Source organism: Pseudoalteromonas sp. 78C3, assembly GCF_002836695.1.
Taxonomy (GTDB): domain Bacteria; phylum Pseudomonadota; class Gammaproteobacteria; order Enterobacterales; family Alteromonadaceae; genus Pseudoalteromonas; species Pseudoalteromonas arctica.
On the sequence record NZ_PJAV01000120.1, the window covers coordinates 1 to 56,167 of the forward strand.

Annotated in this window: 48 protein-coding genes and 7 tRNA genes; 25 read left to right on the forward strand and 30 right to left on the reverse strand. The window is 39.0% G+C overall.

What is annotated here, in order from left to right; translation table 11 throughout:
- Both CXF76_RS04700 and CXF76_RS04705 read left to right on the forward strand, forming a co-directional pair.
- A partial coding sequence (locus CXF76_RS04700) for a hypothetical protein (protein WP_101163159.1) occupies window positions 1-440 on the forward strand: 440 nt, incomplete at its 5' end.
- Between the two features lie 117 nt (window positions 441-557).
- A complete protein-coding gene (locus tag CXF76_RS04705) occupies window positions 558-1,130 on the forward strand; it encodes a hypothetical protein (protein ID WP_101163160.1) in 573 nt (190 codons plus the stop codon).
- A gap of 103 nt (window positions 1,131-1,233) precedes the next feature.
- Here the strand turns inward: CXF76_RS04705 and CXF76_RS04710 are convergent, their stop codons facing one another.
- Complete coding sequence (locus CXF76_RS04710; RefSeq protein WP_101163161.1) at window positions 1,234-1,995, reverse strand: alpha/beta hydrolase; 762 nt, start codon at window positions 1,993-1,995, stop codon at window positions 1,234-1,236.
- A gap of 129 nt (window positions 1,996-2,124) precedes the next feature.
- Between CXF76_RS04710 and CXF76_RS04715 the strand changes: the two genes are divergently transcribed.
- The gene (locus CXF76_RS04715) at window positions 2,125-2,448 is read left to right on the forward strand and encodes a hypothetical protein (protein ID WP_010555318.1); all 324 of its coding nucleotides are present in this window, start codon (window positions 2,125-2,127) and stop codon (window positions 2,446-2,448) included.
- Window positions 2,449-2,520: 72 nt separating this feature from the next.
- Here CXF76_RS04715 and CXF76_RS04720 read toward each other — a convergent pair whose 3' ends face one another.
- From CXF76_RS04720 to aspS, 3 genes are all read right to left on the reverse strand, one after another.
- Complete coding sequence (locus tag CXF76_RS04720; RefSeq protein ID WP_101163162.1) at window positions 2,521-3,117, reverse strand: pentapeptide repeat-containing protein; 597 nt, start codon at window positions 3,115-3,117, stop codon at window positions 2,521-2,523.
- A 16-nt stretch (window positions 3,118-3,133) separates the two neighbouring features.
- Window positions 3,134-3,364 (reverse strand): hypothetical protein, encoded by a 231-nt coding sequence (locus CXF76_RS04725; protein WP_101163163.1) that lies wholly within the window; start codon window positions 3,362-3,364, stop codon window positions 3,134-3,136.
- 118 nt (window positions 3,365-3,482) lie between these two features.
- Complete coding sequence (aspS, locus tag CXF76_RS04730; protein WP_024591308.1) at window positions 3,483-5,261, reverse strand: aspartate--tRNA ligase; 1,779 nt, start codon at window positions 5,259-5,261, stop codon at window positions 3,483-3,485.
- A 247-nt stretch (window positions 5,262-5,508) separates the two neighbouring features.
- Here aspS and CXF76_RS04735 point away from each other — a divergent pair, with 247 nt between their 5' ends.
- The 6 genes from CXF76_RS04735 to CXF76_RS04760 all read left to right on the forward strand — a co-directional run bounded on the left by CXF76_RS04735 (window position 5,509) and on the right by CXF76_RS04760 (window position 12,104).
- Complete coding sequence (locus CXF76_RS04735; RefSeq protein WP_024608392.1) at window positions 5,509-6,357, forward strand: DUF72 domain-containing protein; 849 nt, start codon at window positions 5,509-5,511, stop codon at window positions 6,355-6,357.
- Between the two features lie 24 nt (window positions 6,358-6,381).
- On the forward strand, window positions 6,382-6,882 hold the full coding sequence (locus tag CXF76_RS04740) for a M48 metallopeptidase family protein (RefSeq protein WP_024608393.1): 501 nt from the start codon (window positions 6,382-6,384) through the stop codon (window positions 6,880-6,882).
- A gap of 232 nt (window positions 6,883-7,114) precedes the next feature.
- Window positions 7,115-9,298 carry a YHYH protein gene (locus CXF76_RS04745; RefSeq protein ID WP_198551848.1) on the forward strand — a complete coding sequence of 728 codons (2,184 nt, stop codon included), beginning with the start codon at window positions 7,115-7,117 and terminating at the stop codon, window positions 9,296-9,298.
- Window positions 9,299-9,335: 37 nt separating this feature from the next.
- Entirely contained in the window at window positions 9,336-9,842 is a 507-nt protein-coding gene (locus tag CXF76_RS04750; RefSeq protein WP_101163164.1) for a hypothetical protein, read from the forward strand.
- Between the two features lie 221 nt (window positions 9,843-10,063).
- A complete protein-coding gene (locus CXF76_RS04755; protein WP_232785098.1) occupies window positions 10,064-11,422 on the forward strand; it encodes an ATP-binding protein in 1,359 nt (452 codons plus the stop codon).
- A gap of 4 nt (window positions 11,423-11,426) precedes the next feature.
- Window positions 11,427-12,104, forward strand: coding sequence for a response regulator (locus tag CXF76_RS04760; RefSeq protein ID WP_101163166.1), 678 nt, complete (start codon window positions 11,427-11,429; stop codon window positions 12,102-12,104).
- A 148-nt stretch (window positions 12,105-12,252) separates the two neighbouring features.
- Here CXF76_RS04760 and CXF76_RS04765 read toward each other — a convergent pair whose 3' ends face one another.
- Entirely contained in the window at window positions 12,253-12,942 is a 690-nt protein-coding gene (locus CXF76_RS04765; protein WP_101163167.1) for a DUF3334 family protein, read from the reverse strand.
- Between the two features lie 116 nt (window positions 12,943-13,058).
- On the opposite strand from CXF76_RS04765, the gene cmoA reads away from it, so the two are divergent.
- The 5 genes from cmoA (at window position 13,059) to CXF76_RS04790 (ending at window position 17,406) form a co-directional block, all read left to right on the forward strand.
- Complete coding sequence (cmoA, locus tag CXF76_RS04770; RefSeq protein WP_101163168.1) at window positions 13,059-13,784, forward strand: carboxy-S-adenosyl-L-methionine synthase CmoA; 726 nt, start codon at window positions 13,059-13,061, stop codon at window positions 13,782-13,784.
- Between the two features lie 12 nt (window positions 13,785-13,796).
- A complete protein-coding gene (cmoB, locus tag CXF76_RS04775; protein WP_101163169.1) occupies window positions 13,797-14,765 on the forward strand; it encodes a tRNA 5-methoxyuridine(34)/uridine 5-oxyacetic acid(34) synthase CmoB in 969 nt (322 codons plus the stop codon).
- Window positions 14,766-14,955: 190 nt separating this feature from the next.
- Window positions 14,956-16,008 carry a phosphoribosylformylglycinamidine cyclo-ligase gene (gene purM, locus CXF76_RS04780; protein ID WP_101163170.1) on the forward strand — a complete coding sequence of 351 codons (1,053 nt, stop codon included), beginning with the start codon at window positions 14,956-14,958 and terminating at the stop codon, window positions 16,006-16,008.
- The gene (purN, locus tag CXF76_RS04785; protein ID WP_101163171.1) at window positions 16,008-16,655 is read left to right on the forward strand and encodes a phosphoribosylglycinamide formyltransferase; all 648 of its coding nucleotides are present in this window, start codon (window positions 16,008-16,010) and stop codon (window positions 16,653-16,655) included. Before purM ends, purN begins: the two co-directional genes overlap by 1 nt.
- A gap of 16 nt (window positions 16,656-16,671) precedes the next feature.
- Window positions 16,672-17,406: a DUF3108 domain-containing protein gene (locus CXF76_RS04790; RefSeq protein ID WP_024591315.1), complete on the forward strand. Its 735-nt coding sequence runs from the start codon at window positions 16,672-16,674 to the stop codon at window positions 17,404-17,406.
- Between the two features lie 309 nt (window positions 17,407-17,715).
- On the opposite strand, the gene CXF76_RS04795 is transcribed toward CXF76_RS04790, so the two are convergent.
- Window positions 17,716-18,480, reverse strand: a complete 765-nt coding sequence (locus CXF76_RS04795; RefSeq protein ID WP_024591316.1) for a class II glutamine amidotransferase — start codon at window positions 18,478-18,480, stop codon at window positions 17,716-17,718.
- A 324-nt stretch (window positions 18,481-18,804) separates the two neighbouring features.
- Here CXF76_RS04795 and fadE point away from each other — a divergent pair, with 324 nt between their 5' ends.
- On the forward strand, window positions 18,805-21,261 hold the full coding sequence (gene fadE / locus CXF76_RS04800) for an acyl-CoA dehydrogenase FadE (RefSeq protein ID WP_101163172.1): 2,457 nt from the start codon (window positions 18,805-18,807) through the stop codon (window positions 21,259-21,261).
- 5 nt (window positions 21,262-21,266) lie between these two features.
- Here the strand turns inward: fadE and CXF76_RS04805 are convergent, their stop codons facing one another.
- The 11 genes from CXF76_RS04805 to dnaQ all read right to left on the reverse strand — a co-directional run bounded on the left by CXF76_RS04805 (window position 21,267) and on the right by dnaQ (window position 26,537).
- Window positions 21,267-22,286, reverse strand: coding sequence for a DUF6136 family protein (locus tag CXF76_RS04805; RefSeq protein ID WP_231388452.1), 1,020 nt, complete (start codon window positions 22,284-22,286; stop codon window positions 21,267-21,269).
- Between the two features lie 86 nt (window positions 22,287-22,372).
- The gene (locus CXF76_RS04810) at window positions 22,373-22,963 is read right to left on the reverse strand and encodes an ABC transporter ATP-binding protein (RefSeq protein ID WP_101163173.1); all 591 of its coding nucleotides are present in this window, start codon (window positions 22,961-22,963) and stop codon (window positions 22,373-22,375) included.
- 616 nt (window positions 22,964-23,579) lie between these two features.
- Window positions 23,580-23,656, reverse strand: a tRNA-Asp gene (locus CXF76_RS04815).
- Window positions 23,657-23,710: 54 nt separating this feature from the next.
- Window positions 23,711-23,787, reverse strand: a tRNA-Asp gene (locus CXF76_RS04820).
- A 37-nt stretch (window positions 23,788-23,824) separates the two neighbouring features.
- Window positions 23,825-23,901, reverse strand: a tRNA-Asp gene (locus tag CXF76_RS04825).
- A gap of 38 nt (window positions 23,902-23,939) precedes the next feature.
- Window positions 23,940-24,016, reverse strand: a tRNA-Asp gene (locus CXF76_RS04830).
- A 31-nt stretch (window positions 24,017-24,047) separates the two neighbouring features.
- Window positions 24,048-24,124 (reverse strand) — tRNA-Asp (locus CXF76_RS04835).
- Between the two features lie 41 nt (window positions 24,125-24,165).
- Window positions 24,166-24,242 (reverse strand) — tRNA-Asp (locus tag CXF76_RS04840).
- Window positions 24,243-24,269: 27 nt separating this feature from the next.
- Window positions 24,270-24,346: transfer RNA gene (locus tag CXF76_RS04845), tRNA-Asp, on the reverse strand.
- Between the two features lie 97 nt (window positions 24,347-24,443).
- A complete protein-coding gene (locus CXF76_RS04850; RefSeq protein WP_024590792.1) occupies window positions 24,444-25,814 on the reverse strand; it encodes a TIGR03503 family protein in 1,371 nt (456 codons plus the stop codon).
- Window positions 25,815-25,823: 9 nt separating this feature from the next.
- Complete coding sequence (gene dnaQ / locus CXF76_RS04855; RefSeq protein WP_024590791.1) at window positions 25,824-26,537, reverse strand: DNA polymerase III subunit epsilon; 714 nt, start codon at window positions 26,535-26,537, stop codon at window positions 25,824-25,826.
- Between the two features lie 68 nt (window positions 26,538-26,605).
- Here dnaQ and rnhA point away from each other — a divergent pair, with 68 nt between their 5' ends.
- Window positions 26,606-27,070: a ribonuclease HI gene (rnhA, locus tag CXF76_RS04860; protein ID WP_002963021.1), complete on the forward strand. Its 465-nt coding sequence runs from the start codon at window positions 26,606-26,608 to the stop codon at window positions 27,068-27,070.
- A 163-nt stretch (window positions 27,071-27,233) separates the two neighbouring features.
- On the opposite strand, the gene CXF76_RS04865 is transcribed toward rnhA, so the two are convergent.
- Window positions 27,234-28,019, reverse strand: coding sequence for a class I SAM-dependent methyltransferase (locus CXF76_RS04865; protein ID WP_002963022.1), 786 nt, complete (start codon window positions 28,017-28,019; stop codon window positions 27,234-27,236).
- 53 nt (window positions 28,020-28,072) lie between these two features.
- Here CXF76_RS04865 and gloB point away from each other — a divergent pair, with 53 nt between their 5' ends.
- Window positions 28,073-28,846, forward strand: a complete 774-nt coding sequence (gene gloB / locus CXF76_RS04870) for a hydroxyacylglutathione hydrolase (RefSeq protein WP_101163174.1) — start codon at window positions 28,073-28,075, stop codon at window positions 28,844-28,846.
- A gap of 155 nt (window positions 28,847-29,001) precedes the next feature.
- A complete protein-coding gene (locus tag CXF76_RS04875) occupies window positions 29,002-30,582 on the forward strand; it encodes a LysM peptidoglycan-binding domain-containing protein (RefSeq protein WP_101163175.1) in 1,581 nt (526 codons plus the stop codon).
- A 77-nt stretch (window positions 30,583-30,659) separates the two neighbouring features.
- Here the strand turns inward: CXF76_RS04875 and CXF76_RS04880 are convergent, their stop codons facing one another.
- From CXF76_RS04880 to CXF76_RS04890, 3 genes are read right to left on the reverse strand one after another with little or no spacing between them, the layout of a single operon-like run.
- Complete coding sequence (locus CXF76_RS04880) at window positions 30,660-31,109, reverse strand: flavodoxin (RefSeq protein WP_024590788.1); 450 nt, start codon at window positions 31,107-31,109, stop codon at window positions 30,660-30,662.
- Entirely contained in the window at window positions 31,109-31,873 is a 765-nt protein-coding gene (gene truC, locus CXF76_RS04885) for a tRNA pseudouridine(65) synthase TruC (protein ID WP_002963028.1), read from the reverse strand. Before truC ends, CXF76_RS04880 begins: the two co-directional genes overlap by 1 nt.
- Entirely contained in the window at window positions 31,866-32,186 is a 321-nt protein-coding gene (locus tag CXF76_RS04890) for a YqcC family protein (RefSeq protein WP_024590787.1), read from the reverse strand. Before CXF76_RS04890 ends, truC begins: the two co-directional genes overlap by 8 nt.
- 104 nt (window positions 32,187-32,290) lie before the next feature.
- Here CXF76_RS04890 and CXF76_RS04895 point away from each other — a divergent pair, with 104 nt between their 5' ends.
- Together CXF76_RS04895 and CXF76_RS04900 are read left to right on the forward strand one after the other, a co-directional pair.
- Complete coding sequence (locus tag CXF76_RS04895) at window positions 32,291-33,319, forward strand: DUF3549 family protein (RefSeq protein WP_024590786.1); 1,029 nt, start codon at window positions 32,291-32,293, stop codon at window positions 33,317-33,319.
- Complete coding sequence (locus tag CXF76_RS04900; protein ID WP_002963032.1) at window positions 33,320-33,619, forward strand: DUF3301 domain-containing protein; 300 nt, start codon at window positions 33,320-33,322, stop codon at window positions 33,617-33,619. It begins immediately after the preceding gene.
- Window positions 33,620-34,360: 741 nt separating this feature from the next.
- On the opposite strand, the gene CXF76_RS04905 is transcribed toward CXF76_RS04900, so the two are convergent.
- Window positions 34,361-35,014 (reverse strand): GNAT family N-acetyltransferase, encoded by a 654-nt coding sequence (locus tag CXF76_RS04905; protein WP_008169301.1) that lies wholly within the window; start codon window positions 35,012-35,014, stop codon window positions 34,361-34,363.
- A gap of 153 nt (window positions 35,015-35,167) precedes the next feature.
- Here CXF76_RS04905 and CXF76_RS04910 point away from each other — a divergent pair, with 153 nt between their 5' ends.
- The 3 genes from CXF76_RS04910 to CXF76_RS04920 all read left to right on the forward strand — a co-directional run bounded on the left by CXF76_RS04910 (window position 35,168) and on the right by CXF76_RS04920 (window position 36,554).
- Entirely contained in the window at window positions 35,168-35,404 is a 237-nt protein-coding gene (locus CXF76_RS04910) for a DUF2789 domain-containing protein (RefSeq protein WP_002958240.1), read from the forward strand.
- Window positions 35,405-35,500: 96 nt separating this feature from the next.
- Entirely contained in the window at window positions 35,501-35,767 is a 267-nt protein-coding gene (locus CXF76_RS04915) for a hypothetical protein (protein WP_007378199.1), read from the forward strand.
- 13 nt (window positions 35,768-35,780) lie between these two features.
- Window positions 35,781-36,554 (forward strand): Zn-ribbon-containing protein, encoded by a 774-nt coding sequence (locus CXF76_RS04920; protein WP_002958242.1) that lies wholly within the window; start codon window positions 35,781-35,783, stop codon window positions 36,552-36,554.
- Window positions 36,555-36,883: 329 nt separating this feature from the next.
- On the opposite strand, the gene syd is transcribed toward CXF76_RS04920, so the two are convergent.
- A complete protein-coding gene (syd, locus tag CXF76_RS04930) occupies window positions 36,884-37,423 on the reverse strand; it encodes a SecY-interacting protein (RefSeq protein ID WP_101163176.1) in 540 nt (179 codons plus the stop codon).
- A gap of 59 nt (window positions 37,424-37,482) precedes the next feature.
- Between syd and queF the strand changes: the two genes are divergently transcribed.
- Window positions 37,483-38,328 carry an NADPH-dependent 7-cyano-7-deazaguanine reductase QueF gene (gene queF / locus CXF76_RS04935; RefSeq protein WP_024590784.1) on the forward strand — a complete coding sequence of 282 codons (846 nt, stop codon included), beginning with the start codon at window positions 37,483-37,485 and terminating at the stop codon, window positions 38,326-38,328.
- Window positions 38,329-38,535: 207 nt separating this feature from the next.
- Here the strand turns inward: queF and CXF76_RS04940 are convergent, their stop codons facing one another.
- Genes CXF76_RS04940 through CXF76_RS04950 form a run of 3 tightly spaced genes read right to left on the reverse strand, consistent with a single transcriptional unit; the run spans window position 38,536 to window position 44,890 of the window.
- The gene (locus CXF76_RS04940; RefSeq protein ID WP_024590783.1) at window positions 38,536-39,441 is read right to left on the reverse strand and encodes a peptidylprolyl isomerase; all 906 of its coding nucleotides are present in this window, start codon (window positions 39,439-39,441) and stop codon (window positions 38,536-38,538) included.
- Between the two features lie 32 nt (window positions 39,442-39,473).
- The gene (gene tamB, locus CXF76_RS04945; RefSeq protein ID WP_024590782.1) at window positions 39,474-43,163 is read right to left on the reverse strand and encodes an autotransporter assembly complex protein TamB; all 3,690 of its coding nucleotides are present in this window, start codon (window positions 43,161-43,163) and stop codon (window positions 39,474-39,476) included.
- A complete protein-coding gene (locus CXF76_RS04950) occupies window positions 43,163-44,890 on the reverse strand; it encodes an autotransporter assembly complex protein TamA (RefSeq protein WP_024590781.1) in 1,728 nt (575 codons plus the stop codon). The genes tamB and CXF76_RS04950 overlap by 1 nt, the downstream gene beginning before the upstream one ends.
- A 214-nt stretch (window positions 44,891-45,104) precedes the next feature.
- Between CXF76_RS04950 and CXF76_RS04955 the strand changes: the two genes are divergently transcribed.
- A complete protein-coding gene (locus CXF76_RS04955) occupies window positions 45,105-45,440 on the forward strand; it encodes a ribonuclease E inhibitor RraB (protein WP_007378192.1) in 336 nt (111 codons plus the stop codon).
- Window positions 45,441-45,475: 35 nt separating this feature from the next.
- Here the strand turns inward: CXF76_RS04955 and CXF76_RS04960 are convergent, their stop codons facing one another.
- From CXF76_RS04960 to CXF76_RS04975, 4 genes are all read right to left on the reverse strand, one after another.
- A complete protein-coding gene (locus CXF76_RS04960) occupies window positions 45,476-47,227 on the reverse strand; it encodes a DEAD/DEAH box helicase (RefSeq protein WP_101163177.1) in 1,752 nt (583 codons plus the stop codon).
- A gap of 124 nt (window positions 47,228-47,351) precedes the next feature.
- A complete protein-coding gene (locus tag CXF76_RS04965; RefSeq protein WP_007586043.1) occupies window positions 47,352-47,654 on the reverse strand; it encodes an H-NS histone family protein in 303 nt (100 codons plus the stop codon).
- 533 nt (window positions 47,655-48,187) lie between these two features.
- Window positions 48,188-50,815, reverse strand: coding sequence for a TonB-dependent receptor (locus CXF76_RS04970; RefSeq protein WP_024590779.1), 2,628 nt, complete (start codon window positions 50,813-50,815; stop codon window positions 48,188-48,190).
- 1,181 nt (window positions 50,816-51,996) lie between these two features.
- A complete protein-coding gene (locus CXF76_RS04975) occupies window positions 51,997-54,882 on the reverse strand; it encodes a TonB-dependent receptor plug domain-containing protein (RefSeq protein WP_024590778.1) in 2,886 nt (961 codons plus the stop codon).
- Window positions 54,883-56,167 lie beyond the last annotated feature (1,285 nt).

A 56,167-nucleotide genomic window follows, 5' to 3' on the forward strand; every position in this document is an offset into this window, starting at 1 on the left:
ATATAAGACTAGCGAATACTACGCCGTATCAAGTTAAGCTAAGCTCTCTCGCTTTTAATGCACAAGGAATCGATTTAAATTCGATGTATGTATTTGAAGAAAGTAGATACTACGATTTAAAAGAGAATAATTTAGATACAGGTATTTCAGAGCAACCCATACAGGGACGCAGACGTGCCTACAAGCAATTATCATCATTAGAATTCGAGCCACTAGAAGTCAAGTTTATAGAGCTAAAGGGCATAGAAGAGAGGTTTGCATTAGAGCTAGGGAAAAGGTATATGGTGGGAACACTTACTCCATTTGTAAACTTGTACATTAATGGTAAGTTTGCCGATATCATCACAATTAGAACAAACTATTCACTGTTAACTATTCCTACAGAAGATATGGAAATAAAAGAACGACCAATAAAGCAGTTTGCTACGCCACAGGGATAATCTGTAGTAATAATCCACTAACTCTGTTTAGTGGATATGAAGTGAGTTAGGATGATAGTGACAGAACAACTTTGTTATACCGATCATATCTTTTGAAAATGCAGTGCGAGCAGCCCAATGAAAGTTTTAGTAAATATAATATTTTATTTAATTAGTTACTCTACTTTTGCCAACTCTGAAGAGATTATCGAAAGCCCTATTGCTGCATCCTCTTATACATTTTGTCATTTAGATACTAAATGTATCACTAGTATAAGATTGGCGAATACTACGCCTTATCAAGTTAAGCTAAGCTCTCTCGCTTTCGATAAGCAGGGAATCGACTTAAACTCAATGTTTATATATGAAGTGGATGCATACTTCTCATTAAGAGCGGAAAATCCAGGTGCAAAAGTCCCTGAACAACCTATACAAGGACGGCGGCGTGCCCACAAAAAATTATCCTCTATAGAGTTCGAACCGCTTGAAGTAAAGTTTATTGAGCTAAAAGGCATGGAAGAAAGGTTTGCTTTAAACCCTGAAAAAAAATACTTAGTAAGTACGATCACACCGTTCGTCAACTTGTACATTAACGGTAAATTTGCTGATATCATTACCATAAGAACCAGATATTCACTGTTAGCTATTCCTACTGAAGATATGGAAATAAAAGAACGACCAATAAAACAGTTTGCTACACCGCAAGGGTAACCTGCAATAATATACATGCTTTGTTTAATACCACTCAAAATTCTGCGTCAGCTTAAACCTTTATATATCAAGCCAGCTTAAAGTTGGCTTGATTATATCTTGCCTAATTATCTAAAAATCCCTCTACTTCTTTACTCATTCTGTCCACCAGCCATTTTGGCCCGCCATCGTACATATCGTTATGGCGAGATTTTTCTATTAGTGTTTGCTTAACAGGATAAACACCCCGCTCCTCTGCCGTTAATAATACATTCGCATCAGCTGGGTAATCACTACCGCGAAGTGTAAGTACGCGAATGTTTTTATTGCGCGGGATCAACATGCGGCGATGATCGAGCGTAATAATAGTGCTAACTTCGTTTGGATAAATAGAGCCATATAATGCGGAAATATCCCCGCCATTAGAATGCCCAAATAAGGTGAGCTTTGTAAAATCATACGCTGGGTATTTACTCGATAGCTCATTAACTAAAAACTTAAGTGTTACTACGCCACGGTGCCAGTTTTCCATACGAGTGGTTAAGTAAGGCTGCTCACGATTAAGGTCAGGGTCGCTTTTTAGTTCGTGTGCAACGGCTACTGTTAAATATCCACGCTGATTAAACGCATTACTAACAAACGTATATTCATTATGGCTAATTCCGTAGCCCGCATTAATAAACGCTACAGGGCATTTTACTTGCTCAGTACACTTAGCATTGTTACTTGGTAATGTAATATTGATAGGAATAGTGCGATCGCGGCTTTGATCAGTTATAACGCCATCGTTTGCATAGCTTGTTGCGCCTATTACTGATGTGCTTATAACTGATGTACTTAGAGCTAGTGCGCTTAATATAAAAAGCTTTTTAAGTGTTTTTTGCATATTTAAATTTATATAAATTATTGTTTTTAATTAAAAATAACTTTTACTTTATAGCTTTGCATTCTCTATTGTCAAACTATGCGATAATAGCCGCCATTGTTTAAATATATTTAGTAAAAGATCCAATAAATGAAATCATACAATAGCATTCAAGAACGTATAGAAATTTTAGAAGACAAATTAACTGCAATACATGACGAAATCGAAACACTAAAAGCACCTGCTAAAAACAACAATGAACGTATTATTTTTAAGTTTATTGAAACAGGCAGCACAGGTAAAACGAAGGATTTTGTTCGTGAGTTAGGTATTAAATCACCGCGTGACGGTTTGTTTTCGTCAGGTGACGTTACAAAACTAATTAAAGATGGCGCTGAAGATATTTCACCTGCGTTATTAGAAATCGCAAGACAGCTTGCCAGTGCACGTAATAAAAATGGCCCAAGCCGTTAATTACCCAGTCACGCAGTATCTAGAAGCCCAGCCAAGCTGTCGCTTCTAGATATGTAATCATATTAAACTAAATTAATCACACAATTCTATATTAAGGCTGGTAAGCAAATTAAGTGCTTCGAAGCGATCAAACTTAGCATTCGCTAAAATATTATTATTCAAATCTATATTAAACGCTGTAGCACCTACAAAATCACATTTTGTTAAGTTAGTTTGAAAAAACTCACTATCGCGAAAATCTGTTCCTGTAAATTCACTACCGCTTAAATCAGCGTGTCTAAAATCAACATTTTTGGCAAAGCAGTGTGTTAGTTTGAGGGCTTTGAGGGTTAATTCAAAAAAAGAACTATTACTGAGCTCGCAATAATTAAAACTCACCGGTGCGTTAATACTAAGCGCTGGCCAATCTACATCAGCCCATTGCAAACTATTTAATTTACAGTGGCTAAAACTTACATTTTCAAGCGAACTGTAGTTCCATTTTAGTGACGATAAATTACAGTTTTTAAAACTGCATTCTATAAACCGGCAATTTTTAAACTGCCCGCCTGAAAAGTCGCAATCGATAAATATACACTCTTCAAACTCAGAGTTTTCAGTTAATTGCTCTGCGTACTGTAAAGCATTAAATTGTTCATCAAAATACTGGTTATTGTTACTTAACAACACAACTCACCTATTAAATTTAACCCGTGTAGCCATTATTTTTAGGTAAATCTTTTTTAAGCGCAAGCACTGCAATAAAAATCAAAGCAAATAGTGGAAATAGCGCTAAACAGCCACCCACAAAAGCTAAAACACCCGGCATAGTACTTTTACGCTTACCTATTTTGTAGCTAATTACAGCAAAAATAGGAATACACAGCACAATAATAAAAACTAAAAACTCACCAAATAAGGTTGCATTGATCGACATAATAATTCCTTTTCATCTGTTCGTTTAAAACACACTCTGCTATAAATTTAACCATAAAAAAACCCTTAAGCATATAACTTAAGGGTTTTTAAATTTAGCTCAAAAAAGCGAAACAAGATTACTCTTCGTTAGGTATCGCTTTTTCTACAACACTTATTGCAAGTTCAGCTAACGAGTCAAGGTTAGGTTTGCTTGGCGCGTTGGTTAATAAACACGACGCTTGTGTTGTTTTAGGGAAAGCAATAACGTCACGAATGTTATCGGTACCACATAAAAGCATTGCTAAACGGTCAAGACCAAATGCTAAACCTGCATGTGGTGGTGTGCCGTATTTAAGTGCATCAAGTAAAAAACCAAACTTGTCTTGTTGCTCTTGCTCGTTAATACCTAAAATTCTAAATGCAGTTTCTTGCATATCTGCATTATGAATACGTACCGAACCGCCACCCACTTCGTAGCCGTTTAATACCATATCGTAGGCATCTGAAATAGCAGCAGCTGGGTTTGCTTCAAGCTCACTGGCGTTAATGTCTTTTGGTGCAGTGAATGGATGATGTACAGCATGTAATGTGCCTTCGTCATCTTCTTCAAACATTGGGAAGTCTACAACCCAAAGTGGTGCCCAGCTATTAAGGTTAGTGATTTCTAAATCAACACCAATCTTAACGCGCAGTGCGCCCATTGCTTCATTTACTGTGTTGCGCTTATCGGCACCAAATAAAATAATATCGCCAGACTGTGCATTAGTACGCTCAAGTAATTTTGTGATTACGTCTTCGCTTAAAAACTTAGCCACTGGTGATTGAACGCCTTCAGCGCCCGCAGTGTGGTCGTTTACTTTCATCCACGCCATGCCTTTAGCGCCGTAAATACCAATAAACTTAGTGTAATCGTCAAGCTGTTTACGAGAAAGCTTAGCGCCACCCGGTACAGTTAACACAGCAACGCGACCTTTTTCGTCGTTAGCCGGACCTGAGAAAACATTAAACTCTACGTCTTTAACTAAATCTGCAACATCAACCAATTTCATTGGGTTACGTAAATCTGGCTTATCAGAACCGTAAAGGCTCATTGCCTCGCTGTAAGGCATGATTGGAAAATCGCCTAAATCAACGTTTAGCAATGTTTGCCACATCTCGCGGATCATTTTTTCAGTCATACCACGTACTTGATCAGAACTCATGAACGAGGTTTCTATATCTATTTGGGTAAATTCTGGTTGACGATCGGCACGTAAATCTTCATCACGGAAACATTTAACAATTTGGTAGTAACGGTCAAAACCCGACATCATCAACAATTGCTTAAATAACTGTGGAGACTGTGGTAAAGCGTAAAAACTACCTTTGTGAACGCGGCTTGGTACTAAATAATCGCGCGCACCTTCTGGCGTTGCTTTAGTAAGTACAGGTGTTTCGATGTCTAAAAAGCCGTTTTCATCTAAAAAGCGACGAACAAAGCTGCTTGCTTTAGCGCGTAATTTAATACGGTCACTCATTTCTAGACGACGTAGGTCTAGGTAGCGGTATTTTAAACGACGCTCTTCAGAGTTTACTTGGTTAAAATCAAGCGGTAATGGCTCAGAGCGGTTAATAATATTAAGCTCTTTACCTAAAATTTCGATCTCCCCTGTTGCCATGTCTTTATTTACTTGGCTGTCTGGGCGTGCGCGAACAATACCTTTTAACTGAACACAAAATTCTTGGCGAAGTGTGTTAGCTGAACTCATTAACTCTTCAATGTCAGAGTCGAATACAACTTGTACTAAACCTTCTCTATCGCGTAAATCGACAAAGATAAGTCCACCAAGGTCACGTCGTTTGTTGATCCAGCCACATAGTTCAACTTCTTGATCTACGTGAGTTTTATTTAGCTGTCCGCAATATATAGAGCGCATAGTTTTCCTGTCAGATAAAAGGCTTAAACGGCTAAACTTATTTGTTTTAAGGCGTGTGATTTAAAAAACAGGTCACCACAATACAAATAAAGCCGCTAGCAATCTAAAAATAATCAAATTAAGCCCTGCATTATACTCAACTAACATTAAGATGCTAGGGCGTGTGCCGCTTTTGCCCCTGAATTTACAGCAGCTTGTTTTGTTATTTGCTACACTATCGCCACTTTATAATAAGGCGCTAGTTTGTATGTTATATATTGGATGCCCGCAGTGGTCGAGTAATGCATGGAAAGGCAATTTATTTTCAAGCCAATGTAAAAACGCCGATATGCTTAGCCAATACGCACAACACTTTAACTCTGTTGAAGGCAATACCAGCTTTTACGCTGATCCTGCGCCAAGCACCGTATTGCGCTGGGCAAACAGCGTACCCGACGATTTTAAATTTACTTTTAAGTTTAATCGTCGCTTTAGCCACGAGCTGCACCTAACTAATGTTCAAACCGAGCTTACTGATTGGCTTAACTTATTCTCCCCTATTTTAGAAAAAACTGGGCAAATCATGCTGCAATTACCTAAAGCATTTGGCCCTGGTGACTTACCCAAACTCGCCCAATTTATTAGCCTATTACCAAAAGAGGTTAATTACGGTGTAGAGGTACGTCATACTGCGTTTTTTCAAAAGGGCGAAGCCGAAATAGCGCTTAATCAGTTATTAATGGCAAACAACATAAATCGCATATCGATGGATACTCGCGCCCTCTTTGCGGTAAAACCAACAACCGAAGCGCTAATAGATGCACAGCAAAAAAAGCCGCATTTACCCGTGCATGCCATTGCTACAAGCACACAACCCATGGCGCGCTTTGTTATCGCCGATTTACAAAACGACTATAAACCCTTTTATAAACCGTGGCTGAGTAAAGTAAAACAATGGCTTGATGAAGGAAAAACGCCTTATGTGTTTTTTCATACGGCAGATAACCGAGAAGCACCTTTATTAGCAAGGCAGTTTTGTAAGGACCTTGGTTATAATCACAAAGCATTAAACCCATTTACTGGCGAAAAAGAAGCCCACCAGCAAGCACTTTTCTAAAAGTAAAACGACAGAGAAATAATAATGAGTGAATACGCACGTTACTTTACCGGCTACCCAGCTAACATTGTTGAGCAAGTATTAAACCTTATAAATAACAAAAAGGTATGTGATTACTTACTTAAAAAGTACCCGCAAGCACACACTATTACCAGCGATAAACTACTTTATAGTTATGCAACCGAGCTTAAAAAACAGTATTTAAAAAACGCACCACCGTTTGGTCGCGCAGCATTTAAAAAGCAAGGCGATATGGTCACCAACGCACTCGGTACACATACGTATCGAATGCAAGGTAAAACCCGCAAACACGATTTAGCGATAAACAGCGACTTGCTGCGCGCTCCCGAGCCGTTATTAAAAGCGTTAGTGGTACATGAGCTCGCCCACTTTAAAGAAAAAGACCATAACAAAGGCTTTTATCAACTTTGCTGCCATATGGAACCGAGTTACCACCAGCTAGAGTTAGATTTAAGAATTTTTTGTGTGGTAGTCGCAATGGGTGAAAATCCTTATTTAAAATAAGGATTTTAGCGTTATTTAACTGAGTGAAAATAACGCCATGCTTAAGTTAATATTTCCTTTCATGCCCAAGCGCACATACCCAATCTCTTATCCACGTAAGCAGCTCACAACTTAACGACTTGTCGCTTAATAAAAACAAAAAAGTTTAAAACTACATAATTGCCCTACATTTGAGAACTACACTCTTAATAGATAATTCTTTCTATGTACTCTTAATCTTTGGAGTTTTTAAATGATGAAAAATACTCATGCCTTTTTACTCAGTGCACTGTGCTGCTTAACCTTAAGTGCCTGCAACGAGCAAAACAGCCAATCACTTGAACAATCAAAACTCAATGATTTTACTCTAACCAGCTCAAAGGTAAGTGATGGCGGTAACTTGCCTATTACTTATACGTGCGATGGGCAAAGCATTAGCCCTCCACTTAACTGGAGCGGTGCACCTAACACAACCAAATATTATGCGTTAATTATGGATCATAAAGCGCCAGAGGGAATGCATTGGTATTGGACCATGTACAATATTGCCGCCGATAAAACACAAATTAAAGCGGGCGAAACTCTCGGTGAAGTAGGCTCTAATAGCGTAAACGATTTAAACCAATATGCGCCGCCTTGCTCTAAAGGTCCAGGTGAAAAAAGCTATACTTATACTGTGTACGCGTTATCTGCACCAGTTACCTTTAATAGCGATACAAAAGTAGATCGCTCAGCATTACTCGCCGCTGTAAAAGATATTACGCTCGATACTGCAAGTATGACGGTTAAATACTCGCGAAGCGCTAATAGCGCCGAGCAAAAGCCGGATTCAAAACCAACACCAAACGAGCAACCAAAGCCTGACAAATCATATTTAACCGCTAACGTAAAATCACCTCGTTGTGATGCTATTACACAATCAGTAAGTAATGCAGGGTTTGATCAAAGCGTATCTGTTACGTGCGATGAACAATATGCTTATATTGCCTCATCTACTTATCCTGATCATGACGTAATGACTGGTATTACAGGTACTAACGAGCAAATACCTGTTCCAGCTAAAGACTACGGCGCACCTGTAAAGCTAAATCCTAAAAAAGCAAAAACAATAACAACAATTGATGCAGCCGTAGGTGTTGCCGTTAATGGCGTACCAATATATGACTATTCTTCGCAAGGTGAACTGGACGTAAATAGCTACGATGAAAAACACGACACTTTAGCACTCGGACAGTTAGATATATGTGGCGGACACGCAGGACGAGGTGATGACTACCATTATCATATATCGCCAACGTGTATGATAGACACAATGAAAAACCAATCAAGCGATGCCATTATTGGTTGGGCTTACGATGGTTACCCGCTGTATAGCAATAAAAACCCAGACGGCAGTGCAATTGCCAAAGGTGACCTTGATATATGTAACGGACAAACCGACGACACATTTGGCTATCGCTACCAAACATCAGCTACACCGCCGTATATTATTCAGTGCTTAGTAGGTGAAGTAGATACCGCAAAATTACCAAGAGTGTCACCACTGAGTGGCGATACTCAAGGTATAAGAGCCTCCTTGCGCCCGCCACAAGGAGGCGTTGAAAACTTAACGCACACAATCTCTGAAAACGGCAGCCGTACAATGAGCTACTCATACAAAGGCGAAAGCTACTTTACTACCTACAGCCCTGCATCACAGGGAAAAGACTGCTATAGCTTTAAACAAAAAACCATCAGTAATGGTGGCAAAGTTCAAACAGGTACATTTTGTAGAGGTCCGCAACCAAATCACCTTACTCCTACAGTCACTAAGCAAAATACAAATTCTGCCATTACAGGCAAGCATAACTTAAAGCTAGAAGCATGGGCTGATAACTGGTTTACAGCCTACATAGGCGAGCAGTTACTTGTTGAAGATTCTGTGCCTATAACCACAGAGCGTTCATTTAATGCACAAAGCATTACGTTTTCTGCAAACTACCCTATTGAGCTTAATTTAATAATTAAAGACTTTAAGCAAAACGACACTGGGCTTGAATACATCGGTGCTAAAAATCAGCAAATGGGTGATGGCGGTTTCATTATGCAACTTACCGACACCGATACAAATAAAGTAGTTGCCGTAAGCGATCAAAGCTTTAAATGCGAAATACTTCACAAAGCGCCGCTTAACAAATTATGCGAAAGCGAATCAAACCCTGTCGCAGGCGAAGGTGTTTGTACATTTATGTCAAAAGAAGCGCCAACTAACTGGCTGCAAAGTAACTTTGATAACGCAAACTGGGCTAATGCAGTAGAGCACAACTTTGCCGATGTAGGACCAAAAGACGGTTACGACGATATTAACTGGGATGAAAATGCAAAGTTCATATGGGGCGAAGACTTAGAAACCGACAACACCCTTATTTGTAAAGCAACTATTGAGCAACCTCAATAAACAAAAAGGTCAACCGCCTCAATAAAAGGTAGTAATTATGTATTTTTTAAAAAAATTAAAATGGCTAATGCTAGCGTGTATTTTAACAAGTATGAGCGCTCAAGTGAGCGCCCATGTATTAAAAAACACAACAGCCCAAGTGATTTTAAGAGACGGGCAAGTTGAGGTTAAAGTATTAACTAATGCTGAGCATTTAACTTCAGCGCTGCAAAGCGAGCAAGCATGGCTTATGGGCGACATTGATAAGCTTATGTCTACAAACTTAAGTGCAGAGCAACAAGAAGTGTTTGTAAAAAATGCACTTAAACAAAAAACGAGCTTACGTATAAATCAGCAAGTAATCGTGTTCGAACGCGTCGCTTTTACCACCAGCAGCAACGAAGCGCACGACCTAGAAATTGCTTTTCAAGCGAAGCACACATTTACAACAGTGGATGAGCTTGCTATATCGTTCCCTAAGAGTTTAGGTGCAGTACACGCAAGCTTTGTAAAACCACAATATAAGTTACTGGGTGCTGGCGATACCGCAAAAATAAAGTTCTAGTCCAAATATCAACATACCTAAAAAGCTTACTTAAAAAGGATTTTAGTAAGCAACTCCCTAAATACGCTAATTGTAGGCACATAATCAATATGCAATACTGCTTGGTACGTTAACACATGATTTTTACTATTTGCCAATCAGTGAAATTAATACATAAATTCTTTTTAGCTTTTTTTATCACTAATATCGCCCTTGTTGGACTTATGTTTGTGTTTATATACATGACCTTTTCGTCAGGGTTTAACGACTTTGTTGAACAAGAAGAAACAAAGCATGTAGCAATGGTGAAGCAGCAACTTATTGAGCTTTATAGCGAATTAGGCAGTTGGCAACCCATTACGCAAAACACACAATTATGGCGCTCTATTGTTGAGCCACAAAAAAAGCCAGGCGAGCCTGAAACGAATAAACACACAAGCACCCCACCCAAACCAAATAACAGTAAAGCAACGCCCTCTTTATTGTGGGTACACTTACCTGCGGGTTCCCTTAAAACAGGGCAACGTATAAGTTTATATGATCAAAATAAAAAAGTTGTTGTTGGTAGAGCTAATTTAAACGACAACCCACATATAGAGCCTATTTTATTAAACAATAACGTTATAGGCTGGATAGGTTTAGTCCCTTCAAAACTTGTGCAAAGTAGCCCAGCAAAAGCATTTTTAGCAGCGCAATTTCATAACTATTTTATGATCACATTACTCGTTATTGCGCTCGCATTTATTATGGCTATTGTGTTGTCTCGACATTTAATAAAACCAATAAAGCAAATAGTGACTGGCGCCGATGAGTTAACAAAAGGAAATTTTGCCAGCAGAATATCCTCCTCTAGTAAAGATGAGCTAGGTACTCTATCCAACAACTTTAACGCCTTAGCCCACACGCTTGAGCAAAACCAACAAATGCGATTTCAATGGGTGTCAGACACATCCCACGAATTAAGAACCCCACTTACCGTACTACGTTCGCACTTGTTAGCTGTGCAAGATGGTGTATTTACAGCCGACACAAAGCGCATTAGTTTACTCATAAACCAAGTAGATAACTTAAGTCACATTGTTGACGACCTAGCCCTGCTAGCACAAACAGATAGCGTTAATTTAACCTATAACAATGCACACATTGATTTAATTAATATTTTTGAGCAATCAATTGAAAACTACACCGCTCGCTTTAAAGAGCGTGAATTAAATGTAGACAGCAAAAGCTTAACCAAAGCCGGTAAATGTATAATAAATGGCGATAAAGAACGCCTTGTACAATTATTTTCAAACCTGTTAGAAAATACCTGTAGATACACGCATAAAGGTGGGCAAGTAATAATACTTGCCAACAAAACACCTAATAACATTGAGCTTATTTTACAAGACTCAGCCCCAAGTGTTTTACCAAACGACTTACAAAAATTGTTTGAGCGTTTTTATCGCGTTGAAAAATCTCGAAACCGAGAGCACGGCGGCTCGGGCTTAGGGCTTGCACTTTGCAAACAAATAGTAGAGGCACATGGCGGTCAAATATCGTTGCACAACTCACCACTCGGTGGGCTAGAGGTAAAAATAACGCTGACACTTTTAGGTTAAAATAATGGCATCACAAAAAATACTTATCGTTGAAGACGAAGAAAACATTGCAGAAGTACTTATTGCCTACGCTAAGCAACAAGATTACGAGACTGAGCACTTTAATAGCGGCAAAGGTGTAGTTAGTTTTGTAAAACAAAACGCAGTAGATTTAATACTTCTTGATTTAATGCTGCCAGATGTTGATGGCATAGAGCTATGTAAGCAAATTAGAACCTTTTCAAGTGTGCCTATTATTATGCTTACCGCAAAAAGTGAAGAAATAGACCGCTTACTGGGTTTAGAGCTCGGCGCCGATGACTACATATGCAAACCTTTCAGCCCTAAAGAAGTTATAGCGCGCATAAAAGCCGTACTAAGAAGAACCAGCCAGCCTAAAACCAACATCATCAATCATAATAATTTTCAATTACACAAAGACGATTACGATGCCCGCCTAAACGGCAAAAGCATTGGCTTTACCGCCGTCGAGTTTAAAATATTTTTATTATTTATAAGCCACGTAGGTCGTGTTTTTACCCGCGAAGATATTATTAATAACGTATACAGCGACACAACCGACATATCCGACCGCAACATTGATACACACATTAAAAATATACGAAAAAAGATTAACGACATTCAAGCAGGACTAAACCCAATAGCAGCGGTTTATAGTGTGGGTTATAAGTTTAAAGAGTAGGTTTACTTATTCAAATAAAGCTAACATGACGAAAAAGCGCGATATAAATCGCGCTTTTATTTTAATCACTAACCCGAACACTCATAACTAAAGATTAATAGCTGAGCAGTCGTTGGGTTTCGCTTCGCTCTACCCAACCTACATATAATTAAAGTCCTAAGCCTGCCATAAAGTCGTCATCGGCATCGTCTTGCACAACGTCTTTAGCCTTTGCGCTTTCTTTTTCAGCCTTCTTTTTAGCTTCGTTTTCAATTATGTCATCTGGATCAAGTGCTTCTGCAATATCAAAGTCGTGTAATTTAATGAACTCTGTTTTATCCATCGCTAATTCCAAGTAAAAGATATTTTGTTTACTTGTGGTAAATGTTACGCGGCGGGCTTGCGGGCGATCCATCGTGGTATCTACCGATATTTGCACTTGCTTATTTATTGCCATCATTTTTGGCTGGTTTTGCGTAATAGACGTATGCAATTGCTCGCGCACTTTAGACGTAAAGTCGCCAACAATTTGATTCATCAACTCGCCTAGTACGTTTGATACGTCGTCTGATAAATGGCTATGCGCTATTTCATCTTCTGGCATTCCCATGTTGCGCATGTAATCGCCATAAATTTCCATCGCCGCTTGCGAAGTAAAGTTGGTAATTACAAGCCCTGTAAAACCGCCGTCAAATAAAACAAAGCAGCCAATATCTGGTCGCATACATGTACGTGTTATTTTTTGCACCATGGCTGAGTAGCTAATACCATTACCACTGGCTGAAGTGAGTACGCCTGTCACTGAATGACAAAGGGTTGCTAATATATCGTCTGTGCTGATGACCTTACTTTTGCTCATTTAATCTTCTCTTTTATACTTATTATTCATAATTCTAGTCAAGCTACTGAATTTATCACTGACTATCCAGTATAAAATGTTAAAATAGCGCCATTATTTACAAAGAGACTGCCTTCGTGACCATAAAAGACAGTATTTATGCCTCTGAGCAACAAGTAAAAGATTTTAGCTTTGACCAAAATGTAGTCGAAGTTTTTCCAGATATGATTCAGCGCTCGGTACCGGGCTACGCAACGATTGTCAGTACAATGGGTAAACTTGCCGGTGAGTACGCACAAAGTAACTCAAATCTTTATGATTTAGGCTGCTCACTTGGCGCAGTAACACTTAGCATGCGACGAAATATTCGCACCGATAACTGCCATATAATAGCGGTAGATAATTCTCAAGCTATGGTTGAGCGTTGTAAGGTACATTTACAAGGTTTTAAATCAGATGTGCCTGTTACTGTTACTTTAGGCGATATTAACGAGCTTGAGATTCAAAACGCCTCAGTAGTAGCAATGAACTTTACGCTGCAGTTTATTCCACACGCACAGCGCCAAGCCGTGCTTGCAAAAATATACGCTAACTTAAAGCCCGGTGGCGTGCTGCTACTTAGCGAAAAAATTAAAGCTGAAAACGAGCAATGCGACAATTTATTGATTGATTTGCACCACGACTTTAAACGACACAATGGTTACTCTGAGCTTGAAATAAGCCAAAAGCGTACCGCCATCGAAAACGTTATGCGCCCAGATACACTAAGCGCTCACTTTACTCGCTTACAAGATATTGGTTTTAGCCAAACTCAAGTGTGGTATCAATGTTTTAATTTTTGCTCAATGGTAGCAATTAAATAAAGAGAGTCATCCATGTCTCAATGGTTTAACCAATTTTACGCATCTATCGCACAAAGCCCACTTAGTCATTGGCTAGAAACCTTGCCTGCACAATTAAAACATTGGCAAAACGAGGCTAGCCACGGTGATTTACCTAAATGGCAAAAAGTACTTAAAAACTTGCCTGAGGTGGCAACTTCGCACGTTGATATTTCTACTAAGGTAGAAATTGGCGCACCAGGGGAGATGAGTGATGGCGAGCAAAAGCAAGCCATGCATTTATTAAAACGCATGATGCCATGGCGCAAAGGCCCATTTAGTGTGCACGGAATTGAAATAGACACAGAGTGGCGCAGTGATTGGAAGTGGGACAGACTCCTACCTCATATTGAGCCATTAAAAGGCCGCACCATTTTAGATATTGGTTGTGGCTCTGGTTATCATTTATGGCGTATGCGCGGTGAAGGCGCAGAGTTTGTAGTGGGTATTGATCCGTCTGATTTATTTTTATGTCAGTTTCAGGCAATTAAACACTACAACCCAGACGAAAACGTGCATTTACTGCCACTAGGCGTTGAAGCATTACCTGAACTTAAAGCGTTTGATACGGTTTTTTCGATGGGCGTACTTTATCATCGTCGCTCACCTATCGACTTTTTAGCACAGTTAAAAGCGCAGCTTCGCCCAGGCGGCGAACTCGTACTTGAAACGCTAGTAATTGAAGGTGATGAAAACACAGTATTAGTCCCTACCGACCGCTACGCTAAAATGCGCAACGTTTGGTTTATTCCAAGTACTGCAGCATTAAAACTGTGGATGGAACGCGTTGGCTTTAAAGATGTGCAAATAAAAGATTGCGCTATTACCACGCTTGAAGAGCAACGCAAAACCGATTGGATGGAAAACGAATCGTTAATCGACTTTTTAGATCCAAACGATACAAGTAAAACAATTGAAGGCTACCCCGCTCCACTTCGAGCCATATTAACCGCAAAAGCATAGCTGTTAATTTAACGCCTTTAATACTAAAAAAACGCCTACGGGCGTTTTTTTGTTTATTTAAACAACAGACAGCGGACAAGTGTCCTTGTTAATTATTTCAAAATTACATTTGAGCTAGCCGCGACCTTGCAATTGTTGTAAAATACGCGCGTTTCTAAGCAACCCAAAACAACTATTTTGAGGAAAACCTGTGAGCGAACAAAAACAGTCTCTAAGCTATAAAGACGCGGGCGTAGATATCGACGCTGGTAATGCACTTGTTGAGCGTATTAAAGGCGTAGTTAAAAAAACTCGTCGTCCTGAAGTAATGGGCGGAATTGGTGGTTTTGGCGCACTTTGCGAAATTCCTGAAGGCTACAAGCAACCAGTATTAGTTGCAGGTACAGATGGCGTTGGTACTAAACTACGTTTAGCAATCGACTTAAAAAAACACGATACTGTTGGTATTGATTTAGTTGCAATGTGTGTAAACGACTTAATTGTTCAAGGTGCTGAACCCCTGTTTTTTCTAGATTACTATGCAACTGGTAAACTAGATATAGACACAGCAGCTGACGTAGTTACAGGTATTGGCAAAGGTTGTGAAATTTCAGGTTGTGCCCTAATTGGTGGCGAAACAGCTGAGATGCCAGGTATGTATGATGGTGAAGACTACGACATGGCAGGCTTTTGTACAGGCGTTGTAGAAAAATCTAAAATTATTGATGGCACAAAAGTAGCAGCAGGCGATCAGCTTATTGCACTTGCTTCAAGTGGTCCTCATTCAAATGGCTTCTCTTTAATTCGTAAAGTACTTGAAGTGTCAAAAGCTGATACCAGCGCTGACTTTGAAGGTAAAACTTTAGGCGAAACTTTACTTGAGCCTACTCGTATTTACGTAAAACCTTTACTTGAGTTATTCAAAAACGTTGACGTACATGCGCTTTCGCATATTACTGGCGGCGGTTTTTGGGAAAACATTCCACGCGTATTACCCGCTTCAGCAAAAGCTGTAGTTAAAGGTGATAGCTGGCAGTGGCCACCTATTTTTAACTGGTTACAAGAAAACGGTAATATTACTACACACGAAATGTACCGTACATTTAACTGTGGTGTAGGTATGGTTTTAGTAGTTCCTGCAGACAAACTTGAGCAAAGCTTAACAATGCTAAAAGACTTGGGTGAAAATGCATGGCACCTTGGTGAAATTCAAGATGCAGCAGCTGGCGAAGAGCAAGTTGAAATTGTAGGTGGTGCTAAGTAATGGCACCGACTCGTCTGGTAGTTTTAATCTCAGGTAGTGGCTCTAATTTACAAGCCATCATAGATGCCTGCGAACGTGGCGAGATAAACGGACATATAGCGGCTGTTATTAGTAACAAAGCAGACGCTTATGGCCTAGAGCGTGCAAAAAAAGCAGGTATTGCTACAAAAGTGCTCAGTCATAAAGATTTTGACTCGCGCGAAGCGTACGATGCGCGATTAATGAACGTTATCGACTCTTTTATGCCAAATCTAGTTGTATTAGCTGGGTTTATGCGTATTCTTACTCCTGGCTTAGTGCAAAAATATGTTGGAAAAATGTTGAACATTCATCCATCTTTGTTGCCTAAGTATCAGGGGCTGAATACCCACCAAAGAGCAATTGATGCAAAAGACGATGTTCATGGCGTAAGTGTTCACTTTGTTACTGAAGAATTAGACGGCGGTCCCGTTATTCTTCAGGCGCAAATACCTGTACTCAAGGATGATACAGCAGAAACATTAGCAAAACGCGTGCATGAGCAAGAGCATATAATTTATCCTTTGGTGGTCAAGTGGTTCAGTGAACACAGACTTACTATGGAAGCAGATTATGCAGTTCTTGACAAAAAACAACTTCCTGCACACGGCGCGCACTACTCACAATAAAAAAATAAGTGCCCTGTTGTTATGTGCGGGCGCTTTACTTCCAACTAGCCTAATTGCAGGCGAATTGACCCAATATCAAGCTAACTACGATATTTTACGCAAAGGTAAAAATCATGGTGAGGCTGTTCGTGAGCTCAAAAAAATGGGCGACGATACTTATGAACTAACATACCACAGCAATATTGAGTGGATGATTTTCTCTGATTCTCGTGAAGAAACATCAAAGTTTACCTTTAAAGATGGCAAGGTTACCCCGCATCATTACAATATGATCCGCACCGGTACAGGCCCAGATAAAGATTATAAAATTGATTTTGATACAACAAACAAAGTAGTGACTAGCAGCGCTAGCGAATACCCACTTAAATGCGAATGGACTGATGAATTTCAGGATGCTATTTCATACCAAGTGCAAGTGCGCGAAGGATTGAAAAAAGGCGAAACGAGCTTTTCATTCCCGCTTATAGACAAAAAAGGTAACCGCCGCGACTACAACTTTGAAGTTGTTGAAAAAGAGATGATCTCCCTACCTATCGGTAATGTAGAAGCCATTAAAGTAAAACGTTTATACGATAACGATAAACGCCAAGCAATTGCATGGTTTGCGCCAGAAATGGATTACATGCTGGTACGTATGTGGAAAGGCGAAAAAGGTATGGAGCAGTTTGAAGTTCAAATGAATTCATTTACTGTTACATCACCTACAGCTGTTGCGCCTGCAACAGCACAACAACCTCAAGAAGCTAACTAAATTTAATTAAACCAAAGTTAAGCTAGGACCTGTTGACCTTTCAGGATTAAAATTTGTTCAACCTAGGGGCTATTTAATCGCGGCGCGAGGTTTGTAACCTAGTGGGCTAAGTAAAAACCGAGCAACAAAGAGTAAATAGCCCCTAGGCAGAACCCTTCGGACAGCGCATGTTTGGCATTTATGCTACGTTATCGCCTATTTATGGGGAATAACCACACTACATAGGCTCTGCCTTGCCTAAATACCAAACAGTCTGCTGCAAATTTAACCTCGAAAGATAAACAGGTCCTAATATTTAAAATAGGTGGGCTAAATTAGCTCACCCATTTTAAACAATGCAAATTCCCCCGGCTCCATTTTTTGCCAACGCTCATCATTCGTCAAAGGCCTTGTAGCTATAACTGTTACTACATCGTTTGGTGTAGTCTCTTGTTGAAAATCAACCACCATGTCGGCATCAATCAACGTTGCTTTACCAAATGGCGCACGGCGCGTTATGTAATGTAAGTTATTAGTGCAATACGCTAAAACAAACACCCCGTCGGTCAATAACATATTAAACACCCCTTTTTCACGAAGGGTATGCGAAAGCTTAGCGGCGTATCTAAAAACCGACGCCATATTACTTGGACGCTTTGGGTATTTTTCACGAATTTTATCAAGTAACCAACAAAAAGCGAGTTCGCTATCGGTGTTACCTACTGGGCGATAGTACTGCGGTTTTAAATCATGATAATTAGATAGCTGCCCGTTATGAGCGTAAGTAAGCTCGCGCCCCCATAACTCTCGCGTAAAAGGATGAGTATTTTCAAGGCATACTCTCCCGCGGTTACCTTGGCGAATATGGCTAATAACCGAGACACTTTTAATGGGGTATGCTTTGACGAGCTTTGCAATTTCAGATTGATAACTCGGCTCAGGATCTTTAAAGGTTCTACAGCCTTTACCTTCGTAAAATGTAATACCCCAACCATCTTTATGTGGTCCCGTGTTTCCGCCACGCTCTAAAAGGCCTGAAAAACTAAAACAAATATCGGTAGGCACATTGGCTGACATGCCAAGTAATTCACACATTAATAAAATAACCCTTAAAAACCATACATTAAAATAAATAGCGTTATATTTGTGTATTAAGCGTACACTAATTTGCAGCCCGCTATAACGGCTATACTTACTTAAAAAGTGTCATTTTGCTATTAGATTTATTTATTTTTACGTTAACACTACTTACGGTTAATGCTTTGACTATACGATAGTTATTGTGCGTTCCTCTGTCGGGTAATTAAATATCGTATTTAAGTTACTTTCTACTACAATTTAACATCGTTATGTACTTGAAAATTACTGTTACTAGCGCTACTCTAAGTGAGGTGGTCTGACCTCTATTAAGGAATAAAAATGACACTCATATTTACACTGGTTCTAATCGCGTTGCTTTGCACTGCGGTTTACCACAGAGCAAGTTGGAACACAGCACTTGGTGTTTCGGCTATAACTTTATTAATTGGTACCTTTGCAGGTGCTTTTGGTTTAATTAGCTGGTTGATCTTTTTGATCATCGCAGTTCCTCTTTCTGTTACTGGCCTTCGTCAGCAATATATCATCAAGCCTATTTTTGCTACGTTTAAAAAAGTAACGCCAAGCATGTCTGATACTGAAAAATCAGCTATTGATGCCGGTACGACGTGGTGGGAAGCTGACTTATTTTGCGGTAACCCAGATTGGAAAAAACTTCACCAATACCCAGTTCCTAAACTTACTATTGAAGAGCAAGCCTTTATTGATGGCCCTGTTGAAGTAGTATGTAGCATGTTGGACGATTGGGAAGCAACGCACGAACTAACCGACCTTCCTCAAGATGTATGGCAATATCTAAAAGATAATAAATTCTTTGCCATGATCATCAAAAAAGAATACGGCGGTTTAGAGTTTTCTGCATTTGCACAATCATGTGTACTTCAAAAACTAACAAGTAAATCAACATTACTTTCGTCAATTGTTGGTGTACCGAACTCTTTAGGCCCAGGTGAATTATTACAACACTATGGTACAAAAGAGCAAAAAGATCATTACTTACCGCGCCTAGCGAGCGGTCAAGAAATTCCATGTTTTGCGTTAACTTCGCCAGAAGCGGGTTCTGATGCAAGCTCAATTCCAGACTACGGTGTGGTATGTAAAGGGCAATGGAATGGTGAAGAGGTTGTGGGTGTTAGTTTAACGTGGAATAAGCGTTACATTACACTTGCCCCAGTGGCTACCGTACTTGGACTTGCGTTTAAATTACAAGATCCAGACGGCCTAATTGGCGACAATAAAGAGCCAGGCATCACCTGTGCACTTATTCCAACGGATACTCCTGGAGTTGAAATTGGTCGTCGACATTTCCCGCTTAACGTACCATTTCAAAATGGTCCTACTCGCGGTAAAGACATTTTCGTACCACTTGATTATATTATTGGTGGTCCAGATATGGCTGGTCAAGGCTGGCGCATGTTGGTTGAATGTTTATCGGTTGGTCGTGCAATTACATTGCCGTCAAACTCTGCCGGTGGCATTAAAATGATTGCTATTGCGACAGGTGCTTATAGCCGCATTCGTCGTCAGTTCCGTTTACCTATAGGTAAAATGGAAGGTGTTGAAGAGTCACTAGCTAAATTAGCTGGTTACGCTTACAGCTCTGATGCTGCGGTTAGTATGTCTACGGGTGCTGTTGATTTAGGCGAAAAGCCATCTGTTGTTTCTGCCATTATTAAATACCACCTGACAGAGCAAATGCGTGATGCAACTATTCATGCAATGGATGTACTTGGCGGTAAGGGCATCATGCTTGGGCCAAATAACTATTTAGGTCGTGGCTATCAAGGTGCACCTATTGCCATTACCGTTGAAGGTGCAAACATCTTGACCCGTAATATGATTATTTATGGTCAAGGTGCTATTCGCTGTCATCCATTTGTACTTACCGAACTAGGTGCGTGCGAAATTGAAGACCGCGAAGAAGCGCTTAACGTATTTGATAAAGCGGTAATGGGTCACATTGGTTTTACTATGTCGAACCTTGTACGTACTAAGTGGCTTGCTCTTACCGGCGCTCGTTTTACAAGTGTGCCGTACAACGACGAAACCGCTGAGTTTTACCGTATAGCGTCACGCTTTAGTGCATCACTTGCTCTTATGTCTGACATTAGCATGGCAGTATTTGGTGGTTCACTAAAACGTAAAGAACGTATTTCAGCACGTTTAGGTGACTTACTTAGTTACTTATACTTAGTGTCTGCAACGCTTAAGCGTTACAACGATGAAGGCCGTAAAAAAGAAGATTTTGCTCTAGTAAAATGGAGTTGCCAAGATCACCTTTACCATTGCCAACGTGCACTTGCTGATTTAATTAATAACATGCCTTCGGCTCCACTACGCGCCGTGTTAAAAGTATTATTATTCCCGTTTGGTCGCCCGGTTCGTAAGCCAACTGACCAACTTGAGCATAAACTTGCGCAACTACTACAAGTACCTAGTGAAACGCGTAACCGTTTAGCAAGCTATGTATACTTAACAAATGAGCCGCTTAACCTAGTAGGTCGTCAAGAGCAAACGCTTAAAGACGTACTTGCTGTTGAGCCATTATTTGACCGTGTATGTAAAGAAAAAGGTCTTAAACTGCCATTCTTCCAGCTTGATAAAGTAGCGCAAATGGGGCTTGAAGCAGGCATATTAAGCCAAGCAGAGGCTGATAAACTAGCTGCTGTTGAGCAATCTCGTTTAGATGTTATTAACGTTGATGACTTTGACCCTGCTGACTTACTTGCAGGCAAAGCCGCACGTAATAGCGTTAAAAAAGAAGCTGATGCTGCTTAACTAATTTAGTAAAGCAAGCACCCCAGCTGTAAAAAAATCCAAACCAGCGCATAATGCGCTGGTTTTTTTTGTGCAAAATTAACCTGCAACAAACACCACGGTAAACCTAAACTCAACAAAATAATGTTTAATCTCTCAAACGTAATGCTGTAAGTTACAAAGGTCGCTAAAAACAACAGCATACTAGGTATAAACTGGCTAATATAAAACGTCCGTGCTTTTTGGCATGTATTAAAAAAAAAGCGATATTGTGCATAAATTTTAGCGCAATCAAATTGTAATGAGCTGCAAAATAATACAATAAAAGCCATCGCCACAGCATCAAGTATATTAACGAGATCAGCACGCTCAGCGACTAACGTAGTCGAGGCCATAAACACACATAAAAGTAACGACATACGCCATACCAGTGTCCAGCTGTGATTTATAAAGTAGCAAAACCAAAAACCAAACAGTGACCGAACACTAACACGCCCATTTATATTAACTCTAGGTATAAGCAAGCTAATGCTAAAGATGATTGAAAAACCAATATGATAAATAAGCGGCGGTATGTTGATGGGAGTGAATAAAAAAAGGCCGCTTAACATAAAACCATAAACTAGTGCGCTAGGTTTGTATAAACACACAATGCCTAATCCTAACTGAATAAACATAAATACTATAAAATGCGGCACCTTTAACCACTGTTCAAAGGTAAGATCAAGCGCTATCAACAAACTAGCGATAAGCCAGCCATTGCTGATAAATAACAATTTAATATCGGCAAGGTGAAGCCAGCTAGAGTGAGCCATCGTAAGTTGAAACAGCCGTTGGTTACTATTTTTAATCGCCAGTTTCATTGCGCTTATCATCACGCTTTGCAATAACAAGTAAAATAGTGCCATTTGCGCGCCATATAAAGGCGTATCTGCACTATCTATAATTTTCCCTAAGCCTAAAAAAAGCAATAATACAAAACCAAGAGCGGATGATCCCAACACCACTAAAAATAACAAACCAAATTTTTTTAGCTGTTGAAGCAATTGCTTAAGCTCAAACGTGTACGCTAAATACCGCTAACCTATAAACGCGAGATACTGATTAAGTTTGCTTTTTATGCTTATGATACTCATAGCGAGACACACTTAAAACCATGCTCAATAAACACAGCGGGCTCATGGCAAGTAATGATAATTTGCCCATTGGGTTTGTCAGCCAAATAAGCATCGAGTTGGCTTAAAAGAGTGTGAATACTGGTTTGATCGAGCGCAGCACTTGGCTCATCTAATAATAAATAAGGTGATTTACGCATTAATGCTAAAATTAGCTGGCATTTTTTTTGATTGCCCGACGACAGTGCTTCGAATCGCGTATTTAAAAATGCATTAAAGTTAAACCCGTTAACCAGCGAATGGGGCCAATCGCAACCTAATGTGTTAACAGATAAATCAATAATTTGATTTGCAGTTAAAAAATCTGGTAACGCAATACGGTCGCTGGCAATTGCTACGGTTTTTGTTGGAGTGTTCAATCGGCTACCAGCAAATAAAAGTGAACCACTTTGCGGCTTTTCAAGTCCTGCTAGCATCATCAGTAATGTCGTTTTTCCTTGGCCGTTAGGCGCTTCAATACACCCCTTTTGATCTGAAAAAACTTTGTTGTAATCCTTAAAAACAACATTGCCTGAAAATTGCTTATTTAAGCTTATGACTTCAATCATAAAATATCCCTCTAAACTGACTATTCATTATAAGAATTCTGTTATGAGAAACAACTAATACCAATTCGCTTAATTAAGTGATCTATTTTGAGGATGGAGAAACGTGTTGATAGCTAGGCAAAAAATTCGCTATTTAGTTTTTCTCGGCAATTGCTCCTGCATTGCTCTACCTTCTGCATCCATGCAGTCGTAAATGAGAATTTTTTAACACAGGTAGCGACACGTTTAGCCCCGCAAAATGATTAAGTATTATTGCGGATTGGTATAATGATTGGAGTGGTACTGTAGCTCACACTGCATACCACCCATGAAAAAATTAAGGTTGTTAAAATCGCTGAAATAGCTTCTGGCACGAGTAAATACTTTAACTAGCCGTTATACCCGATAAGAGCTAATTACGTCATGTGTGACACCATGGGGCAATTTAAGACTGGAGCGGTATTCAGTGCTAAGTGTTTAACTATTCATGGAGATAGAAGAAGATGAATATTTAGGAATAAGAGAAATATTAGTAAGGTAATATTAAAAAGTCGAGTTTTTAGCTGATAGCCAAAGAATGTTTTACTAAATTATTTAATCAAGGATTTTATAAACTTGTTATTGAGGAAATAACAAGTGGCGGAGTGGACGGGACTCGAACCCGCGACCCCCGGCGTGACAGGCCGGTATTCTAACCAACTGAACTACCACTCCGCAGTGGTATGTGCATGGGGTAATGCACTTGCTAATTTTAATCATGATATCAAATGGCGGAGTGGACGGGACTCGAACCCGCGACCCCCGGCGTGACAGGCCGGTATTCTAACCAACTGAACTACCACTCCGCAGAGATATCATTATACTTGTTATTACTTAATTTGTTGGCGGAGTGGACGGGACTCGAACCCGCGACCCCCGGCGTGACAGGCCGGTATTCTAACCAACTGAACTACCACTCCAGCATACAAATTTTGTAATATAACATTGTTTAAATAGTTGGCGGAGTGGACGGGACTCGAACCCGCGACCCCCGGCGTGACAGGCCGGTATTCTAACCAACTGAACTACCACTCCAGCGCATATTTAAACTGTTATTTTTTCTTATTGGCGGAGTGGACGGGACTCGAACCCGCGACCCCCGGCGTGACAGGCCGGTATTCTAACCAACTGAACTACCACTCCATAATAAGAATATGTTTTACAACCATACGTTGTGTAAGTGTTGGCGGAGTGGACGGGACTCGAACCCGCGACCCCCGGCGTGACAGGCCGGTATTCTAACCAACTGAACTACCACTCCAGCTTTTACTTACAAGTTTTACGAAAATGGCGGAGTGGACGGGACTCGAACCCGCGACCCCCGGCGTGACAGGCCGGTATTCTAACCAACTGAACTACCACTCCATATTTCCGTTGCTGTTTAGGTCTCCCTGACAGCGGCGTGAATAATACGAACCAACCCCTATTTCGTCAAGGGCTTTTTTGTTTTTTTATAGGTTTTTTAGTCATCTGTCATCGAAAGGTTTAAAATTTCACCTGATCTGTCATTTTTTGAGCCATTTTTACCGACTTGATTTTTTTCTGTGTCGGCAACATCACCTTCACTTGTTTTCTTTTTCTTTAAAAAAGGCAGCTTCACTTTAAATTTAATCGGTTTTTTCTGAACAAATATACGAATTAACAACCAACCGACTAATAAAATGAGTGTATTGCAGCCTACAATTAAACTAATAATTGTCGATGTGGCCATTTTTTCTTCAGCAGGATCACTCTCAATCATTTTATCTGGCGTAATAATTGTTGCCGGATCAATTTCGGGCACCGCTTCTATGGGTCGTTCTATCTCAAATTTATACGTTGGTAGCGTTGCCATAAATTCACGGCCATTAATATTAGTGCCAAAAACAGACAGTTCAACACTATATCTACCCCAATCATAATTTTTAACACTAAGCTGACGTGAGTCTTTAGCTGCAGCATCTATGGTAAACATTTGCTCTTCGTTATTGGGATAGTATATTTTTCCCTGGATGATGACTGTCTCTGGCTTAACGATACTTGGGTCTATATTTATAGTTAACAGATGCTCGTCTGTGTCTTGCTCTGCTAACGCGACTTCGGTTACAAAAGGTGGCTCGTGCACTTCTATTGTATTTTGCACAATGCGACGCTGCAGCAGAGGTGTTGCCACGTAAAGCTCTGGTGTCCATTCACCCGCAGGAAAATCTAAAGTAAACTCGCCGGTAAACACACCATCTTTAGGGCGCTCATCAAATCCACGTCCATCGTCTTTAAATTCCGCTACTTCTTGAATGCCTGCACCAAAGTTAGCAAAGTTTTCATTGTTGGTACTTACAAAGTCAACATTAAGGCTCACAACATCCCTAAATAGGTTTGTGTTAATTGGCTCACCGTCGTTTAGTATTTTCCCGGTGATTTTTATTGTCTCCCCCCTAAACAACATTGAAGGAAGAGGCTCTGCCTCAAGAGATATTTCGCCTAATACAACTATTCTGCTATCGGGCAAAATACTGCCTATTACTTGCCAAGGACCTGCCATAGGTTTTTTTATGGTAACTAAATCGTAGCTGAGTTCGTCAAACCAATCTAAGTTAGGGTTTTTAACTGAGTCAGTAGCAAAGTACTTACTGCCATCGGGCCGCACTAAAATAACAGCAGGTGCACCTGATTTTCTAAAAAACAGCAGTGTTATTTCATCTATTTTGCTATCTATGCGAAAACGATTATCAAGTAAAGGGATCTCATTTTGATGCCCATCGCGCTTGAGCACTTCTACTTGTTTTACGCCATATGCATTGCCAGTAAATAAACTAGCGGCACATAACGCTGTTACAAAATACATCGTTTTCATTAAATCGCCTTATTCAGCGCGCCATATACATTGGCCGCCTTCTTTGTTTACAAGATCTAATCGTGCTTCGTGTGCGCTTTGCTCAGCGTCGCTTGCTCGCAATACAACTAATGGGGCTCTATCGCTATTTAAACGATTTATACCGCCTTTCTGTTGCTCGCTGCCGTCATCTTTGTTTTGATTCAAATTCAGCTTTGTTTGACCACCCGTCATGGCAAGGTACACATCGGCTAAAATTTCAGAATCCAGTAGCGCGCCGTGAAGTGTTCGCTTTGCGTTATCTACATCGTAACGACGACATAATGCATCAAGATTGTTCTTTTGACCTGGATGCAAGTCACGCGCCATTTTAAGCGTGTCGAGAACTTGACAAAAAGTCTCTGTTTTAGGATAGCCCTGATTAAGTAGTGCAAATTCATTATCCATATGACCAACATCGAACGGTGCGTTATGAATAACTAACTCAGCCCCTTCAATATAGTCGAAAAACTCTTGGGCAATTTGATGAAATAACGGTTTATCACGTAAAAATTCGTTAGTGATACCGTGAACGTCGATTGCTTCTTCTTCACTTGGGCGTTGTGGGTTTATATAAACGTGAAAATTATTGCCTGTTAAACGGCGATTTACTAACTCCACACAACCAATTTCTATAATACGGTGCCCTTGTTTAGGGTCGATGCCGGTGGTTTCTGTATCTAAAACTATTTGTCTACGTGCCATATCGAATTTAGCCTGATTCTGGTATCTTTCTATAATCACTTTATTGTACATAAGATCAAGGTAAAACAGTGCAAAAAACCGTAGAGATTTACACCGACGGCTCATGTTTAGGTAATCCAGGCCCCGGCGGTTATGGTATTTTTATGATTTATAACGGCCATGAAAAAGAAATGAGCCAAGGTTATAAACTCACAACAAATAACCGAATGGAAATGCTCGCGGCTATTGTAGCCCTAGAATCACTCACTCGAGAATGCGATGTAAACCTAACAACCGATAGCCAATATGTTAAGCAAGGCATTGAATCGTGGATCACTAACTGGAAAAAACGTGGCTGGTTAACATCAGCTAAAAAGCCAGTTAAAAACGTCGATTTATGGAAACGCCTAGATAAAGCCTGTAGCGAGCACAATGTAACTTGGAAGTGGGTTAAAGGGCATAGCGGCAATAAATACAACGAAATAGTTGACGATTTAGCCCGCGATGCCGCTGGCAGTAAAGATTTACTAGAAGATGTAGGCTACCAGCCTTAAATTTATTCTAAGCTAGTTGTTATACCAATTTTATTAAAAACATGTTCATTCTATCGCATTAAATAACTCACTAACTGCGTTAAAAATTATTCATATAGAACAACAATATGTCACAATTTTCGCCTTGTTAATGTGCTATTTTCTTAGCGCTATAATAGATCACTTATTTAATGCAATTGGTATTATTTTTTTGCTCGCACGATTTAAAGTGTTGCTTTGACGTTTGTCTAAGCCCTGCCCCTTTTACTGGTGCAAATTGCGGCCTAGCATGCCACTTAGGTTTTATTGGCGTAAGTGGCGCAACTCTTTTTCGTGCCACCAGCATATAAACACTGCCCATTGGTTTTAAATACTGTTTTGCAAAAGTCCGCCAAAACTCAAATCTTGATAACCTGTTACCTCTTGCCAGTGATGAATAAATAAAACGTTCGTCACTTACAATTTCAAAACCCAATAAATTTAGCCAATCTTTAACCCTCGCAGGGGTAAAAAAGCGCCCCGTCCATGGTAATTTCTGACCACTAAAAGGCAGCATTTGTGCAAGCCCACACAAACTAAACGGGTTAAAACCAGTCACTAGTATATAACCGCCCGGAATAAGCGTGCGATGTGCTTCTCGTAAAATGTGATGTGGGTCTGAATGATACTCTAAGCAGTGGCTTAGTATGCAAGCATCAATACTGTGCTCGTAAAATGGCAATTCATCTATGTCAGCAACTACCCCAGTGTAAGGCCCAGGCTCTGCAACACACACTTGGTGTTTAATCGTACTTATACTTGTGTTTAATTCGCCACTTAAATTACCCAACTTAAGCATATGATAGCCAAACATACGCGGAAGCCATTGCTCCATTTTACGTTCAATATCTGTGCGTAAATAATCCCCATGAGGAAACTGCTGCCACGACAGTGGTTTGGGTCCTTCTTGAAAACTAAGGGCTGGTTTCATTTTTTGAGCTCGTTATACTATGCGATAAGTGTCACTTTATAGAGCAATTTACCATGGTGCAAGTCAAAGCAATTAAAGCCTTTTCTGATAATTACATTTGGTGTTTAACTACCGATAACAGTAACCAAGCATGGGTAGTCGATCCAGGCCAAGCACAGAGCGTATTAGCGTATCTAGCTGAGCACAAACTAACGCTTGGTGGCATTTTAATTACGCATCATCACTACGACCACACTGATGGCGTAGCTGAATTAGTTGACGCCTATCCAGATATATCGGTTTATGGCCCTGCAAATAGTCCATTTAAAGGCGTCACTCACGCACTCACTGATGGACAAAGCATCAGTGTGCTTAATATTAACTTTACTATTTTAGCAACTCCTGGGCACACGCTTGATCATATTTGTTACACAAATGATGAACTTGCTTTTACAGGCGATACATTATTTAGCGGCGGATGTGGGCGCTTATTTGAAGGCACGCCAGAGCAAATGTGGAAATCTTTTAATAAACTAAGAGAGCTGCCTGCAAGCTGTGTTGTGTATTGCACACACGAATACACGCAAGCTAATCTTGCCTTTGCCAAAGCAGTTGAACCACGCAATCCAGAACTCCTTGCGTACAGTAAAAAAGTAGATGAATTACGCAGTAATAATCAAATTTCTCTACCGACCTCTATTGGACAGGAGCTAAAAATAAATCCATTTATGCGTAGCGATTTGCCAACCATTATAGAGTTAGTGCCCGAGAAATTTATCTCGGTTACAAAAAACAATGAACCTTGGGGAAACTTTGCGAGTCTGAGACAGTTCAAAGACAATTTTTAATGCACAAACTAATACTTTAATATTTATTTTATTAGAATCATTAACTTAAGATATAGTGATGATTCTACTTCTGCGTTTTAAAAAGTCATTAAGTGGCAATGTTAACTCATAACAGGTAGTATTCGCCGAGTTTTTTACCCGATGTATTGGTATTTATGAATAAATCTCCCCTATTAGTAGCCTTGGCGTTAGCGCTAAGTGGTTGTCAAACACTGACAACATTAGAGTCAGACTCTCAAGTTGCCACGCAAGCAAACCAACAACTCGAAGGCGCAAGTCCTAACGACATTAACAATGCATTGATGGTAAACGCACAATATCAGCAAGTTGACTCTGATGAACAAGAAGCTCCCGTGTTTGATGATGTGTGGGAGCGAATTCGCTACCAACTTTCTATCGAAATACCGCAAAACCGCCCTGTTGTTACTGAACGTAATTATTACGCTCGCCACCAAGCCTATTTAGATCGTATTTCTAAACGTGCAGAACCTTACTTACACTTTATTGTTGAAGAAGTAGAAAAGCGCGAAATGCCAATCGAAATTGCACTACTGCCTATTGTAGAAAGCGCATTTGACCCGTTTGGTTATTCTAATCGCAGCGCATCGGGCATTTGGCAGTTTATGCCTGCAACCGGTGAGCGATTCGATTTAAAACAAAACTGGTGGTACGACGGTCGTCGCGACATCGTGCAGTCGACTCGTGCAGCACTTGATTACTTATCGTATTTACATAAAACACTTGAAGGCGATTGGCTAAATGCGATTGCTGCTTACAACTCGGGTGAAGGGCGCTTGATGCGCGCTATTAAAAAGAATCGTAAAAAGCATTTACCTACCGACTTTTGGTCTCTTGATTTACCAAGCGAAACAACAGCCTACGTACCAAAATTATTAGCACTTGCCGATTTATTAAAACGCTCAGATGACTTTAACGTTACATGGCAACCAGTAATTAATGCACAAGTGGTTGAAGTGGTTAATGTTGGCTCTCAAATAGATTTAGCACTTGCTGCTGATATGGCCGACATGACGCTTACTGAGCTATACAGATTAAACCCCGGTTTTAATCGCTGGGCAACTGATCCTAATGGCCCGCATTCTTTATTACTGCCTGTTGATAAAGTAGAGCAATTTAGCCAAAAACTAGCAAACACTGATGTTAAAAACAGATTACGCTGGCAACGTTATATTGTGGCTCGAGGCGACAGTTTATCGGTTATAGCCAAAAAGTTCACAACGAGCTCAAGTGCAATCCGATCGCTTAATAAACTCAAATCAAATACAATTAAAGTAGGCCAAGAATTATTAGTCCCGCTTACTGATGGCGCTATAAATAGCGAGCATTTACCAAAGCAGATGCGTTTAGCTGCTAATAAAGCAACTCGCACAAAGCTTTCGCACACAGTTAAAAGTGGCGACACGTTATGGGACATTAGCCGCGAATATGACGTAACTATGGATGAGTTGGCTAAATGGAATAAGCTAAAGAAAAACTCTGTACTGCGCCTAAATCAAAAACTAACTGTGTATAAGTCAGCTAATAAACCACAAGCAACGGCAAGCACTAACCGTACTATTACATACAAAGTACGCCGTGGTGACTCACTTGCACGTATTGCGTCTAAGTTTAATCTAAGCGTTAACGAAATTATTAAGTGGAATAATTTAGCCGGTCAAAAATACTTACAACCTGGCCAAAAGCTAAAACTTAAGGTAGATGTCAGAAGTAGTTAATTTATAAAACTATATTAAAATTACAAAAGTAAAAAGGAGCGCATGCGCTCCTTTTTTAATACTTTAAAATTAAAGTATTAAGCAGGTAGTTTCTCCAGCCATGCTTTTAACCAAGGCTCGGTTACTGGCCACGGTTCAAAATCTTCACATGCATCTATTTCTAGGCGATTGCCCACAGGCTTTGCTTGTAAATCGCGAAGTAGCTCGTCAAAGCTACGACCTGCGCCACAAAATGTATCGCCGTAACATCTGTCACCCATTGCAATTACACCAAACGGTTTATCGGTAAGCATTGGGAAAGTGCTATTCATTGCAAAGTACAATCCTGCCAAATTACTCGGTACATCACCTTGCCCTGTTGTGGAGGTAACAATTAAAATATGCGATGCATTTTTTATATCATCAAGTGATGCTTCAGTAATTACTATTGCAGTATGACCTGCTTGCTCTATTGTGGTTGCAACTTCATCGCTTAAACGCTCTGCACCGCCATTAACGCTGCCTACAAAAATACTAATATGTGCCATTAATAATCCTTTTCTTGCTCTGGCCAACCTAGCTGCTTACATATTTCAAGCATGTCTTCACCTAGTGGCGCTTTAATTGTTATTGATTCATTACTATAAGGGTGCACAAAACTAAGCTCTGTTGCAAATAACATTAGGCGTCTTAGCTCAAAATGCTCCCTAAAAAATTGATTATGCTGGTTATCACCGTGATTTACATCACCAATGATAGGCAGTGATAAGTGCTTTAAGTGTCTGCGAATTTGATGCTTGCGCCCGGTTTTTGGAAAACACTCAACTAACGAGTAACGCACTGTTGGATACTTACCTATAGGAATAGGCAATGCAGCTTGGTGCAAGCAATTAAACTGGGTTTGCGCTTCTTGCGGTGCTTTATCTTGATCTGCAAACTTATCGGCTATTTTATCAAGTTCTTCTTTAAGCGGTTTATCTAAAAATACCGACTCTGGTGCAAAACCGCGCACTAAGGCCAAATAGCGCTTAGCAATGGTGCCCTCAATAAATAGCTGGTTCATATCGCGAGCAGCTTCAGAGCTCAATGCAAACAGTAATACGCCGGACGTAGGTCTATCGAGCCTATGTACTGGAAATACATGTTGCCCTAGCTGGTCGCGCAACATTTGCATAGCAAACTGGGTTTCGTGTTTATCTAAAAACGAGCGATGCACTAATAAACCTGAAGGCTTATTTATAGCCACATAGTTTTCATCTTGATACAAAATAGTCAGCTCGCCATATTCAATAGGCGCTGGACGCTCACTCATTTGGTTCTCCTAAAAAGGTATCAAGGGCTGTTAGTAATTCAATTATTTCATCGCTCCCTGCTTTATTCACAAGTGTCATTTGCGCCATAGGGGCAATAGCAAAGTTACGTGGCAGTGGTTGCTTGTGCGTTATTAATTGCTGTATTTTATCAATAAATACAAATTGTAACCACTGCTCAAACGCCATTGTATCGTGACAAAAAGGAGTATTTGAAAGCAGTGCATCAGCGTCTATTGGCTCACTTTGCCAAAGCGCGTGTATTTGTAAAAGTGCCGTTAGCTGCACTAAATAAGTTTGGGTTTGCTGGTACATAACCACCCTCTTTTATATATGTAATGCAATTATACCCTGTTCCCTCATAGGCGGCTATGACGTATAATTAATGTAATTTTGCAGTAAAAACAGTTGAGAAAACAATGAGTGATCAAATAGCTACATTAGGTCAGCTTTTAGATGGTGCGGGTACTCAGTGGCGTGCTTTTGATATTGGCAGGCACATTACTAAGCTTGATAAAAAACAATTTTTAGCTATTGAACAAGCTCAAGTGCCTTACCCTTATCCTCTTGCTGGTCATGCTTGGCTCGCTATCCAATTTTGGGATACTAAAGCCAGTAAAGAACCTTATGTATGGTTTTTAAAGTTTTCACTTGATGAGCAAAGTATGCTTGTAAGTGCTAGCCGCGATCACTTTGCTGATATGGTTATTCAAGCGCTAGGCACTGAAATTACAGGTGAGCAAGCCGATGGAAAACTTGATAATAACCCTTATGTTTTTACACCAAACGCAAATAAATTAGCGGCATTTAACGCCCAAGTAAAAGTACTATTAAAACAGCCTGCGTCGCAGTATTACGAGCATGCACAGTTATACTTTAGCGGTAAAATTGGTTTTGATAATTGGCAAGGTGTTGCACTGCAGGGTATTGCCGATTTTGCACTACGCTTAGACAGCGATACAAACTTAAGTAATTTGCAAAAAGCATGGGCGCATTTACCTATTGAAGTACTGCAACCACTCAGTGCCATGCTTGAACACGTTGAAATACCAACATCAATGAGTGAGTTACTTGTTGATTACACGCAGGCCGCAATTAGTAGTAACGATACATTAGCTATAACCGCAGCACTAAGATCGGTTTCAAAAGGTCAAGCTCAAGGGTTATGCGCTCAATTAGTTGATACTGTACTAAGCTCACAGGTAAGACACGACTCTGACGTGTTACTAACAATAGCTGGGCGGTGTTTTAAGCAATTAGAAAACCCTGAACGCTTACATGTATTTATGGATAATTGCGCACATCATCAAAAAATTGATGAGTTGTTTCCTAGTATTTTTGCTGACTTAGTTGCAATACCGACTATTCGCCCGCATTTATTAGGCTTATTACGTAAAGAAAATCGTAGCGAAACCCTCGCGCGTGCAATTGGAAGGTTATTCTCTTAAATGGCAAGTTTATGGACGTTCATACTTATTGGTAGTGTAATTTACTTATTTTGGCTTAACCGAAAGGTTGCTGAAGCGGCGAACGTTCATGCTAAACGTCAAAGTGAGCAATTGCAGGTGCAGTTGATGAGTGTTGCATGCACAAAACGCCGCTTTGGTTTTTTAAAGAACGGCAAGCCAGGCATCAAAAGTGAATTTATATTTGAGTTTTCAAGCGATGGTGAAAATGCTTATCAAGGTGTGTTAATTATGGAAAATGAGTTTTTGAAAAGTGTGGTTGTTCCACCGCATAAAATATAAAACTTAATATACTTTAGGAGTATTTGTCTTAAATTAATAAACTTAATTCAACACAAAAAACTAAGGCGTAACTAAAGTTACGCCCCAATTGGACTGCATCCTGCTAGATATCCATTATCTTAAATCCGTATTATCATCCCCTGAACGAGTAAACAACCTTGTTTACCCTCACATTGCATCCTGCAATATCCATAGCCACCTTGGCAAACCCACGAAATCTATCGTTTGGCTACATCCCGTAGCATCATCCCTGGTAATCCTTTAAAGTAGCTCCTGCCACTTTTGCATCCTGCAATGTCCACTTGCCATCTTGGCCGTCCTGCGTAAACTAACGCTCCTGCTACTTCCTGTAGCGTCATCCGTGATTATCCTAAAGTAACTCCTAGCTACTAAGTGCTTCATGCACTTCCTTATTCTTCCTTGTATCCGTTTTAGCTCGTCCTTTATGCTTCCTGCTAGCGTCCGCTATGTTGCCTATTCCGTATCCTTGGCAGTAACTCAATCATTGAGCTATGTCGTCTTGACGAAGAGAAGTTTAAAGCAATCAGGGGGGAGAAATAGGACTTAACATTAAATAAATAAACGTCACAAAAATGAAAAATAAAAATAAACTTTAAATAACAATAGCTTGAATGGGAAAAGGCTACTTATTAATAACCTTTAACTGACAATGCTCACGATAATGTGAGATATGTCTCACGGCCTTATGTCCGTTTGGGCGCATTGGCTTACATCATAATTTTAAATAGTTGGCTCAATTATTGATTTAAACAGTAACTCGCCCTCTACTTGGTTAAAAGTAAGGTGTTTAAATGCTTCAAACTTTTCGGTTTTAAAAAATTCAGTGTGCTCTTTACGCGTTACAAATACAGCCATCCCCGTTGACTCAGCGTTACATTTAACTAAATCATCAAGCCCTCGTAGTAAGTAACGACCAAACCCTTGCCCATGAAAATGTGGATCTACGGCAATAAAAGCTAAGAAGTAGTAATTGCCTTTCTCTTTAAGGGCATCTCTAATTGTTTGTTCTTTATCTATTAATTGATTTGTTTGTAAGTAGCCCGCACTCAGCATTAATTTTAAACGCCAGTGCCAATAACGCTGCGCTTGTAATTGGCTATTAGATTCAAATACACACGCTACTGCTTTTAATTTATCGTTGCGGTATAAACCAATTAATGGCTGCTTTTCTTGCCAAAAACTACTGAGCTCTTCGCGAATTAATGATCGTAATTTTTTTTCGTATACTGATTTATTTTCGTCATTGTAGCTAAGCATGTTTTGTAATACAGGATCGTCATGATAAGCCTGATAAATTAGGCTTGCTGCAGTGCTAATATCTTCTGCGGCTAAATACTGTACGCTGAACGTATCAGCTGGCGTGGTTACACTCATTGTATTTCCTTTATTATTTTAGCTGTAGACTGTTAAACTTTATACCTAACTATATACCTAAAATTATTAACCGTAAATTCAGCGAGAGTTTAACTAGCTAGGAGTAGAGTTAATCCTTAGAATAAGTTTTCATTCGTTTAAAGGAGCAATATCATGGATACGACTAAACACGACATCAATACACTATTTGCACAGCTTGGATTACCTAACTCTGATGAACAAATAGATGCATTTATTGCCTCACATGAATTAGAAGACACAACACTACTCCAAGAAGCTTCTTTTTGGGATGAGGCACAACAGCACTTTTTAGCTGAATCGCTTGCACAAGACGGTGATTGGAGTGAAGTAATTGACGAGTTAGATGTACGCATTCGTCAAAGTAAGTAATTTTATTTAATGTACCCTCCCTTATTTATTGCTAACATAGCATCTGCGCAGCATTTATATGCTGCGTATTTATTTTATTAAAGAGTTATATATCTAATGAATTCAGTTGTATTTGATGCAATTAAAGCCCTTCTTGATGAAGGCAAAACCCCTACTGTAGCACTAACTAAAAGCCGTTTGGCGCAACCGGTTCCTATGCCGATGATTATTGCAGCAGTAAGCCAATATAAAAACAATCCTGATTCAATTAATAACTTCATGAGAAACCCACAGCAGTCAGATAATACTGAGCTTAAAACAAGTCAATTAGATAGAATTGAGCAAAAACTCGATAAACTTCTTGCACTGCTAGAACAAAAATAATTTGAGACTATAAATGTTCGTTGTTGATTTAACTTTTGATTGCTACCAAGACACCACCTTAGAACAAGCCGAACAAGCAATAAATCGCTTAGTAAATGCACTGCGTTTTAATGGTCAAATAATGGGTGAAGAATTTCCAACCGTTTTAAAAGACGGCTTTTTTATTACCCGAGTGATGTGCCCTACTGAAGATGCAATGCACCCGCTAAATAACAGCCCGTTTGTTAAGCACAGTATCGAAAAGTTACATAGTGCAGGGCTACTTGCGCCAAAAGTAAAAGTGATTGGACAAGATATTCACTCCAACGGCGCTGATTGCTGCAAAGAACCATCAAGTTATATTTTATACACAACCTATGTGCATACGTGTAGCCCGCTCTATTGTGGTGATGACTTTTTGCCTGTGCCGCTATTTCGTATTCCGGCAATTGCTAATGGTGACTATAAAACACTTATAAAATGGCAAGAAGATTGGCAAGCCTGCGATCAAATTCAAATTAATGGCGCAACCCGTTGTGAGTTTCCGGCACTTGAAGAAATATCGAGTATCCAAAGCGACTTATACAGACGCGGAAAAGACATAACAAAGCGAATTAGTTTTTTAACTAAAAAGCCAACCTATTATTATTTATACCGTGTAGGCGGCGTAGATAAAGCGTCTGAACTTGAACGAAAATGCCCTAGCTGCAATGGCGATTGGAAATTACCTGAATCGTGGTTTGGGTTATTCGATTTTAGGTGTGAGCCGTGTGGCTTAGTGTCTAATATATCGTGGGATTTTCAGTAACCATTAGGGCGTGTTGACCTTTGTGGGTTGAAATTTGTTCAATCTAGGGACGATTTAATCGCGGCGCGAGGTTTGTAACCTAGTGGGCTAAGTAAAAACCGAGCAACAAAGAGTAAATCGTCCCTAGAAAGAACCCAAAGGGCAGCGCATGTTTGGCATTTATGCTTCGTTATCGCCTATTTATGGGGAGTAACCACACTACATAGGCTCTGCCTTGCCTAAAAACCAAACACACAGCTGCAAAATCAACCACGAAAGGTCAACACGCCCTAGTAATGGCTCTAAAAATCAGCTTAGTGATGACGCTAAGCTGATTTATTAAACACCTTTTAAACCTCTAATGCCTTTAAAAAAGCATTAATGTTAGGTGCAAGTACATGGTGTGTTTTTTTGCCTACGTGCTCTAAACATACTTCACCAGTGTGCACCAAAACACTCACTAGTAAATCATCTTGATCTGTTAAACCAATAAATACCGTTTCTGGCTGCTTGAGCTTGCGTTTCATTAAAACGTGACCCGTTATATTTTGCTGTAACAAATTAAAATCTTCTTCGTTCCATGCTTGTAGTAATTCAACCTGATGCCCATCAATAACTGCTGAAATGCTTCCACCGTACATATGCCCATATAGCTCGCTAAGCTCTTTTGGGAAATCAAGCTCAAGTGCACTGGCTAAATCATTAAGCGAACCTGCAGGTTGCTGACGCGCGCCCTGCCATTGAATGTTTCCTTGCTCGTCAACCTCACCAACTTCACATGGGCTTGGCCATTGCTCGTCATGCGCAATAAGTGGGTACTTTGTAGTGTTTTTCAGGGTATTTTCGCTAAATGTTTGATGAAGTTGTTCTATAAGCAATGCAACAGACATACTGTGAAACTCATTTAAATTAGATATAATGTCCCTATTGTAACTATTTAAGAGCAAACATGACAGATTACAGCAATTCTCCAGACCTTAAAGGTAGCGTATTAGGCCAATCTACTGAGTATGTAGATGTGTACACGCCAAGCTTGCTTTTCCCTATTGCGCGCAAACTAAATCGTGATGCTTTAAATATTGACGAAGCAGAGCTTCCATTTAAAGGCCAAGACATTTGGACAGGTTACGAGCTTTCATGGCTAAACAATAAAGGTAAACCGCAAGTTGCCGTAGCCTTATTTACCTTTGAATGCCAAAGCAGCCATATTATTGAGTCAAAGTCGTTTAAACTTTATTTAAATAGCTTTAACCAAACCCGATTTGAAAGCATTGATGTAGTAAAACAGCACTTAATTGATGACTTATCAAACGCGGTTAACAGCCCTGTCAAAGTGACTTTATATAATCCTGATGATTACAATTGCTTACCGTGTACAGCGCTGCCAGGTGAATGTATTGATGACTTAGATATTGAGATTAATAATTACGATATTGATGCTAATTCACTTAAAGCAAAAAGTGATAACGTAGTAACAGAAACGCTCTATAGCCATTTACTTAAATCAAACTGTTTAATTACCTCCCAGCCTGACTGGGCAAGTGTGATCATACGATACACAGGCGAGCAAATATGTCGCGAATCGTTACTGCGTTATTTAATTTCGTTCAGAACGCATAACGAATTTCATGAGCAGTGTGTTGAGCGTATTTATAGCGATTTAACAACACAACTTAATATTAAAGAGTTAGAGGTTTACGCGCGTTATACTCGTCGCGGTGGGCTTGATATAAACCCGTATCGCTCTACGCATTATAACGACACGCCATTTGCAGTTAAAATTAATCGTCAATAGATTTTTTGCACTGGAATATAAATATTGAAAAAGTAGCCTAGGCTCCTTTTCTATTTGTATATTTAATTAATACCAATTCGCTTAATTAAGTGAGCTATTTTGAGGCTGGGAAAACGTGTTGATAGCTAGGCAAAAAATTCGCTATTTAGTTGTTCTAAATGAGAATCTTTTAACGCAGGTAGCGACACGTTTAGCCCCGCAAAATGATTAAGTATTATTGCGGATTGGTATAACTTCACGCTTAGTGGGTATAGGCATACCACACACATCAATGTAGCTATGTGCTTTAACAAACCATGGTTCAATACGGTTTTTACGAGCACTGATTAAGTTTTTAAACACAGATGAGTTTGTTTTCATCACTTTAAATATACTTTTATCGCTTTGTACATCGCCAAGTACTTGTATATTGGTAATTGGGTTAAATACTTTACCTTCAGTTGGTGTACGCGCTAAACGATTAAAATGCTCTATACCTTCGAGCACTCGACCAAACACCGTAATGTTTTTATCAAGGTAGCGCGGGCCTTGCCCTATCGTTACAAAAAACTCCGTACTCGCACTATTTATATCGTTATCGCGCGCCATTGCAAACACACCACTACAATGCACTTGCCATGTTTGCGTATGTGCTGAGTTTTGAGCTACTGCAAAGCCGTTTAAAAAGCCAGTAACTAGTGCATATCCGTCGCCATTTAGCTCAGTAATTAAAAGTGGTTTGTTTGTTGTTAAATAAAACTCAGCAGGGACTGTTTTATCTGCCGTTTTAATTAACTTTTTACCCGAGCTGTCCCCGCCCTGAGCAACAAAACCTTCAACAAACCGATAAACGCTAGTATTTTTATAAAACCCTTCTCGCGCTAACTTTTTAATGTTTTGAACGTGCTTTGGGGCAAGCCGTTCATTAAGCTCAACATACGCATCGCCCGTTGGCAGCGTTATCTTTAAAATATTTTGAGCGTTCACTACTCGCCAGTCATTATCTTTTGCACTAGCAATTACCTCACTCGCGCTCAATAAAGGTAGCTCTTGATTAGCAACACCATTACCTAGTTGTTGAGCACAACCGCTCAACAAAACACTAAGCAGAGCCGGCAATATAATTTTTTTCATCGCTTATATCCTTATAATTATTATAGTTTTGGTTATTCCCAATCAAACTTATATAGCACATCAACATTTTGGTATAGCCCGCTCGTTATTTCTATGTATAACTGTGAAAGTAACTGATAACGCACAGCCACTTCACTGAGCGAATCAAATACACCCACGCTATATTTAACTTGCAAACTGGGTGCTACGTAACCTGATATTTCTACTTTGGTGCTATCACCACTACCTGATGAGCTTAAACTTACATCTGACAGCCCAAAGGTTTCACCTACCTTAGAAACAACCCCTTCGCTGCGGCTAACCCCTTGAGAGAGTAATAACTGTGTGAGCATAGCATCGCTTGACGAACTTTCTCCATCGCCTAAAGGTTGACCATTAAGTAAATATGCGAGTGCTTGAGCTTGATCCATCGCAGGCTCAGAAAATATTTTAAGCGTTGGTTGTTCAACATTACCCGTGAGCGTAACCCCTGCAATGACACCATTTGCAGTCGTATCGGGGTTACGTATTGCTTTAATATTTAAAAATGGTTGTTCAATTGAACCGCTAAAACCTACTTGCCCGGTGCTGATTATTAAATCTTGCCCAAAGGCTAAGTAAGTACCTTCAATTAAGTTAAGCTCACCTGTGGCTATAATTGGCGCACCTTGACTCATTTTTATCGCTAAATCACCCGCAACTTTTGATTCCAAGCCAAACGATTCTACTTTTACATCGTTTTTAACAATCACTTTTAAATCTATGTCGTAATCAAACGGAACTGTTTCGGTGGCCTCGGTTTTTTGATCAACAATAATTTCATCATCGCTAACTTGCACTGCGCCCTCAGGAAGCTCTTCAATCATTATACGACCGTAAGGCACAACTACCTCACCAGCAAGCTTGAGTGCATTATTTGCCAAGCCTATTTTTAAATCCGGCGATACTTTAAAAGTAACCCCTTGCTGCGCACGTACATAAAACTGCTCGCCAACTACCGCCACATTTACAGCAGGTTGCGCACCTTGCCAATCAACGTCACCGGTGAGATTTATTTTACCGCCCTGGTTGTCGTTTAAGTTGCCTTTTATTGTGGCTGTTGTTTTATCAAACAATACGTTTATATTTGATTTTTGCAGCGCTATAGGCAATTGCTCGCCCTCTAAACTAATATCGCTCACATTAAGCTCGCCATTTAATAATGGATCTTTTAACGTACCTGCTAACGCGACTTTTCCGCTAATATCACCTTTTAACTGCTCGAGGGTTTCAAGAAAAGGTTGTAAGTCTGAAAGGAGTATTTTATCGATATTAATGGTGCCATTAAGCGCTTGCGAATTTTGTATATCGTCGATATTAATTTGTGTATTAATTTTGCCTAATACACTTGATTCTAGATTAGCTTCAAGCTTGCCAATTTGAGAGTCCGAAAACGCACTAATAGTTAAAGTTTCGATTGGTAATTTAAAACGATCTTCTTCCGAGGTAAGCACTGCTTCTAAGTCGCTAGAATCGATATTTGCGCGTAATGTTTTAAGCGCACCGCTTTGCCAATTAAGTGCTACATCGCCAGCTATATTACCGCGAGTACGAATGCTATTAGGTAAAAAGTGCTTAAGCTCCTCAAGTGCTAAGTTGCTTAGTTTAGCATTTAACTGACCGAGATTTTTTGACTGCGCTAAGGTGTCTATGCATAATTCACTTTGATCAGATGCCCAACAATGTGCACTTACATCAAAGTCGCCACTTTGCGTATTAACCATAATGGCAATATTTTTAGTATTACTAAAACTAAGCTTTTTATCGCTAAGCGTTACATTACTAAGCTCGCCATTCCAAGTGGTATTATTAATTTTGCCATTAACTTCAAGTTCTACACTGCCTTGCTCGGCATCTACAGATGCCGTAAGTTGGTGATCTGTTTTGTCGCCGCTAATATCAATTTTAACGCTATTAATTTGCTGTTCGGCCACAAGCGCCGAACCAACACTTACCGAAACATCAGTTTGCCAATCGGCTGCGGTATCTAACTGCCCTTTTACTGATAATTTGTTAATGTTTATTTCATCAAAAATAAAGCGATCTAGTATTAGTGCTAAATCAACAGAGGGCGTTAACCTTTCCCCTCTCACTTTTAAATTTGCGTTGCCGTCGGCAGTAAATGGAATATTAGCTTTTTCATCACTTTTTAGCGTTACTTTGCCATCAACCTGCCAAGTGTCATCAACTTGACCGCTTAGTGCTAATTTATTGGTGCCGCTACTTAAATAAAAGCTATCAATATTAGCTTTTAACGTGTTGTCGAGCTTAAAGTTTGAGGCAAATTCTAGTGGCACGTCGTTAAGTAATCCGCTTAACTTTGTATTATTCATTTGTAGCTGCCACTTATCGTCAGCTGCATTAAACGAGCCTTTAAACTGCCCTGAAATATCACTGGTAGCGGCATCAGTTAAGTACTGCGCTTTTAAGTTAGCAAGCGTGCCATTAAAGTTAGCCTGTATGCCTTTTTGCCAATCAACATTGGCTTCTATAGTTGCACTGCTTTCGTTCGCTTTAATGCTTAGCGCTTGTAAAGTTGCTTTGGTGAGACTGCCTTTTAATTGGGTATTTAAGTCAACAGCTGGGTACGCGCCTAGTTGACTATTCGCCTGTAGGCTAAGCTGATAGTCGTCAGCATTACCTTGTGCGTTAAGGCTAACATTTCGTACTTTAAGTTCATTACTTTGTGCATCAATAAGCCACTGCTTAATTTTTCCATTTAACTCAAATGGATAGTTTTTTTGCTTTAAATTTGCCGTTGCCGTTAAACTAAGCGGATATTGCCCCTGTGTTTCTAAATTTAAGTTTAGATTTGATAAGTCGCCATTCAACTGCAAATTGGCTTGGTGCTCGTCACTTTGTAAAACAACATCCCCTTTCACGGGCAAATTCCCTGCAAGCTCAGCGTTAAGATGCGTATTAAGCTGCCACTGTTCATACTTTGCTGAGAATGACTCTAAATTAATAACCGCATCTTCCACACTTAATTGCAGCGAGATGTTTTCAATAACATGTTGGGCTTCGTTTTGCTCAATCGTAATTTTAGCTATTTCAAAGTCTTCAACAACTAAATCAAGTGGTGAAGTAAATTCTATATTAGGTAATACGGGTAGGTGCGTTAAAGGCGCTTGAGTATTTTGCGCCGTTTGTGTTTTCGCATCTTGTTCTTGCTCTTTTAAAGCAACAAGTATGGTGGGAATATTCAGGCTTTTAACCGTCAGCTTTGAACCCTCTGCTTTTGCTGAGAGTTTAAAGTTATTAACGCTTACGTTTGCACTTGGATGCTCTAGAGTAAATTTATTGATCGCAATGTTTTTTACAGCAATATTAAAAGGTAAGCTGATTTTTTCAAGCGGCTCTGCCGCGGCTTCTTCTTGTGAATCTGCAGTTTTTGGTAATGTTAAATTTATAGATTTAGCACTTAAGTTATCTATACAAATTCCATCGCACTGCCACCAAAACAAATCAATTTTCAATTGTTGTGCATTAAAGTCCAATCCGTTGCTAGCAAAGCGTACATTAAAGGCATCATTATAAATAAAACGGCCATCTTTAATTTCAATATGCAGTCCATCTACCGCTTTATTTGCACTATAAGCAATAAATTGATTACCGGGTGCGGTAAATAACAAACAAAATAGTGCAACAACTAACGTGACAAAAATAGCACTTACGGCGGCTGTTATCTTTTTTAATACTGACATTAAATTTCTGGCCCTATGGTAATACTTAAACGTGTGCTTTTACTTTCTTTTGTTAATCCCCAAGCGTGGTCTATACGCACGGGGCCAACGGGTGTTAAATAGCGAAAACCAAAACCAGCACCTACTTCAAAATCATCAGAAAAATCATTAGTCGCAGTACCACCATCAACAAATAAAGCTGCTCGCCAATTTTTAGCAAACTGGTAGTTATATTCCATCGTGCCCGATAGTAAATACTTACCACCTATTAGCTCGCCATCATCGTTCTCGGGCGAAATTGATTGGTACGCAAAACCACGAACGCTTTGATCGCCACCTGCGTAAAACCGAAGTGAAAATGGCACGTTGTTAATATCATCAACAAGCATTGCTCCCACATTCGCTTTTAAAAACACCAAGTGGCGGTCAAAATAAGTGCGTAGCCAAGCATGTTGCATTTGCACCCTAATCAGATTAGTACTTGAAAGCACATCATCTAAGCCAAACTCAGCAGATATAAGCCACTGCTCTCCCCAATAGGGAGTCGTGCCGCCTTTTGATTTTTTGCGCGCGTAGCTAATGCCAGGCATTAACATTTCGGTACTTTCTTCGTCTTCATCACCAATACGGTAGGTTTCTTGGTCGCGGCGTAAAAATGCAGTACGCACCCACTTATTTTCAGTCAACCATTGGCGCTGAACCTGCCCTGTTAATATTTCACTGTAAGTGTCGTTTGTGAGCTCATCTTCTAATTTATAACCGACAGAGAATCGCCATAAATCATCATTAGGATCATCAACCGGAATTGTATAAGCCATGGAAATATCTTGCTGCTTTTGCGCCACATTTAAATTAGTTTCGAGGTAGTGGCCGTCTTCTGTGATCCACGGTTTACTCCATTTAAAACGCACCTTGGGTCCTAAGTCAGTACTAAAACCACCGCCAATTTCATAGCTGTTAGCTGGCTTGGGTAATACTTCAACTTTAATCGGTACTTGGCTATTTTTGCGCGCTGCTATGTCAGCATAAACACGCACACTGGCAAAATAAGGGGTACTTGATAAATCCAAGTTATAGTCAGCAATATGTGTTGATTTATAAGGTTGGCCCTGAGAGAAAGGCGCTATAGAGCGTATGTATTTTTCAGCGGGTGTACTACTGGCAATTTGTATATCGCCAAACTGATACCTGACTCCGGTATCAATTATAAAAGTAATAACAGCACTATTTTTTTTAAGCGACACTTCTAATTTGCGCGCTGGCCACTTAGCATCAAAATAACCAAGCTCTAGCAACATAGATTCTATTTTTTTATGAGCAGAGTCATATTTACCATGATTTAAAACATCACCTTGTTTTAAGTTGGTGCTTTTAATCAATGCCTGTAATTGGGTATCGCTTTGACCATCACCGTTTAGCGTAATATTAATTGCTTCTATGCGAGTTGCAGGACCCCGTTCAACTTTAACTATTAGCTCGCTGTCGTTTTTATCATAAATAACCTCGACGGTCGGGCTATAATAGCCAAGTGCTTTGATGCTATTTTGTACTTGTTTTTGAGCATAACGACGAAGTGTACGGGTTGGCTTTTCACCAATTAATTGCTTGAGATAAAGGGCTACGTTATTTTCTAAATCGCCACTTAACCCTTCAATTTCGTAATCTTCTATGACTTTTTCTGCCGCATAGCTATTTGTCGCAATTAAAGCGCTCACAACACACATGCAACGTAAAAACTTAATAAACAAGTAAATATCCTTACTTTTAATATCTTACAAAAAACTGGTTAATTACCCGCATATTAGCATAGCCATAATGAGCAACACATTAACTTAATAACAATCTAACGCGTAAATTTAACTTTGAATAAATATCAGCATAATTAAAATTAGTACGCGTTAAGACAATATTTTAGTTACAATAGTGCCTACGAATAAAAAATTAATTTTAAATGAGTTTTTAATGCAATTCCCTGATGATGATAACGGCCAACTTTTAGCCGAAATAGCCGCTGCTGGCATTGATTTAAATAAAATGCACCAAGTCGATTTTTTTATTTTATTTGAACAAGAAGCCGATGCTGAAAAATTTGCTAAAGAAATAGTTTCTGATGCATTAGTTCAAAATGCTGAGCTTGAAAAATGTAAAGACACTGGCGTTTGGGAAGTAATCACTCAAGTACAAATGGTGCCAGAGCACACCCTTCTAGGACAAGCAGAGCAATACATTGAAAGTATTGCTAATAGCTTTAATGGATACGGTGATGGCTGGGGATTAATGGACGGTGACGAGGCTTAATCGCCTTTTAGTTCAATGTACTCTATCAGTTAAGCTTAGCGGCTTAACTGATTTGCCTTTCTAAAACCCCCTTTATAGTCAAATAGTTTATCAGCCACTTTCCAACCATACTTTTTGCTTTTTCGTGCAATAACAAAATCCGGTGGTACTAATTCAAATTGTGCTTTTACTACTTGCTCTGCAGTTTTAAAATTAATAGGTGTTTGTCCAAGTCCTACTCGTAGACCAAATTGCTTATTAAATATAAATTGCCCGCCTTTATTTGCGAGGTTATATACTTCATCGCAACTTGCACCATCTTCATCAAAATACGTTATTTTAATAAGTTCATCTTTAATTTGAGTTACCGACAACCCACTACATCGAAGCACAAGTGCGTCTTTTAAGTTTAATGCATTACGTAACTTATCATCAGGGTCGGTCATTACCGCGCCGCAATCATGGCATTTACGTGCAGCAATATCATTTTGGGCACCGCACTGCTCACACTCTTTAAACCTAAAACGATAATCGCACTGCTCTTTATGCCCATCATCATCTTCTAACAGCCCTTTACAGCGCCTGCCAAAGTGCTCTATTACTTTTCCTGCGGAATCAGTTTTACCCCAAAATATATTCGCAAAACCACAGCCAGGACAAAGTATCTGCACAGGTTCATTATCACTATCGCCTTTTTTATCGCCTACTTCTGGGTGAAATAAATTAAAACCATTGCCGGCATAATCTATTACTAAGCAATCCGTTTTTGATTCAGATAGCCTCAAGCCTCGCCCCACAATTTGTTGATATAAACTAACTGATTCTGTAGGTCTTAAAATAGCTATAAAGTCGACATGTGGCGCATCAAAGCCGGTTGTTAGTACCGATATATTAACTAGATACTTTAATTGCTTAGCTTTAAATTGCTTAATAATTTTATCGCGCTCAGTGTTTGGCGTATCACCTGTTATAAGTGCACTTTGATGAGCTGGTAGGTAGCTTAATATTTCCTGAGCATGCATTACCGTGGCGGCAAAAACCATAACACCTTCACGCTCTTCACTGTATTGAATTACTTGCTGTAATATCGCTTTCGTTGCGCGCTCACTGTTTTTTAAAAGCGCATTCATATCATCAGTCGTATATTGCCCAAATGCATTACTATCTAGAGACGAAAAATCATAATGGCTAATCGCTGCATCAACTTCGTTTGGCGGCGTTAAATAATTATGTTTGATCATATACCTGAGCGGCAATTCAAAAATACAACTTTTAAACGGGCTTTCATTAGTCCCTTTAACAAAGCCATGATAATGATGATGGTATATCCACCCCGTTCCTAGCCGATAAGGTGTTGCTGTTAAACCCAATACTTTTAACTGAGGGTTATATTCTTTTAAACTACTTATTACTTTTCCGTACTGGCTTTTTTTATCCCCATTTACCCTGTGGCATTCATCAATAATAAGTAACGAATAATGCTCATTTAATTTATTTAAATTACGAGAAAGTGATTGCACACTGGCAAAGGTTACTTGATGGTTTAATGACTTTTCTTTTAAACCTGCTGAAAATATACTCGCCTCTAAACCAAAACTTTTATATTTTTGCGAATTTTGCTCTACCAGCTCTTTTACATGAGCAAGCACTAATATTTTTTGCTTAGCTATACGCGCAAGTTCAGCAATAACAAGGCTTTTACCTGCGCCGGTTGGTAGTACAATAACGGCAGGATCATTACTCTTTCTAAAGTGTAAAACGGTTCGTTCTACGGCTTCTTGCTGGTAAGGTCTTAGTTTATAGCTCATGGGAAAACAAATAGGTTTGAGTGAAGAGATTTTAGCAAATAATAGCTGGGAGTTTTAAACTTTAATTATATTTTATTGAGGGGGAAACAAAAAAGAGAAGCCGAAGCTTCTCTTATATTTAGCTTTAGGCTAAAAATTTCTCAAGCTCAACACCTTCAAACGCTTTAGGACGACGGCCACGGCCTGTCCATTCAATAGTCTCACCATTAAGTTCCATGCGGTACTTAGGCTTAACTTTAGTACGTTTGTCTGATGCTCCATCTTGTAAATCTTCTAGCGTAAGTCCTTTTTCTTTTAAAAGATCCAAAACTTCCTGTTTCGCTTTTTGCTGCTGGGTATATTTTGAAATTGCATCATTGATAAGCTGTTGGGCTTTTTCAAGATCCGTTAATGATGCTGTTTTAATAAAAGATCGGACTTCTTTCATTTATATCTCGCTAAATTGTGTGATTGGATTTATTTAATTATTCTTTTTTAGTATAAGGGTATTTTTCAGGAATGACTATTACAAGATATAAACTAAATAATCCCTCTGTTAAATATACGCTATTAGTCCTACCTTATTAAATTAGGAGTAATTTAATATAAATTGTCGATGTATAAGGGAACTTCATTTTATAAAATATATAGTCGATAAAAAACACTACTAATCCGTTGAATAATAAATGCCAGCTTTCAGTACAATAAAGCAGCTAAAAACTTATATGTAATTTGCAAATATCATTACTTCGACTCAATTAAAAACCACATTATCTATTTTTCGTGTCAGGTGAATATAATCGGAAAATCACAAGGTAACAAACTTAAAAATAAAGTGGGCCAGTAAGTACATACAAACCATAATTAAAATTTTAAAGATAAAATTGCAAACCAAATGTAAAAAGGTCAGAAGCATAAGCAACTGACCTTTTTTTATAATCGTCAACGTATTGAAGACGAAACATAATCTATAAACGATTTTTAGAAGTTTTGTTCAACTTTTAAAAATACAGCTCGGCCTAAAACATCATATAATGATGTTGAAGCATCGCGATAACCTCTAGTGCCATCGTTTAGCTGTGGTGCTTCTTTATCAAACACATTGTTCACACCTAGTACAAACTTACCATTCCACTCATGGTTATATGATACTTGGATATTGTGTTTAATATAGCTTGGAATATCAGCTAAATATGTTACACCATACTCTTCATTACCTGAGTCTTGGTCGCCTATGTAGTATGTAGTCCATGCTGCACCAAATGCATCATTAGTCCAATCAAAAGTAACATTACCACGAAGCTCTGGGTACTCTTGTAAACCAGCGTAATCGAATGCGTCAGCACCCTCTTCTGTTACTTCTTCAAAGTCACTTACATAACTTAACTCACCTTTAAGAGCGAAGTTACCAATGCTAGATTCAAACATGTAAGCTGTTTTAAAATCAAAACCTGATGTTTCTAAACTCGCCATATTTTGGTCAAAGCTGTACATTACATCAATACGACCTGTATTTGGATCGCGAACTACTGCAGGGTTAGAACCATTGTCTTGCTCGTCTTTTAATAGACGTTCAACACTTACTGCTGCAATTCTGTTTTCTAACTTAATATTATAGTAAGAAAGCTCTACAGATAAGTCATCTGTTACATTCCAAACAAAACCTGTTGTAAATGATTCACCTTCTTCTGGCTCAAGATCTGGATTGCCACCAAACCAAGTTTTATGTTGCTGTGAAGCATTTGGGTTACAGTAAATAGCATCAGAACCTGCATTGCCTTGCGTATCACACCAAATTGTATCGTAAGCTTTTTCGAAGCTTAGTGCCTGACTAGAGAACATTTCGCCCATGTTAGGTGCACGGAACGATTCACCCCAGCTAGCTCGCACTAATAGCGCATCAGAAGGACGCCATGCAACACCAATTTGAGGGGCAACATTATCGAATGTTCCTGATACAAATTGTGAACCAACGTCACCTTCTTGCTCGTACTTGTCGTATCGAACAGCTGCTTTAATATCAACATTGTATGGTAGGTTTACTTGAAGCTCTGAATATACAGATGTTCTATCACGTTCTGCATTAACATCGTCACCACCTGAGCCACCTGACACACGACCTGAAGCCGATTGAGGGTCACTCATTTGTTCAAATTCTACTTGCTCAAATTCAGCACCAACTACGCCAGCAATCGAAACATCACCATTATCAAACAATAATGTAGATGCTACCGTATCAAATTGAGTACTTGTAAAACGAGCTTGATACACACCTGTGTGAGCAGCTTGCCCATACAAGTCTTTCATGCTGCTATCCCAGTTAGCAAAGCTCATTCCTGATGTATTAAAGATATCATATTCGCCGCTATCAATTAATTTCTGAACAACATCATCATTTATCAGGTTTGTATTGAATGAGTTAGTTGTAGAACGGCTGTGTTGTACATTAAATTCCCAGTCAATACCATTTGCAACATCTACAAAGCCGACTAAACCACCTAAGAAATCAATACTATTAATTTCAGTACGAGTATCTCGCTCACCAATGTTAGCTGAGCGCATGTATAGAGTTAAATCTTCGCCTACAGGGTTTAAAGGATTATCAGCCAACATAGTTGGTTGGTTTGTAGATACAGGTGTACCTGCATAGCGAGAATCAGTTTCAGAAAGTGATGCACTTGCGCGGCCACGGAACTTTAAGTTATCAGTGAATTCATAATTGAAATTTGAAAGCATTGAGTTCTGAGTAGTATCACCAAATAACTTAGTTACTGCACCATAGTTATATAAACAGCGAGTGCCACCATCAACCGTGTTATTTGATTCTGCACACATAGTAGGGCTTGTAACCCAACCACTAGCACCATTACCATTTGGAACTGAGCTAAATGACGAATAATCAGCATAAGTCTCATCATTTAATTTCCAAATATCTCTATCGTATACTGATTCAGCATCATAATATTCATAAGTTAATGTAATATTACCTTTCTCACCAGAGTAACCTGTACTTACGTTAAAACGATTTGTATCACCACCTTCGGCACTAGGTAGCTCAGTATCATATGAAAAACTTAAACCGTTAAAGTCTTTTTTTGTAATAATGTTAATAACACCTGCAACAGCATCTGAGCCATATACAGCAGAAGCACCTTCACGAAGAATCTCAATTCTTTCTACTATTGCCATTGGAATACGAGAAGTATCTGCGGCAGCGCCTGAAGACGAACTTGTACCAGGCATACGGCGACCGTCAAGTAGCACTAATGTGTACTCAGCCCCAAGGCCACGCATGTTAATATTACTTGTTGCTGCTGCGCCGTTACCGTAGCCAGACATACCACGCCATGAACCAAAGCTATTTACAGAAGTATTATTTAAAACATCAGCAACTGATGCTTCACCTGATAATTGTAGATCTGCAGCGGTAATAACAGTTACTGGTGATGATGTTTCCATATCAACTTGCTTAATGCGAGACCCAGTTACTTCTATACGCTCAACTTTTTCTTTTTCTGCTGCCATAGAGCTTGCAGAAAAAGCAGCGGTGGATACCGCACTAAAAGCAATCGCTAAGCGAACTGCCTTTGAAACTTTATTATTTAACATTTGATTCTCCCTAGAATACTATTTTAATTATTTTGTTTTCAAAACGGTCTGTAATTAATCACAGTACCTGTTTCGATTTGAATAGTAGTCCCAAGTTATGCAAAAGGTCAACACTTGGCTAACCAAATAAAACCCTTTATTTACAAAACCTTAAAGTAACAAAAAACAAACACAATGCTCTTTTTGCATTATTGCATTATTGCAAAAACTTGATTTAGAATAAGTGCTATTTACTGAAGAAATCATATCTAAGTCTCGCCTCAAACAAGTTACTTACTTCCTTATTGTGGCGAATTATGTAGGTGTAAAAGCATGCAAAAAATAAATTACCTACATAAAATTAACAAAAATGATTGAGACAACTATAGCTATTCAACTATCTGAAAAAGTACTACTTGGCCTTTCTAAAAAAGAAAAAATCCATAAAGCTATATTTTCATTGATTTCCAAAATCGTGCACAGAAAGCAGGCTAACTAAGATATCTGAGTCACTTTTTGTAGTAATTACTATTAAATATGTATAAATGCTTAGTCTATATCAGTAAGTCAGCGAGCTAGGAGTGCTAATAACTCCTTGTATAGATAAAGACGCTAGGCAAGTGACGCAAGCTTAATACTTAAACGAAGAAATGAAAGAGTTGCAGCTGTTATGCGTAATGTAATGTGATGCTGCTGATAGCTTTAATACTCAAAGATATTAAAGCACCACCCTATTCATTAGATTAGATTAGAATATAATAAATTTAGAATAGGCTTTTAAAGGATACGAAGACGTTGTTAACGTAGCTTTGAAGCACGTAATCACTCTATCAATACAGTAATTGGCATATCAGATATGATCAAGGTTGAGGGCTGTACTACCAAATAATATATCCAACCACCACATTTTCAGCTTAAGTAATGAAAGATAATCTTTTGTTGATATCCATTATGTTTTTAAACTTCTGAAGAACCGCTAAGTAAATCCAACAATTTCCAGTCTAAAGAAACGTAATATCAACTAGATATAAAAAATTTTTGCCTAGTTATAGCGAAATTTACTTATCGTTAAATAAACCCCATATATAAGCCGGTTGGTATAAACACATATTAGGGCAAGTAAAATATAAAAAAAGCCTACTGAAATTTCAGTAGGCTTTAATATTAAACACTTTCGTTTATAAACTTATTTACTAAAGATATTAGAAACGTAAGTTTAGTCCTAAGTTGAAACGTCTGCCGTATACGTCGTAATACTCACCTTCATCGTATGTGCCAGGATTTCTAGGAGGTGTAATATCAAATAAGTTTGAAACACCTAATCTTACTTCAAGCATTTCGCTAACAGTATAACGACCATTTATTGACCATTCTGTATAAGAAGGAACATCATTATAGTTGTTATTTTCAGCAGTCCACTCTCTGTCTAATACTGTTGAATGACGGTATTTACCAATCATACCTACGTATAAATCATCGTAAGTATAGCCTACCGTTAGGTTACCCTGCCAACGAGGGTATCTTACTTCACCAACTGTAGGTGTTGGTTCATAGCCTTCGCTAGAAACATCTGTATTAAACTCTCTATGCTCAAGGTAACTTGCTAGTAAACGGAAGTTAAATGAACCGTAGCTCGTTTCATACTTGTATGTACCTTCTAAATCAACACCTTTAAGAGAGTAAGATGCTAAGTTATATGGTCCATTACGAACCTCAGAAATATCAAGAGTCGTAGGATCACGGTCAACTAAGTCACAAGCACTATTATCTAAACTAGACGCTTCGTAACAATCATCAATAACACGCTGTGCACCTAAAGAGTTAATTGCATCTTCAACGTCAAAACTCCAATAATCTGCAATTAACGTGATATTTTCAGTTGGGGTATAAATTACACCAAATAATGTATCGTCAGACGTTTCTTCTTGAAGGTTTGCATTACCTGAATTCACACTTGGTGGAGTAACACTACGCCAATCATCAGATGGTCTCCAATCTCCAACTGTAGTACCTGGGTTTGGAATACCTGCAGCTTGACAGTTAGCAATTAAGTTTGCTTTTTTGCTATCACTCGCTGTAGATATATTAGTTTGGTCACATGGATCGCCATAAGACGCGAATGACTGAGTACCAGCAGAATAAAGTTGAGATAATGATGGAGCACGAACCGACTTAGACTTTGTACCACGGAAACGAAGTTCATCGTTCATTGCATAGTTAAAGCCTACCTTCCAAGCTACATTATCGCCCACTGAAGAGTAATCCATGTAACGAGCGGCTAACTCAAGGCTTAATGAATCAACAAATGGTGCATCCACTAATAATGGAACTGACATTTCAACACCAATTTCATCAACTGTAAATTCACCATCCCATGCTTTTACAAAGTTACCAAACACTAGATTATTCTGCATTGCTGCACCAGGTTCATTAGAACCAGTTTCTTTACGATGCTCAGCACTTAAAGCAAAAGAAACACCACCGGCAGGCATATCAAAAGCATAACCTGAAATAACACCACCAATAACTTGCTGCTGTTTAACTTTAGAAATTGATGCTGAGGTAGTAACGTAATCTAAAGCTTCTTGAGATGCACCATTAAGACCGAACAGGCTTAATGCCTGACAACCATCTAACGCACCAACTAAAGAACCATCTGAATCACGGTCAGCACAACGAATTGCTCCGTCAATTTCTACCGCGTCAATAGCCTTGTTAAAGTTCTCAGTAAGGAATTCACCGTTCCATGTAGTGTCGTTTTTATTACGACCGTAACTAAAATATACTTCGTAATCGAACTCTTCTAGTAGTAACCCTTGGAAAGAAAGAGTTGTATTAAGTGTTGTACGATCATCTTCATAGGTACGATTACCAAAACCCGAAGCAAGCTTATAAATTGTAACTGAATCTCTACCAGCTTCATCTAATTGTGCTTTAGCAGCTGGGTCTAAAAATGCATTATCTGAACGAATCGATTCAGCAAGGAAAATTGGGCTACTTTCTGCATAAGCACTAGCTTTTGAGAAAGAAACTTCAAAATTCATTGAATGATCATCAGCATAATTATTTACTATGTTTGTAAAAACATTGAAACGATTAAGTGGTGTTGCAAGATCTTGATGTTCAATAAATTTGTAACCATTAGAGAAGCCGTCACCAAAATATCTAAGTTGATTATTCGGCGCAGGTCTTGTTACACCACCAACTATAACGGGACTAAACTCACCATTATCACCAAATACAACATGGCCATCAGGTAAGAAAGCATCACCTGCGCGATCGTAATAGCCTAGTGTTTGCAAACCGGCAAACTCACCTGTAGCTAAAATATTCTGTGGAATTCCATCCGTGTCAGAAACGTTATCAGGGTTTAACATCCCAGAAACTGGGTTACGAAGAAAGTCACGGTCTTGAGCTTCAAGCTGTTCTGTTTCTGAGTAAGATAAGCTCGTAATAAAACTTATTTTATCGCTTTCACCACCAAACGTGAATGAAAAAGACTCTTCTTCACCACCACTTTGTTCTGTAATAGATTTTTTGTAGTTGAAGTCCATAGTATCTTGAGACTTTTTCAAAATAATATTAACTACACCCGCAATTGCATCTGAACCGTAAACTGCTGACGCGCCGCCATGAACAATATCCATACGTTCAATCATTTCAGTCGGAATGCCGTTTAAATCTACCGCAGGATTATCTACAGAAGCACCTACGTATCGACGACCGTTTACAAGTACTAAAGTACGACCTTCTCCAAGCTGACGAAGATCTGTAGTATTTATACCCGCACCAAAAATAGTGTTAGTAGTTGTTGTAGGTGCAGAGCCTACGCCAGATGAAGGCAGCTTTTGTAACAAGTCTGAGATGTTTGTGATGCCGGCATTAGATAGCTCTTCGCCAGTAATTGTAGTTACAGGAGTAGGTGAAACCTCTGAAAAACGCTTAATACGCGAGCCTGTAACCTCTATACGTTCTACTTTTTCAACGCCTTCTTCTGCCGCAATTGAATTTGCAGCGAAAACAGCCGTTGATGCTGTACCAAAAGCAATCGCTAAGCGAACTGCCTTTGAAATTTTATTGTTTAACATTTGATTCTCCCTAGAATACTATTTTATTATTTATGCTTAATTTTTAAAATTAATGCGCAATAAAGCCACTTAATAAGACTAAAAATGCCTATATGAAGGTACAGTAGGACTTTATTGTGTGACGGATGATAGTACTAGAGAAACAAAGAGGTCAACACATTATTAACTTTAAACCAGCAAAAATAACAAATGTATCTTTCACCATTACATTAAAATCAACAGTAAGCAGCTGATTTTATTGAAAAAGTAATATGTGTATATTTAAAGCTTATATCACCTTAAAATAAAATACTTTAATAACAATAACTTGAATGTTTGTAAAGATTTGTAACAAAGCATCGCTAAAATATATAAAAACATTCATATTTAGTAGACTTATCTAAAGCTGCAGGTTTAAAAAAGTGTCTCTTTTATTTAAGGTTGAATAAAAATAACTTTACTATCAACTAGATAGCCTCACTTCTATACCTTAACAATAAGATGTATATGCGATTACTTTAGTCTTTTCGAGTATATGACTTATAGTATGCTTGTAAAATTTATTATAGGAATTGACCCAATTAATGTATAAACATACATAATTACTTACTCCTTCCTTATTTTGCAATCTGAGTTGTTAATTTTATGCTTAGATATGTGAAAAAACCTTTTGAAGTAGTCACTTAAATTTTATCCTGATCTTTTCAGGGTAGGTAGATTATAACCAAGCTTCCTGTGTGGATTTTATGTAAATACCTACTACTGCCCGCATTTAATTTGTTTGAAAATTCAATTTAGAACTATTAGGTACACTTGTCAGATTACAAGTTTGGTTATATTATTTTGTAATTTCGCCTACATCGCGTTTAACCTGATTTATTGATCTAGCCAGCTGCAAATCATAAATAAACTTTCTTTGATATGTCGTAAAAATGTTCATTATCATTTTTATACTCGAAAAGAGCATCGACTGATGAGTGTTTGTTTAATGACAGGAAATTATCAACTCAATTGTGAAGGTAGTGCTTGAACATTTGGTTATTAACTGGCCAATATTATTCCTTAATACTTGTTCTAATAATATTGAAACCATCTCTTTATTTACTAATTTGATAATATTCACTTGAGTATCACATCGACCGTAAAATCAAAGTTAAAATATGCAAAATTATCAGATAAGCTGCATGTATTTGATACGGCCTTAACTGGTAATATTTAATGTACTTAAGAAGAGTTGCCCCCTCTTAAGTGTAATGCGGGATATCCTCTATATTCATATTTACAGATACTTTTGGCGGGAGCCTCT

What these genes read in the sequence shown, in the direction of transcription:
- CXF76_RS04705 (WP_101163160.1), top strand. Translation starts at nt 558, where the DNA reads ATGAAAGTTTTAGTAAATATAATATTTTATTTAATTAGTTACTCTACT.
- CXF76_RS04710 (WP_101163161.1), bottom strand. Translation starts at nt 1,995, where the DNA reads ATGCAAAAAACACTTAAAAAGCTTTTTATATTAAGCGCACTAGCTCTA.
- CXF76_RS04715 (WP_010555318.1), top strand. Translation starts at nt 2,125, where the DNA reads ATGAAATCATACAATAGCATTCAAGAACGTATAGAAATTTTAGAAGAC.
- CXF76_RS04725 (WP_101163163.1), bottom strand. Translation starts at nt 3,364, where the DNA reads ATGTCGATCAATGCAACCTTATTTGGTGAGTTTTTAGTTTTTATTATT.
- aspS (WP_024591308.1), bottom strand. Translation starts at nt 5,261, where the DNA reads ATGCGCTCTATATATTGCGGACAGCTAAATAAAACTCACGTAGATCAA.
- CXF76_RS04735 (WP_024608392.1), top strand. Translation starts at nt 5,509, where the DNA reads ATGTTATATATTGGATGCCCGCAGTGGTCGAGTAATGCATGGAAAGGC.
- CXF76_RS04740 (WP_024608393.1), top strand. Translation starts at nt 6,382, where the DNA reads ATGAGTGAATACGCACGTTACTTTACCGGCTACCCAGCTAACATTGTT.
- CXF76_RS04745 (WP_198551848.1), top strand. Translation starts at nt 7,115, where the DNA reads ATGATGAAAAATACTCATGCCTTTTTACTCAGTGCACTGTGCTGCTTA.
- CXF76_RS04750 (WP_101163164.1), top strand. Translation starts at nt 9,336, where the DNA reads ATGTATTTTTTAAAAAAATTAAAATGGCTAATGCTAGCGTGTATTTTA.
- CXF76_RS04755 (WP_232785098.1), top strand. Translation starts at nt 10,064, where the DNA reads ATGACCTTTTCGTCAGGGTTTAACGACTTTGTTGAACAAGAAGAAACA.
- CXF76_RS04760 (WP_101163166.1), top strand. Translation starts at nt 11,427, where the DNA reads ATGGCATCACAAAAAATACTTATCGTTGAAGACGAAGAAAACATTGCA.
- CXF76_RS04765 (WP_101163167.1), bottom strand. Translation starts at nt 12,942, where the DNA reads ATGAGCAAAAGTAAGGTCATCAGCACAGACGATATATTAGCAACCCTT.
- cmoB (WP_101163169.1), top strand. Translation starts at nt 13,797, where the DNA reads ATGTCTCAATGGTTTAACCAATTTTACGCATCTATCGCACAAAGCCCA.
- purN (WP_101163171.1), top strand. Translation starts at nt 16,008, where the DNA reads ATGGCACCGACTCGTCTGGTAGTTTTAATCTCAGGTAGTGGCTCTAAT.
- CXF76_RS04795 (WP_024591316.1), bottom strand. Translation starts at nt 18,480, where the DNA reads ATGTGTGAATTACTTGGCATGTCAGCCAATGTGCCTACCGATATTTGT.
- fadE (WP_101163172.1), top strand. Translation starts at nt 18,805, where the DNA reads ATGACACTCATATTTACACTGGTTCTAATCGCGTTGCTTTGCACTGCG.
- CXF76_RS04810 (WP_101163173.1), bottom strand. Translation starts at nt 22,963, where the DNA reads ATGATTGAAGTCATAAGCTTAAATAAGCAATTTTCAGGCAATGTTGTT.
- CXF76_RS04850 (WP_024590792.1), bottom strand. Translation starts at nt 25,814, where the DNA reads ATGAAAACGATGTATTTTGTAACAGCGTTATGTGCCGCTAGTTTATTT.
- dnaQ (WP_024590791.1), bottom strand. Translation starts at nt 26,537, where the DNA reads ATGGCACGTAGACAAATAGTTTTAGATACAGAAACCACCGGCATCGAC.
- CXF76_RS04865 (WP_002963022.1), bottom strand. Translation starts at nt 28,019, where the DNA reads ATGAAACCAGCCCTTAGTTTTCAAGAAGGACCCAAACCACTGTCGTGG.
- gloB (WP_101163174.1), top strand. Translation starts at nt 28,073, where the DNA reads ATGGTGCAAGTCAAAGCAATTAAAGCCTTTTCTGATAATTACATTTGG.
- CXF76_RS04875 (WP_101163175.1), top strand. Translation starts at nt 29,002, where the DNA reads ATGAATAAATCTCCCCTATTAGTAGCCTTGGCGTTAGCGCTAAGTGGT.
- CXF76_RS04880 (WP_024590788.1), bottom strand. Translation starts at nt 31,109, where the DNA reads ATGGCACATATTAGTATTTTTGTAGGCAGCGTTAATGGCGGTGCAGAG.
- truC (WP_002963028.1), bottom strand. Translation starts at nt 31,873, where the DNA reads ATGAGTGAGCGTCCAGCGCCTATTGAATATGGCGAGCTGACTATTTTG.
- CXF76_RS04890 (WP_024590787.1), bottom strand. Translation starts at nt 32,186, where the DNA reads ATGTACCAGCAAACCCAAACTTATTTAGTGCAGCTAACGGCACTTTTA.
- CXF76_RS04895 (WP_024590786.1), top strand. Translation starts at nt 32,291, where the DNA reads ATGAGTGATCAAATAGCTACATTAGGTCAGCTTTTAGATGGTGCGGGT.
- CXF76_RS04900 (WP_002963032.1), top strand. Translation starts at nt 33,320, where the DNA reads ATGGCAAGTTTATGGACGTTCATACTTATTGGTAGTGTAATTTACTTA.
- CXF76_RS04905 (WP_008169301.1), bottom strand. Translation starts at nt 35,014, where the DNA reads ATGAGTGTAACCACGCCAGCTGATACGTTCAGCGTACAGTATTTAGCC.
- CXF76_RS04910 (WP_002958240.1), top strand. Translation starts at nt 35,168, where the DNA reads ATGGATACGACTAAACACGACATCAATACACTATTTGCACAGCTTGGA.
- CXF76_RS04915 (WP_007378199.1), top strand. Translation starts at nt 35,501, where the DNA reads ATGAATTCAGTTGTATTTGATGCAATTAAAGCCCTTCTTGATGAAGGC.
- CXF76_RS04920 (WP_002958242.1), top strand. Translation starts at nt 35,781, where the DNA reads ATGTTCGTTGTTGATTTAACTTTTGATTGCTACCAAGACACCACCTTA.
- syd (WP_101163176.1), bottom strand. Translation starts at nt 37,423, where the DNA reads ATGTCTGTTGCATTGCTTATAGAACAACTTCATCAAACATTTAGCGAA.
- queF (WP_024590784.1), top strand. Translation starts at nt 37,483, where the DNA reads ATGACAGATTACAGCAATTCTCCAGACCTTAAAGGTAGCGTATTAGGC.
- CXF76_RS04940 (WP_024590783.1), bottom strand. Translation starts at nt 39,441, where the DNA reads ATGAAAAAAATTATATTGCCGGCTCTGCTTAGTGTTTTGTTGAGCGGT.
- tamB (WP_024590782.1), bottom strand. Translation starts at nt 43,163, where the DNA reads ATGTCAGTATTAAAAAAGATAACAGCCGCCGTAAGTGCTATTTTTGTC.
- CXF76_RS04955 (WP_007378192.1), top strand. Translation starts at nt 45,105, where the DNA reads ATGCAATTCCCTGATGATGATAACGGCCAACTTTTAGCCGAAATAGCC.
- CXF76_RS04960 (WP_101163177.1), bottom strand. Translation starts at nt 47,227, where the DNA reads ATGAGCTATAAACTAAGACCTTACCAGCAAGAAGCCGTAGAACGAACC.
- CXF76_RS04965 (WP_007586043.1), bottom strand. Translation starts at nt 47,654, where the DNA reads ATGAAAGAAGTCCGATCTTTTATTAAAACAGCATCATTAACGGATCTT.
- CXF76_RS04970 (WP_024590779.1), bottom strand. Translation starts at nt 50,815, where the DNA reads ATGTTAAATAATAAAGTTTCAAAGGCAGTTCGCTTAGCGATTGCTTTT.
- CXF76_RS04975 (WP_024590778.1), bottom strand. Translation starts at nt 54,882, where the DNA reads ATGTTAAACAATAAAATTTCAAAGGCAGTTCGCTTAGCGATTGCTTTT.